Here is a 57671-nt window from a genome sequence, read left to right as displayed (position 1 = left end):
ATTCCAATGGTGGAATCTTTAAAGTCAATAGAATAATTCGTGATTGCTGATAAAGGATTTAATTGAGAATTTAATTAATGATTTGATGAATAATTTAGTGCAGGAATTAAAGAATAGATAAGCTGACAAGCCTGAACAAATAATGGTAATATTAATAAGAGCCTCCACATATATTGTGAAAAACGATATATGTGGAGGTTATTTTTGTATGGGGGATATTGGACAAATTATAAAAATTCTGCCGCCAGCTCTGGCTGACAAGCTTAGACTGCATACGTTGTCATTTGGCAGGCTCAACGAGCTAAGATTAAGAGTTGGCAGAAATGTAACTTTAATATATGACAATAAAGAGATAATGTATGATATTAAGGTTACCAAGGACTGCATAATGAAAATGCTGGAATTAGCTTCCAATTACTCTATCTATGCGTATGAGCAAAGTTTCAAACAGGGGTTTATTACAATAGAGGGAGGGCATAGGATTGGGATATCAGGACATGCGATTATAGAGAATAATGTCATTAAGAATTTTAATTACATAACCTTTCTTTGTATAAGGGTGGCACATGAGGTTATAGGGTGTAGTAATAAGGTTGTTGATTTCGTATATGGAGGAGGTATTGACCATACGCTTATTATTTCACCGCCGGGTTGTGGCAAGACAACGCTTTTAAGGGATCTTGTAAGAAATATATCTGATAATGACAGGCTTCATATTAATGTAAGTCTTATAGATGAAAGACAGGAGATAGCAGGTTGCTATATGGGAATCCCGCAGAATAATATAGGCAGACGTACAGATGTATATGATGGCTGTCCAAAAGATGCAGGAATGATGATGGCAATCAGGGCTATGTCGCCGGGAATAATAGCTGTAGATGAGATAGGTGGGCAGAATGATGTGCAGGCAATTAAATACTGCATAGCCTGTGGCTGTACGATTATTGCTACAATTCACGGTTATTCGCTTGAAAATGTAATGAACAAGCCTTTTATGGGTGAGCTTATAAGTTCTGATTATTTTAACAAGATAATAATATTGTCAGGAAGAATGGGAAAGGGGACGGTGGAGCAATGTTTAAATTATCGGGAGCAGCACTCATAATAACTGCATGTACATATTATGGCTTTTATTTAAGCAGTAACCTATATATGAGAACACGGATTATACAATCGCTAATAACAGCCCTTCATTATATTAAGGCACAGATAGGTTATGCTTCAAGCACGCTCCCTGACATATTCAGGGATTTATCTGTTAATTCTGATAACTGCTATGTTCAGGAAATGTTCAGTTATGCAGCGAAGACATTAAGTGATGAGGGCATTGTTACATATGAAGCTGTGTGGGAGGTAGCTGTAAATGTACTTAACAGGAGAAAAATATTAAAAAAAGACGAACTTAATGTAATGTATGAATTGTCGCATTTTAATTCGTATATTGATAAAAATATGCAGGTTCAAAATCTGGAATTATCAATTGAAAGGCTCAAAAGAATAAATGAAAATGTGGCAATGGATATTGCACCGAGAATGAAAATCTGCAGGATTGGTGGAATAACAGCAGGAGTGTTTATAGCAATAATGCTGATATGAACACAGCATAATAAAGAATGGGGATGTGTATGGAAATTAATTTGATATTTAAAATAGCTGCCGTTGGAATAATAATCTCTATACTTAATCAGATATTAAAGCATAGTGGAAGAGATGACCAGGCTTTCTTAACAGGGCTTGCGGGACTTCTGCTTGTGCTTTATTGGATACTTCCATACATATTAGAACTGTTTACAACTATGCAGAAATTGTTTGATATGTAAAAGGAGTAACAATTGCTGAAAATATCTATGCTTGCATTATGCACGGTTATAACATCACTGCTTATAAAAAAACAGTCACCGGTAACAGCTTCTGTTATAGGACTTTCGTTATGCCTTATTATTTCAATTAATATAATAAATAACATATCAGCCATAACAGGACAGCTTGGAGTAATGATTTCTTTAACAGGAATTGGTGATGTGTATATAAAGATAATAATGAAGATTATAGGAATAACCTTTATAACGCAGCTTATATCTGATGTGTGTAGGGATAATGGGTTTAACGCGGCGGCATCACAGCTTGAGATTATGTGTAAGATTGCTGTTGCAACAATAAGTATTCCAATTGTACTGTCGCTTATGGAGATGATTAATAAATGTATAAAATAAGATATATATTAATGCACAATAACTGCCCACAATATATGTTGTCATTATTAAGAAGCATATTTACTGGGCTGAAATATATATTTATGAAACTTAATTATATACTACCGCTATTAAAAAGCGTATTACTAATGTCAGTAATATTAATGCTTGTATACAATAATGCCAATGTGATTAAAGCGGAAACTAACGGACAGGAAACTGTCACGGATACATCTGGCTGGTCTGATTATGATTATAAGGATATTGATAAGATATTAAAAGAAAGCAGTTACAATTCGGTTACCTTTGAGGATATAGTAGACAGCATATATTTGGGTAATTCAACGAGGGATTCGGGTAAGAAGATTGTACAGTATATAACAGAGGTTATAAGCAGTAACCGTAATGATTGTATGAAGATACTTATTTTATGTATATTATCTGCATTTATAAATGTATTTGGCCCATTTTTTAATAAACAGCAGCTTACCGAAAGCACATTAAGTGTTATAGCAATATCTCTTATAACGGTATTGTTTGTTGTGTTCATACAGGCTTCAGATACAGCCAGCAGCACTCTTACATCGATTATTAATCTTTATAAAGCAATCAGTATGGTGTTCCTGCCGGCAATAAGTGCTTCTGGTGCAATAATGAGTAAAGCTGTGTATTACCAGATAATAATTGCTATGATTGCAGTCAGCAATATATTTTTTAAAAATATATTATTAAAAACAAATAAAATATATCTCATAATTTCGTTATGTGACTGCATAGACAAAGAAGCACATATGGATAAGGCGTGTAACCTTATTAAAAAAGGAGTGAAATGGTGCTGCTATACGATACTTACAGTGTTTATTGGACTTAATGCAATTAAGAGCATATTAACACCTGTTCAGGACACGGTTAATTCTAAAGGTATATTTATGGGGATAAGCCTTATACCTGGTATAGGTGACACAGCACAGGTGTTATCCAATACGATACTTTCATCTTCTGCATTAATAAAAAATGCAATCGGTGTGTCGGGAATTATTGCTATTGTTATGTGTATGTTCTTTCCGTTGCTGCGGATTGGTCTTCTTGCGGTTATATATCAGGGGATTGCTGCAGGACTACAGCCAATAAGTGATAAGAGAATGGTAAGGGCAGTCAGTTCGCTTGGGCAGGCACTTGGAATGATTGTATATATTATGATGATTACACTTGTCCTGTTTATATTAACAATAGCAATTATATGTGTTGCAACTAACTGTGTATCAGTATGAAAGGAGACACAATGAAGCTGTATTCGTGGCTTAGGGCATTGCTCATATTTATGGTTATGTCGGCTGTATTAATGAATGTTATTCCACCCAGGTATGAGGGCAGCTATAAGGTGGTAATGAGGCTTATATTCCTTATGATTTTATTAAAGCCTGTACTTCTGCTTTTATTTAATGAGGAATATATAACTGACAGGGTAAATACATTGTATAATGATTATAGTAAAAACATTGCAGGCTATTCAAGTTCGTATACTGGTGATAGCAGCCTTCAATCAGACTATTACAGCTATGTGAGCAATGCAGTAAAACAGACAGTTATAAGCAGGGTGTTAAATATAGCAGAGGAGTGTGGAGTTGAAGTTAATAATGTAAAGGTTGAATTAAACGATAAGAGCATATTGAATAAATCAGACACCGATTATTCATCTGTAATTACAGGGATTGATATATCAGTAAAAAACAAAAAAAGTGTTTCAAGTTTGGAAAGCACACAGAATGCTAAAACGGCTTTGAATAAATCGGACATAGAGCAATTCGCTAAAATGGTAGCGGATAATTTTAGTATAGATGAAATACTTATCAATATACATTAAGCCAGGTACAGAGAATATTTCGTATTCCGATGTTCAGGACGGAAAGGAGAATTATTATATTTAATTATGAAAATATATTGAATAAATTAGGCAAAGATAAAATATTAATAGTAATACTAGCAGGCATACTGCTTATGGTTATATCAATTCCTGTAAAAGACAGACAGACTGTATCAGAAAACACAACATCTAATCAGGAAAGCGGTGAGGCCACACAGAAAATGTATGAGGAATATGTAGAGAAAAGATTAGAAGATACCTTATCTGATGTTGAGGGGGCAGGAAAGGTTAAAGTTATGGTCAGTCTTAAGAATTCGTCTGAAAAGATACTTGCCAAGGATACAGATTATTTTGATGAAGAAGTTAATGGGAATAATGATGAGAATTCCAATAGTATGCAAAAAACAGAGACACACATTTTTTATGATACAGCTAATGGTAATACGCCATATGTAGTAATGGAGAATATGCCTGTTATTGAAGGTGTGATAATAGTATGCGAGGGTGGTGATAATAAAGAGCTTGTAAGTGAGATTACGAATGCTGTATATGGGCTTTTAAATGTTCCTGTACATAAAATCAAAGTAATGAAAATGTCTTAAATATGGAGGTTTTTTGTGAAAAGAGTTAAGAAAAATCAGGTTATTATTACAGCACTTGCTATTATGATAGCTGTTGCGGGATATATTAATTATGCAGGAAACATTTCAGATATAATATCTGTCAGCAGTAAGAGCGGCAGTAAAGTTGTCAATACATCAACAGATGATACAATATTTACTGAGGAAGAACCAGATGATGAGAGTCTTGAAGAACCAGGAAGCGTTATACTTACATCAGGACAGGGCGTGTCTTCAAGTGTAATCTCTGAAGCTAAGCTTAACAGAGAACAGATACGTGCCAAGAATACAGAAAATCTTACTAATATAGTCAATGATACAGCAATCGATAAGGCTTCAAAGACAGAGGCGATAAATGAACTTGCCAAAATTGCAGAATATTCAGAAAAAGAGGCAGCTATTGAGTTGTTATTAGAGGCAAAGGGATTTAATGATGTGGTGGCTTCAGTGGCAGAAGACAGCGTTGATATTGTAATTAACCAGCAGACATTAGAAAACAGCCAGAAAGCTCAGATTGAAGATATAGCAAAGAGAAAGACAGGGGTTACATCGGATAAAATTACCATTAATGTTATTAAGTAACTTATCATTGCATTTATTTATATTTTTTATTATAATAGATTAAAGATTACGTTAATAACAGTCAGGAGGGCATTATGACAAAAGAGTTTGAAGATAGAGGTAATACTTATACAATTCACGAAAGCAAGGATATTGGCGAAGTAAGAGTTGCAGATGAGGTTGTTGCTATTATTGCAGGTCTTGCTGCTACAGAGGTGGAAGGCGTTGAGAGTATGGCTGGCAACATCACTAATGAACTTGTAAGCAAGCTTGGAATGAAGAATTTATCTAAGGGTGTTAAGGTTCACGTTGGTGAGAATGATGTGACAGTTAATCTTGCGCTTAATATTAAATATGGCTGTGAGATACCTAAGGTATCAGCCGCAGTACAGGACAGAGTTAAGACAGCAATCGAGACAATGACAGGTCTTGAAGTATCAGAAGTTAACATTAAGATTGCTGGCGTTAATATTGACAACTAAGTACAGTAAGCTTTTGGGACTGTCCTTAATGGGCAGTCCTGTTTGAGTAATTAATTGATGAGAGGATTCCTATGACAAGATCAGAAATGAGAGAACACGTTTTTAAGCTTATATTCCGTGTTCCTTTCCACGATAAGAATGAATTAAGAGAACAGATTGACTACTATTTTGATGATTTGACAGATGTCAATGAGAAAGATTACGAATATATTAAGAATAAGGCACTTCTTGTATGTGAATTAAGCGATGAGCTTGACGAGAAGATTAATTCGGTATCAGAAGGCTGGCCGGTTGACCGTATTGGTAAGGCAGAGCTTGCTATTATGCGGCTTGCAGTCTATGAGATGCTTTATGATGATGATATTCCTGTTAATGTAGCTATTAATGAGGCTGTAGAGTTAGCTAAAAGTTATGGCTCTGATGATAATGCAGCATCATTTGTCAATGGTGTTCTTGCAAAGCTTGTATAATAACCTTTTGCTGAATTAAAGAGCATAATAAAGAGATTAAGAAAGAGGAACGATGGCTGGAGTATATACTGTAACACAGATTAATTCCTATATTAAGAATATGTTTAGACAGGATTTTGTACTTAATCGTATTCAGATAAAAGGGGAAATATCTAATTGCAAGTATCATACATCCGGTCATATTTATTTTACTTTAAAAGATTCGGGTGGAACGATTGCAGTTGTTATGTTTGCCTCTTATGCATCAAAGCTTGATATAAAGCTTGAAAATGGAATGTCTGTTGTAGTAGATGGCAGAATTGATATATATGAACGTGATGGCAGGTATCAGTTGTATGCCGTTAATATTACCGAAAGTGGTATGGGGGATTTATATAAGAAGTTTGAACAATTAAAACAGCAGTATGATGATATGGGATATTTTGATTCATCATATAAGCGTCCGATACCACGTTTTGCAAGAAAGATAGGAATTGTAACAGCTTCAACAGGGGCTGCTATACACGATATAATGAATATATCACACAGGCGCAATCCGTATGTAAGTCTGTATCTGTATCCTGCATTAGTTCAGGGCGAATATGCCAAGTACAGTATTGCCAAGGGAATAGCTGTGCTTGATAAGTTCGGGGTGGATTGCATTATTGTTGGGCGTGGAGGAGGTTCACTTGAAGACTTGTGGGCATTTAATGAACCAGAGGTTATAGAGGCAGTATTTAGCTGTAATACACCGGTTATATCAGCGGTTGGGCACGAAACAGATTTTACAATCACAGACTTTGTGGCAGATTTAAGAGTTCCAACACCATCTGCCGCTGCAGAGTGTGCAGTATTTGATATGGTACAGGTTGATGATTATATGCAGGCATACAAGAGACGTTTAAGAAATGCTCTGGATAATGTATTTGCCAGATATAAGAACAGGGCAGAGAAGGACAAGCTTTCTTTGCAGATATACAATCCTATTAACCAGATATATGAAAGAAGACAACGTCTTATTCATATAGAGGATATATTAAATAACCAGATGACACAAGCAGTGGAACGCTACAGGCAGAAGCTGTCATTAGCTGCGTACAGACTTGATAATGTAAGTCCTTTAAAGAAGTTTGACAAGGGCTACAGCTATGTAGAGAATAATAAACAGAGGGTACAGTCGGTTAACGATGTATCAGTAGATGATTTGTTAACACTTTATTTAAAAGATGGCACTGTGACAGCTAAGGTCACAAATATTGATAATGTTTAATGAGGTATAATTAATGGCAAAGGCTTCTAATCTTGAAGATACATTTAATAAGCTTGAGGCAGTTCTTAATGAAATGGAACAGGGCGAGCTTACATTAGATGAGTCTTTTAAAAAATATAAAGAATGTATGGAATTACTCAATAAATGTAATACTATGCTTGATAAGGTTGAAAAACAGATTGTTATAATTGATGATAATGGGGTGGTGGATAATAATGAATAATTTCAAAGAACAGTTAAGCAAAGAGACCTCCTGTATAGATAATATAATAGAAAAGTACCTGCCAGAAGCTAAGGGACACGCAGAATATATTAAATCTGCGATGGATTACAGCGTTGAAGCTGGCGGCAAGAGAATAAGACCAATGATTATGCTTGAAACTTACAAGTTGTGTAATGGTACTAACGAGGAAGAATTGTATCCATTTATGGCGGCTCTTGAGATGATACACACTTATTCTTTGGTGCATGATGATCTTCCTGCTATGGATAATGATGACTATAGAAGAGGAAAGCTTACAACACATAAGAAATTTGGTGAAGATTTTGGAATATTAGCGGGTGACGGACTTTTGAATCTTGCGTATGAAACAATGCTTTCAGCTATACATAAAGCAGCAAAGACAGGTGATGCACAGGCTGTATTAAGATATTCTGCTGCCGCAGATGTGATAGCTAATAAGGCTGGTGTTGATGGTATGGTCGGAGGACAATCGCTTGATGTAATGCTTACAGATAAGCCGATGAATGAAGAACAGCTTGATTACATTTTCAGATTAAAGACGGGTGCTCTTATAGAAGCAGCATTTATGGCTGGTGGAATTATTGCAGGTTGTGATGAAAATGTCACTAAGCTTCTTGAGGAAACAGGTTATAATATAGGCTTCGCATTTCAGATTAAGGACGATATTCTTGATGTTACAAGCACACAGGAAGTACTTGGAAAGCCTGTGTTAAGTGATGAGAGAAATAATAAAACAACATATGTTACACTTTATGGAATGGAAAAAGCAGAAAAAGATACTGCTGATATGTCCGTAAAAGCATTGGAAACACTCAAAACTATTGGACATAACGAGTATCTGGAGGATTTAATCACAATGCTTATACATAGGGATAGGTAATCGTGTGAAAGAGGTTAATTATGATACTTGAGAAAATCAATAAACCTAACGATATTAAGAAATTATCACCAATAGAATACAACCAGCTTGCTGATGAGATACGCCAGTTTCTTATTGATAAGATAAGTGTCACAGGCGGACATCTGGCTTCTAATCTTGGCGTTGTGGAGCTTACTATGGCACTTCATATTGTATTTAATCTTCCAAAGGACAAGCTTATATGGGACGTAGGACATCAGTCATATACGCATAAGATACTTACAGGAAGGAAAAATCAATTTGACGAATTAAGAAAATTCGGCGGTATGAGCGGCTTTCCTAAGAGAAATGAAAGTGATTACGATGCTTTTGATACAGGTCACAGCTCGACATCAATATCAGCAGGACTTGGAATTGCTATGGCAAGAGATGTACAGCACGAAGATTACAGTGTAGTTTCTGTTATAGGTGATGGTGCACTTACAGGTGGTATGGCATATGAAGCTTTAAATAATGCTTCAGGTATTAAGGGTAATTTTGTGATTATACTTAATGATAATACAATGTCAATTTCTAAAAATGTCGGCGGCGTATCCAATATGCTTAGTGAAATACGTTCGTCAGACTCTTACTATGATTTAAAAGAGAATATAGGCAATGTATTATATAAGCTTCCTAAAGGGGACAAGGTTGTAAAGCTTATCCAGAAGACAAAGTCGAATCTAAAGCAGGTGATTCTTCACGATTCGATGTTTGAAAGTATGGGTATATATTACCTTGGACCAGTTGACGGACACGATATGGATAAGCTTATCAAGATACTTACAGTTGCAAAAAGAATAAATGGACCTGTGCTTGTCCACGTTGTTACGCAGAAAGGACGTGGTTACAAGCCGGCAGAGCGCAATCCAAGCAAGTTTCATGGTATTGGACCATTTGATGTGGCGACAGGTATGGAGATTAATAAATCTGACCGGCCAACATATTCGCAGGTGTTCTCTAATTCTATATGTGAAATAGCCAAGAAAGACAGGTCTGTATGTGCTATTACAGCGGCTATGCCAGACGGAGTTGGGCTTGCTAAGTTCTCAAAGTGGTTTCCGGATAGATTTTTTGATGTCGGAATTGCTGAGGCTCACGCTGTAACATTTGCGGCAGGATTGTCAGCAGGCGGATTAAAACCGGTGTTTGCGGTATATTCTTCATTTTTACAGAGAGCTTATGACCAGATATTACATGATGTGTGTATACAACAGCTTCACGTTGTGTTTGCAATAGACAGGGCAGGACTTGTTGGAAGTGATGGAGAGACACATCAGGGGATATTTGATATATCATTCCTGTCATCAATACCTAATATGACTATTATGGCACCAAAGAATGATTATGAATTAAAGTCATCACTTGAGTTCGCTCTGGAAGAATTTAATGGGCCGATAGCTATAAGATATCCAAGAGGCGAGGCAGTTGTCAGATTTCGCGAATTTAATGCACCGGTTGAATACGGCAAGGCTGAGCTTATGTATGAAGAAAGTGATATAGCAATTCTTGCACTTGGAAGTATGGTTGATACAGCATTTAATGTAAGGGAAAGACTTAAAGAGCAGGGCTATAACGTGACACTTGTAAATGCACGTTTTGTAAAGCCTATAGACAGTGCAATGCTTGATAAAATAAGCACAACACATAAGCTTATAGTAACACTTGAAGAGAATGTATCATCGGGCGGATTTGGGCGTGCAGTCTGTCAATATATCAATGATAAAGAACTTCATAACTATGTGCTTGACATATCACTTCCTGATGATTATATAGAACACGGAAGTGTTGATATATTACGGCGTGAGACAGGAATAGATGAAGATACAATTGTTAAACGTATAACAGCAGTTTATAATAATATTGGAGATAATAATAATGAGCAGTAAAGAAAGATTAGATGTTCTGTTAGTGAACAGGGGGCTTGCTGATTCCAGGGAAAAGGCAAAGGCTATAATTATGTCTGGAAATGTATATGTTGACGGACAGAAGGAAGATAAAGCTGGGTCATCATTTAATGAGACTGTTAATATTGAGGTAAGAGGCAATACACTTAAGTATGTAAGCCGTGGCGGGTTAAAGCTTGAAAAAGCTATGGAGAATTTTGATGTAACGATTGAAGGAAAAATATGTATGGATGTTGGTTCATCAACAGGTGGTTTTACAGATTGTATGCTTCAGAATGGTGCTGTTAAAGTATATTCTGTTGATGTAGGACACGGACAGCTTGCTTGGAAGCTTCGTAATGATGAGCGTGTTGTATGTATGGAAAAGACTAATATACGATATGTAACACCGGAAGATATTGCGGATAAGATAGATTTTTCAAGCATTGACGTATCATTTATATCGCTTACAAAGGTGCTGCTTCCAGTGAAAAATCTTCTTACAGATGACGGGCAGATAGTATGTCTTATAAAGCCACAGTTTGAAGCTGGAAGAGAAAAGGTTGGTAAACACGGTGTTGTAAGGGATAAGGCGGTACACATCGAAGTTATAGAAATGGTTATTAATTATGCAATTTCAATTGGATTTGAGATACTTAACCTTGAATTCTCGCCAGTTAAGGGTCCGGAAGGAAATATCGAATATCTTCTTCATTTACAGAAACATATAGAAGGAACCTATGATGATATTCCTTTCACAATACAAAATATAGTAGACAAAGCCCACGAAACATTGTAATATATTCATATAGATATTAATATTAATTTAAAGTATAGAGGCGTTAATGAAATCTTTTTACATAGTCACGAATACAACTAAAGATCCAGACCTTGTATATACAAACAGTATTCTGGATTATCTTAACAAGAACAATGTAAGCTGTATATATAATCCTGACTCGGCAGATGTAGAACATACTGATTATTGTTATACGAATGCTGATATTGTGCCAGATGATACAGAATGCATAATTGTTCTTGGTGGGGATGGTACGCTTATACAGGCGGCAAGAGACCTTAATTCTAAGAATATACCTCTTCTTGGTGTTAACATAGGAACGCTGGGGTATCTTACTGATACAGATATGAACACAGTGTATGATACCCTTGAAAGCCTTATTAATGACTGTTATGAGATAGATACAAGGATGATGCTTGATGGAAAGATATACCGTGATGACGAGCTTATATATGAAGATGTAGCACTTAATGATGTAGTTCTTAGCAGAAGGGGAATATTAAGGGTTATAGATTTTGATATATATGTCAATGGAGAATATCTTAATTCGTTCGCAGCAGACGGAGTTATAGTATCTACGCCGACAGGTTCTACAGCTTATTCTTTATCGGCAGGCGGACCAATTGTCCAGCCGAATGCACATCTTATAATGATTACACCAATATGTGCACATACACTTACTCAGAGAAGCATAATATTTGAACAGAATGATGAGATTGTAATACAGATGAATGATAATAAGAAATTATCAGAAGAAAGAGTAGCTACATATGATGGAGAAAGCTATTGTAATGTCATAACAGGGGACAGAGTTGTTATTACCCGTTCTGATAAGACAGCACGGCTTATAAAGACAAGCAGAATTTCTTTCCTTGAAAGGATAAGGAATAAAATGTAGCCGGAATAGGAGAAGAAAAGTGAAATCAGACAGACATAAAAAAATATTAGAACTTATAGCTGATAATAATATAGGAACTCAGGAAGAGCTTGCTGATGCACTTAATAAAGCAGGATATAATGTAACTCAGGCGACTGTTTCAAGGGATATAAGAGCACTTAATCTTACCAAGGTCACAATTGACGGGGTTAATCAGAAGTATACAACTCTTTCACATAGCAGTCCTGTACCTAATGACAAATATATAAGAGTGCTAAAGGAAGGCTATCTTTCTATGGATATGGCACAGAATATTCTTGTTATAAGGACTGTTCCGGGTATGGCAATGGCGGTGTGTGCGGCACTGGATGCACTTAAGCTTGATGAGATAGTTGGTTCTATTGCAGGTGATGACACTATTATGTGTGCTGTAAGGACTGTTAAGGATACTGTAAATGTTTCTAATAAACTTAAGAAACTTATAAAGGCATAGTATTATAAAGATATAGTATCAGAGGAGGAATATGTTATCTAATTTACATGTTAAGAATCTTGCACTTATAGAAGAAGAAAATATTGATTTTGAAGAGGGGCTTAATATTCTGTCAGGAGAGACAGGTGCAGGTAAGTCTATTATATTGGGTTCTATTAATGCGGCACTAGGTGCCAAGACATCGCCTGATTTTATAAGAACAGGTGCAGAATATGGACTTTCAGAACTGCTTTTTAATATTGAAGATGATAATGTAATTGAACGCATAAAAGAGCTTGGAGTTATAGATATTGAGAATGGTGAACTGCTTATTTCAAGAAAGATAACACCAACACGTTCGCAGATAAAGGTTAATGGACAGAATTTTACAGCGGCACAGACACAGAAGCTTGCACGCTATCTTATAGATGTTCATGGACAGCACGATAACCAGATACTTATGGATGATGCTAATCATCTGACGGTTGTAGATACATTCTGTGCTGATGAAATAGCTGAATTAAGAGAGGCTATGGAAGATGCATATAAAGATATGGTTAAAGCAAAGAAAGCGTTAGAACTTATTGATAAGGATAAAGATGAACTTCAAAAAGAGATAGCATTTCTTGAGTATGAAGCTAATGAGATACAGACGGCCGATATACAGCCAGATGAAGATGAGGAGCTTGAAGCAAGATATCATAAGCTTAATAATTACCAGAAGATTACTAATGAGCTTTCGTATGCAGATATGCTTTTGAATTCAGGTAATGATAATATAAGTGATATGATAGGAACTGCATTAAAGTCACTTATAACAGCAAGTGAATATGATGATGTATTGAAAGAGTGCTGTGATACTTTGTCTGATGCTGAAGGACTTATTCGTGATGCCGGACACAGTATCAGTTCATATATAGAGAACTCTGAATATGATCCAAGAGAGTTTAGCGAACTACAGGAAAGACTTGATCTTATTAATAATCTTAAGAACAAATATGGAAGTTCAATAGAGGCTATTAATGATACCTTAAAGGCTGTTAATGCGAAGCTTGCAGATTATTACAATTTTGATGAGCTTATAAGCAGAAGGAAAAAAGAGTATGAAGAAGCATGCTGTAAGGCGTGGGATATAGCCCAAAAGCTAAGTTCCATAAGACAGCAGGCAGCAGTAAAGCTTGCAGAGCAATTCATAGCTTCTTTAAAGAATCTTAACTTTTTAGATGTAAAGTTCAGAATAGATTTTGCGAAAGAACCATCTTTATCTTCAAAGGGCTGTGATAATGTAAGATTTATGATATCAACGAACCCTGGTGAGAATTTAAAGCCATTATCAAAGATTGCTTCGGGTGGTGAACTTTCAAGAATTATGCTTGCCATAAAGACAGTTATGTCAGAAGATGCAGATAAGACACTTATATTTGATGAGATTGATGCAGGTATAAGTGGTAAGACGGCTTCAAAGGTATCTAATCAGCTTGCAAGGCTTTCGTTATCGCATCAGATAATATGTATAACACATCTGCCACAGATTGCGGCTATGGCAGATGCCCATTACATAATAGAAAAGAGTGTACACGATAATAAGACCTACAGTAATATCCAGAGGGTCGCAGGAGATGATAGTCTTAATGAAATTGCCAGAATGTTATCCGGTGAGACACTTACAGACTCTGTGCTTGAGAATGCCAAAGAATTAAAGATTATGGCTGATAAAGTGAAATCAGAGTTGTGATTTTTAGATATAGTTATTATAATAATTATATCTGGAACAGTAAAAGCACTCTGAAAAATTAACGGCTGGTATGTATATACCAGCTGTTAATTTTATGAAGCATTAAGCATATTTTCTATATATATGCCATATCCGCTTCTTGAGTCATCAATAAGAACGTGTGTTACAGCACCGATTATCTTTCCGTCCTGAATAATAGGACAGCCAGACATACCTTGTACAATTCCATTAGTCATATCAAGAAGTTCTTCAGAGGTAACAACAAAACTGATATTTTTGGAATCGTTATTGTTAAGCTGTGTAATTTTAATTTCGTAGTCATCATATTTATTATTCCTGTAAAATCTTACATATGCTTTACCCTTGTGGACACTGTATCTGTAACCGACACTCATAAGTGAAAGAGAATGCTTCTTTACAATAGAGTTGTCGATTGTTCCATATATTCCGTAAGAGCTGTTCTTGTCAATTGTTCCTATCGGGGTACTGTTCTTGTAGTCTATAATTCCCTGCAATTCTCCAGGAGTGCCATTCTGTCCTTTTATTATTGATAGAATTCTTGTGTTATATAATCTGCCATATTTAATATTAAGGGCTTTGCCGGTGGTATTATCAGTTATCGGGTGACCAAGTGCAGCGTAGTTATAATCTGTATCAATATAAGTTATTGTTCCTATACCCTGTGCATCATCTTTTACCCACAGACCTAGCTTATATTCACTGTTTTTATCCTCAACAGGGGTTACAGTTACATTTATTATTTCATCATTACGCAGTAATTCTATATTAAGCTTCTCGCCAGCACATTCATTTACCTTGCAAGATAACTGTTTCTTGGAATTGATTTCTTCATCATTGATTCTTAAAATGTAATCGCCTTTGGTAATAATATTTTCGCAGGGGGTTATTGTACCACTTGATTTGCTCTCGATGGAATCGGTCTTTACTACAAGTATTCCGCTGCTTTTCAGATATAAGCCAGCCTGAAAGCCACAGGGATAGACGTATTTTTCATCAACTACATTGACATTTACTGTCTTTAAAAATAAGAAGCCGAACAGATGAAGGTCGATGTGGTAACTTCCAGGACTGCCGGTTATAAAAGTAACCTCTCGGCTGAAATCAGCATTTGCAAGACTGTTATTAGTACCATTCTGCGTGTTGTGAACGCTTCCGGTAACGGGGAGTGACAGGTTGATACTTGTATCGCTTTGCTCAGTTATATATATCTGTTCAGGAAAATGCTTATTAACATAGTTTACATAAGATGTAATAAGAATAAATAAAAGTGTTATTATTCCTGACCAGTAAATATACTTATTTAATAATTTATTAGAAAATGTATTTTTATTAATAAGCATAGTTTTCCTCCTTTAAAATTTATTTGAAATTTATCTGATGATATTATTATCTGCAATAATGAAGCTAAATAAAAAGGTTTATAATGCCAATATATTTATATGATTTAATTTTATTTGTCGAATTATGTCGATAGTTGCGATGCGTTTTCGTTGTAAAATTATATTTTTAAATATATAATAATAAATATATTCATTATGCGGTGCTGAAAGATAGGTTCTTTTGGCGGAAAGCATATTTATATATTATTATATGACGAGGGGAAGAATTGCTTATGAATCCATTGAAAATTGTAATTGCGGATGATAACAAGAGAATGGTAGATGTAATCAAAGAGGTTATTAATGGAGAGCCGCAGTTAGATGTTGTAGGTACAGCAACGAATGGCGAGGATACAGTTGATGTCATTAAAAAGACACAGCCTGATATTGTACTTCTTGATATTATTATGCCGCAGATTGACGGACTAACTGTTATGCAGAGGATAAGGGAGGATAATGATTGTGTTAATCCTGCATTTATTGTTATTAGTGCAGTTGGAAGGGAAGCAGTGACAGAGGATGCTTTCAATATGGGAGCTACATATTATGTTATGAAACCATTTGATAATAATATGCTGATTGACCGCATTAAATATATTGGAGGAATTATTAATATAAAGCCTGTCAATATAAAAAAATCGGTTAACGACAGTATTCCTCATAACAAACATATCCTTGAGAATGAGATTACAGGAATGATACACGAGATTGGTGTTCCAGCACATATAAAGGGTTATCAGTATCTGAGAGAGTCTATAACACTTGCGGTTAATGATCCGGATATAATAAATAGTATTACCAAAGTCCTTTATCCAACTATAGCCAAAAAGTTTGACACAACACCAAGCCGTGTTGAAAGAGCTATAAGACACGCTATTGAAGTTGCATGGAACAGAGGTAATCCGGATATTCTTAACGATTTGTTCGGATATACAATCAGTAATGGCAAAGGCAAGCCGACTAATTCAGAATTCATAGCACTTATATCAGATAATATAAGGCTTCATCAGACAGCAGTTTGATGGTTTTTTAGGAATTATACTGACAGTTTATCAGCTTTTTTGCGGTTTTTTCTTGCTATATTGAACTTTGTATATTATAATATTAACGTATTTGTAAAAATGTTTTAACAAAATTGTAATATTTAGGAGTTTTATATATGCGTAAAAGAGTATTCAAAACGTTTGCTGCAGCAGCATTGGCAACAACTATTGCGGGAACAACAATTATAGGTTCAACAGCATTTGCTGACGAAATCAGTACACTTACACAGCAGAAGCAGGATAAACAGAATGAACTTGATCAGCTGCAGCAGCAGGCTGCCTATCTTCTTACAGAGATGAGTTCTTTAGAACAGGATATGGCAGATCTCTCAGATGAGATTGACCAGACTAACGCTGATCTTGAAGCTGCGCAACAGTTACAGCAGAAACAGTTTGATGATACTAAATTAAGAATTAAATATATGTATGAAGACCAGTCAACATCAATTTCAGATGTATTCCTTACAGCATCTGATATGAGTGATGTTATTAATAAGGCAAGTTATATGCAGCAGGTATATGACTATGATCGTAACAAGCTTGAAGAGATGGCTGCAACAGCAGCATCTATCGCTGAATATAAAAGTGATTTAGAGACTAAGCAGGCAGCTCTTAATGACAAGCAGAAGGAGCTTACTAACAAGCAGGCTACACTTTATACAGCAATTGATGCTGCACAGAGTGATATCAGCAACTTTGACGAATTATTAGCAGAAGCTAATGAAAAAGCTGCTAAGGCATTAGAACAGAAAAGACAGGCAGAAGCAGCAAGAGCAGCTGCAACAAGCGGTCAGACAACAACTAAGACAAAAGTTACATCAATACCTACATCAGCTAATAATGATTCATCAGTTGCATCTAACATTGTTTCAATAGCTTACAGATATGTTGGTGTTCCTTATAGAAGTGGTGGAGCTTCACCAAGTGGATTTGACTGTTCAGGTCTTGTATCATATGTACTTGCACAGGCAGGTATATCTGGTGTTGCCCGTTCATCAAGTTCACAGGCATATGGAGGCGTTGCTGTATCAGGTGGCATAAGTGCCGCACAGCCAGGTGATGTAATATGTTACCCGGGACACGTTGGTATCTACATCGGCGGAGGACAGATGATACATGCTTCTGTACCTGGTGATTATGTAAAGGTTTCTTCAGTTAATATCGGAATGCAGATAATTGGTGTAAGAAGATACTGGTAATTGATATATTTTGAAAAATATGTTTTAATATAGTTATTACATTGATTATATTTATACATTTAGTTACATAGATGTATAGAAAGGGGATTATATGAAGAATGTTTTATTTATTGCATCAGAAGCAGTACCTTTCATTAAAACAGGAGGTTTAGCTGACGTTGTTGGTTCGCTTCCTAAGTATTTTAATAAGGATGAATTTGATGTTCGTGTTATGATTCCAAAGTATACATGTATTCCTTGGGAGTACAGAGAGAAGATGGTATACAAGACTCATTTCTATATTGATTTAGCTTGGCGTACACAGTACGTTGGCGTATTTGAAATGGAGTATGATGGAGTTACATTCTATTTTATTGATAATGAATTCTATTTTGGAGGACCAAAGCCTTATAGCTGGATACACGAAGATATTGAGAAATTTGCATTCTTTAGCAAAGCTGCTTTGTCAGCAATACCTGTTATTGGTTTTAAGCCAGACATAATACATTGCAATGACTGGCAGACAGGACTTATTCCGGTATATTTACACGAGCGTTTTGCACTTGGGGATTTCTACAATGGTGTAAAGTCAATAATGACTATACATAACCTTAAGTTCCAGGGTATATGGGATCTTAAGAAGGTAAAGGATATTACCGGATTAGATGACAGCTATTTTACATCAGATAAGCTTGAAGCATATAAAGATGCTAATTATCTTAAGGGTGGCATAGTATACGCTGACAGGGTAACTACTGTTAGCGAGACATATGCAGAGGAGATTAAGACACCTTTCTATGGTGAGAATCTTGATGGTCTTATGAATGCAAGAGCTAATGTTCTTAGTGGTATTGTTAATGGCATAGATTACGAAGTATATAATCCTATGACAGATAAATCTCTTGCGGCTAACTATAATCAGATTACTTTCCGTAAAGAAAAGTGGAAGAATAAAGTTGCTCTCCAGAAAGAACTGGGACTTGCACAGGATAAGAGTAAGTTTATGATAGGTATAGTATCAAGACTTACAGACCAGAAGGGTCTCGATTTAATTGCTTATGTTATGGACGAGTTATGTGCAGAAGATGTACAGCTTGTAGTTCTTGGAACTGGTGAAGAGAAATATGAGAATATGTTCAGACATTTTGACTGGAAATATAATGACAGAGTATCTGCTAATATTTACTATTCAGAGGAGATGTCACACAAGATATATGCAGCTTGTGATGCATTCCTTATGCCTTCATTGTTTGAGCCTTGTGGACTCAGCCAGCTTATGTCTTTAAGATATGGTACAGTGCCTATAGTTAGAGAGACAGGTGGTCTTAAGGATACAGTTGAGCCATATAATGAATATGAGAGTACAGGAACAGGCTTCTCATTTGCTAATTACAATGCCCACGAAATGCTTGGGATTATTAATTATGCTAAGAGCGTATACTATAACCACAAGAGAGAGTGGAACAAGATAGTTGACAGAGGAATGAAAGCAGATTTCTCTTGGAAGAGTTCAGCTAAGAAGTATGAGGAATTATATAATTCTTTGTTCTAGGATATAATATGACTACTTCGTAGTCACTTAGAAGTTCCTTACGGAACTTTACATGTGCAGAAAAACTGCACGAGAATTATGATATAATATGACTACTTCGTAGTCACTAAGAAGTTTCTTCGAAACTTCGGATGCGTTGAAGAACAATGCAGGGCATATGGTATAATGAGCACAAGAATTATAAAATATAGTGCTGTGTGTTATGTAATTGAATATTGTTATTTACCTGCCAGACTGATGTATGTTGGTCTGGCATTTTTTTAACAGTAAAAGAAACTTTCTACTTGCCTTTTTAATTATGTTATGGTATTATTTTATTGTTATGCGGAAGTGGCGGAATGGCAGACGCAGCAGACTCAAAATCTGCCGGTGGTAACATCGTGTGGGTTCAAGTCCCATCTTCCGCATTAATAGATTAAGGAAGTCTTTGTATAAAGGCTTCCTTTTTGTGATTTTTGGTGTAAGATATGGCTAGAATCGTTCTGTATTAATTTCAAGACAGCGTTTTAGCCTTTTATACATTCCCTGCTTGGTCATTCCAAGCTTGGTGGCTGCCTGCTCTGCACCCAGTGTATTAATCATTTCCCTGACTTCTTTAACGGAAAGATTATAATAATTGCTTGTGCGGCCTGCATTTCTTGTTTTCCATTTTTTGAGCTTTTCTTCATCGTAGGATAATACAAGCTGGTTTCTATCGAATGTATTTTTTATTTCTGCTTTGCCGCCAAAGAGACTTAACAGGTTGTTTAATGTCTTTACCTGTTCCTCATCTTCGGCAGTCTTATTTATATCAAATATCAATACATTTAAGTCGTACATAATAACCTCCATAAGTAAACTAATTAATTATTTGTCTAAAGTATAACATATAGACTATGTAATAGAAATGGCTTATATACAATTTGGCATTTACTTATAGATTGCTTGTTATGTGTTTATATTATTTGTTATGCTTATATATTGTTTGTTGTTTTTTTATATATTAATGCTGTGTGAAAAGCGAAAAGTGGTTTGTTGTTTTTAAATAAAAACTTAATAATGCTTTTATTTTTTTTATAAATGGACTATAATTCTTTAGCAATAAACATTGAGGTTATGTTTATCTAATAAATAATCATTATTATGAACAGGAGGAATTTATTATGTTGCCATTATGGCTTTGTATCCCTTTCGCAGGATTACTTTTATGTATTGCAATTATGCCACTTGTGAAAGCTGAATGGTGGGAAAGTCATCAGATACACGCAGTTATATTCTGGTCACTTTTATTTATCATTCCATATGCGGTAACAAAAGGTGCATCAACAGCAGCGGAAACGGTGCTTGAATGTATAATTAACGATTATCTTAGTTTTATTATTTTATTATTTGGTTTATTCTGTGTTACAGGTAATATATCTGTTGATGGTGATTTGGTTGGTTCACCAAGAGTAAATACAATTACATTATTAATAGGAACATTTCTTTCCAGCCTAATAGGAACAACTGGTGCAAGTATGTTATTGGTTCGTCCGCTTATTAAGATGAACTCCTGGAGACATAGAAGAAGTCATATTATGATATTCTTTATATTCCTTATCTCTAATATGGGTGGCTGTCTTACACCAATTGGTGATCCACCACTTCTTATGGGATTTATGAGAGGGGTTCCGTTTACATGGAGTTTACATCTTCTTCCAGTATTATGCTTTAACCTTGTAATTCTGCTTCCAATATTCTATATGATTGACAGACATAATTACAGACTTGATATTGCTGAGGGTAGTGTGCCTGATATAAGTAAGGAGTCAACAGAATTAAAGCTTCAGGGTGCTCACAATATTATATTTATAGTAACAATCGTAATTGCTGTTGTACTTAGTGGTACACTTACTAATGTTCCAGCATTTATTGGAGCCAACGGAGAGCTTAAGGGCTTACATATTGGAGAAGTAACATTCTCATTTGTTACAATGATAGAGATTGCAATAATTCTTTTATCAGCGTTATTGTCATTTAAGACAACACAATCTGAGATTAGAACCAAGAACCATTTCAACTGGGGTGCAATTCAGGAAGTAGCTGTACTTTTTATAGGTATATTTATTACAATGCAGCCAGCTCTGATGATTCTTAAGGCTGTTGGTCCAACACTTGGAATTAACAAGGCATGGCAGATGTTCTGGACAACAGGTGCACTTTCAAGTTTCCTTGATAATACACCAACATACCTTGTATTCTTTACCACTGCTGGTACATTAGGATTTACAAATGGTATTACAACAAGTGCAGGTATTATAACTGTGAAGCTTCTTACTGCTATATCTTGTGGCGCGGTATTTATGGGAGCTGGTACATATATCGGTAATGCACCTAATTTTATGGTTAAATCCATTGCAGACGAGAATGGTGTCAGAATGCCTGGTTTCTTCGGATATATGCTTTGGTCTATAGGTATTTTAGTTCCTGTGTTTATACTTGACACATTAATATTCTTTTTATAGGAGGAAGGCAATATGAGCGATAATAATATTAATAATATTGATAATAGTATCAATAATGAGAATAAGTCATCAAATGATGATGCTAAGACAATTGCCTACAATCTTGCTAAGAAGATATATGAACTTGATAGCAATGTATATGAGAGTGTAGGTTCAGAACTTGGACGAGTATTTATAGGTGATGCGGACAAATGTCTTGATAAGCTTAGTGCACTTATATATACTAACCCACACGGATATCTGTTAAGAAGTGAAGTTGCTCTTGTAGGAAATATGGCAAGAACAATTAAGGATAAGGAAGTTAAGTCTAAGTTTATGCGTCAGTATAATGACATATTAAACGAGATAGCAGAACTTCCTCACGGATTTGGTTCAGTTGATATACTTGATACATCAATCAGTGAGTTAAATGTATCTAATTTCCACAGAAATAACAACGATAACAGAATGATAATATGTATAAGCCGTACAGAGGGAAGTGCTGGTACTGATATCGGATTTGCACTTGCTGATAAATTAAGACTTAACTATTATGATGCTGAGATTTTCAAGGATCTTGTTATCCGTAAAGATGCAGAAAAAGATGCAAGATGGAAGAGCAAGAAGATTGACTTAAGCCACGAAATGATTAATCCAGAAAAGGCAAGACGTTTCAGCCGTAACCACGGACTTCCAGCTAATGATGCGGCATTCTTTAATGAATCAGAAATTCTTAGGGAACTTGCTGAGAAAGAGGATTTTATTGTTATCGGACGTTGTGCTGACGTTATTCTTAAGAATAACAATATACCTCACGTCAGTGTATTTATTACTGCACCTGTACAGCAGAGAGCAAGACGAATTATGGAACTTGAGAAAATTCCATATTCTAAGGCATTAAAGAGGTTGGTTAAATTGGATAAAAAGCGAGAACGTTACTATAAATTCTACACCAATAATATATGGGGGCAGGCATACAACTATGATTTATGTATTAACAGTGCAAGCTATGGTATAGATGAAGCTGTCAACCTCATATTAAGAGTTATTAACAGGGATAAATAAATATCCGTTAAATGTAACAACCTGAAATTAGTAATGTATTTTTTAATAATGCACAGACTTTTAATGGAAAGTCTGTGCATTTTCTGCTATAATGTGCGTAAGCAATGAGCCGTGCCAGTCTGAAGCCTGAGGAAGAACTGTGCTTGCACAAAGTTCTTCTTTGGGCTTTAGACTGATAGGGCGAATGCCCGACAGTTCTGGAAAGCAAAGCTTTCCAGAACCTGCACGGCGTACTAAAATACCCCAATGGTTTTAGCCTGAATTAAGAACTAAATTCGGATACCACCAGAAGAGCACATCTTGTGCGATTTCGTCCGTCCGACAAACTATTGGCTCAGTGAGGCATATTATGGATAATTGCAAGCAAATTCAGAAAATGATTAAAGATTACGACAAAGGCAATCTTTCATTAAAGCAGGAAGAACAATTCATACAGCATATCCTTAACTGTGAGGACTGCAAAGAAGAACTGGAGATATATTATATTGTGTCATACGGACTTGATGAAGACAATATATCAAAAAATACCCCTCCAGCTATCAAAGCCTGCATAGACAGCTATGATTTTAAGACATTAGTTGACTTGAAATTATCTCTAAGCATAGATAAATGCAATGCAATAAGAGAATGGAATCATAATATAACAATATTGAATATTATGATAGAAGTAATTATGCTTCTGACTTTTATTATTTGTATAATAATCAGATATTATTAAAAGCTGGAATGTTGTAATACGGCATTTTGTATCCTGCTATTTACAGGATTTCCAGCTGGAATGGAGATTTAGAATGAGTAAATTGCTGCTTATAGATGGGCACAGTATATTAAACAGGGCATTCTACGGAGTGCCTGATTTAACTAACAGCGAAGGAATACATACTAATGCAATGTATGGATTCCTTAATATTATGTTTAAATTTATAGATGAGGAAAAGCCTGATTATGTTACAGTTGCATTTGATCTTAGTGCACCAACTTTCAGACATAAAGTATATGATGGTTATAAAGGCACAAGAAAGCCGATGCTTCCTGAGTTAAGACAGCAGGTTCCGCTTATGAAGGAACTACTTACAGCTATGAATATAACTATAGTAGAAAAAGAAGGCTTTGAGGCAGATGATATTCTAGGAACAATAGCCAAGAACTCGCAGAAGCAGGGAATTGACGTGTCTATTGTATCTGGTGACAGGGATTTGTTGCAGCTTGCAGATACTAATATCAAAATCCGTATACCAAAGACTAAAAAGGGAGTTACAGAGGTTGAAGATTATTATCCAGAAGATGTAAAAGAACTTTATGGCGTAACACCTGCGGAATTCATAGAGATGAAGGCACTTATGGGTGACAGCTCTGATAATATACCTGGTGCACCGGGAATAGGCCCTAAGACAGCCTCAGCTTTAATAATAAAGTATCATAATATAGATAATATTATAGATAATATATCAGAATTAAAGCCGCCAAAGGCTAAGAAATCAATAGAAGAAAATATTGAGCAGATTAAATTAAGCCGTTATTTATCAGAGATTAAGATAGATGTTGATGTCGATTATGACATTAATAATGCGGATATTAATGATATGTTTAATCAGGAGTCATATAAGCTTTTTAAGCGTTACGATTTCAAGAATATGCTTAAAAGATGTGACAATGGTACACAGTCAGAGCCTGAATGTTGTAAACATTTTAATAAGGTGGAGGATTTTGCCAAAGCCGAGGAAGTGTTTGAAACAGCAGCTTCACATATTAAAGAAAATAAAAAAATCGGACTTGGAATAATTGCAGAAGACGAGCTTCTTGGAGTTTCGATATCATATTCTGATGAGGATATATATTATATTCCAGCTGGAGGCTTTATTACATCTGATTATTTAAAAGATAAGCTTATGAGATTAATAAAGTGTTCAGATAACAGGAATATTGTAATAGATAATCTTAAAGACTATCTTTACATTTTTGATAACTATACAGATGGGAATAACGATGACAGCCTTGAAGTATCAGAACAGGCATTTATGGATATAGCAATTGCTGCATATCTTATTCATCCTAACAATGAAAGATATGATTATGAAGCACTGGCAAGAGAATACCTTTCAATGCTTATTATGTCACAGACAGAGCTTCTTGGAAAGAGAAGCATAAAGGAAAGCTTTGATATTGATGATGCGAACTTGTTTAAACTTGCCTGCTTTAAGGCATATGTAAATTATAGATGTGCACAGTCTGTTATAGATGTCCTTATATCAGAGGATATGTATTCATTATACAATGATATAGAAATGCCTCTTGTATTCGTGCTTTACGATATGCAAAGATTCGGTATAAGGGTTGACAAGAATGAGCTTGATGATTACTCAAAGGTACTTACAGAGAAGATAAATGTCCTTGAGAAAGAGATATATGAGCTTGCAGGCGAAGAATTTAATATTAATTCGCCTAAACAGCTTGGTGTTATTCTGTTTGAGAAAATGGGTATGCCTAACGGAAAGAAGACAAAAAGTGGTTACTCTACAGCCGCAGATATTTTAGATAAGCTTGCACCAGATTATCCAATTGTTAAGAAGATACTTGAATATAGACAGTTAGCAAAGCTTAATTCAACATATGCTGTCGGACTTACAGCATATATTAAAGAAGATGGACGGATTCACGGAACATTTAACCAGACAATTACTGCGACGGGAAGAATAAGCAGTACAGACCCTAATCTTCAGAATATACCAATACGAATGGAGATGGGAAAGAAGATACGAAAGGTATTCATTCCAAAAGACGGCTATGTGTTTATTGATGCTGATTATTCACAGATTGAGTTAAGAATACTTGCCCATATGTCAGGTGATGAGAAGCTAATAGCTGCATATAATTCATCAGAAGATATTCACAGGGCAACAGCGGCAGAAGTATTTAATACTCCTATAGATGAGGTTACACCATTACAGAGAAGCAATGCCAAGGCAGTTAATTTTGGAATAATATACGGAATGAGTTCGTTTGGACTTAGTCAGGATTTAAGTATTACACCTAAGGAGGCCAAAGCATATATTGACAAATATTTTGCGACATATCCATCAATTAAAGAATTTATTGACGGACTTGTAAGCTCTGCCAAAGAAAAAGGATATTCTCTTACAATGTTTAACAGAAGAAGAGAGATACCTGAACTTTCATCTGGTAACTTTATGCAGCGTTCATTTGGGGAACGAGTTGCTATGAATGCACCAATACAGGGAACAGCGGCTGATATTATTAAGCTTGCTATGATTAGGGTCAGCAGGGCATTAAAGGAAAAAGGTCTTAAATCACACCTTATATTACAGGTTCACGATGAACTTTTAGTTGAAACAGCTATAGATGAAATCGATGATGTACGACAGATATTAACAGAGGGTATGAAAGAGGCAGTAAGTCTTAAAGTTCCACTTGAAATAGATATAAAGCAGGGTAAAAACTGGCTTGAGGCACATTAATACTATAGACATAGAAAAGTATATTATAACTATAAATGAGGACTACTTATGAAGACAATTGGAATAACAGGTGGAGTTGGTGCTGGTAAATCAGCGGTTCTTGAATATTTAGCTGATAATTACAACTGTGATATTATTATGACAGATGATGTAGCCAAAGGATTGTATACAAAAGGTTCTAAGACATATGAAATGATGATAGCATTGATTGGCGAAGATATTGTCGATGAAACTGGAGAGATTGATAAAAAGAAGCTGGCAGATATAATATTTTCTAATGCCAATAAACGTATGGCAGTAAATAGTATAGTACACCCGGCAGTAAAGCAGGAGGTTATCACACGCATAACGAATAATAAAATAGCTGGAAGATTAGATTATACATTTGTTGAGTCAGCACTGCTGCTTACAGAACATTATGATGTATTCTGCGATGAGGTATGGTATATAGACACATCAGAGGATATAAGAAGACAGCGCTTAAAAGAAAGCCGTGGCTATAGTGATGAAAAGATTGATAATATATTAAAGAGCCAGCAGGCATTAGAGAATATTAAAGATAAATGCAGCTATTGTATTGATAATAATAAGGATTTAGAATATACTTTCAGACAGATACAAAACATTTTATTGAGCTAAAGTGGCTCTTGTGTTAAAATGTGGGCAGAAATGAGGATATGATATGGATAAAGAAAGGAATTCCAACAATAGTTATGTGTTTGGTCTTGATATAGGAACAAGGAGCGTTGTTGGCGTTGTAGGTTATCTTGAATATGGCAGATTTAAAATAGCAGCAATGGCACAGCAGCTCCATACAACGCGTGCTATGCTTGATGGGCAGATACACGATATATATAAAGTAGGTGATACAATACGTCAGGTTAAGCTTGCACTTGAAAGGCAGCTTAATATGGAACTTAAAGATGTATGTATAGCTGCTGCGGGCAGGGTTTTAAGAACAGTTAATGCGACTGCCGAGTATGAATTTGAAGAAGAGACAAGAGTTACAGCGGAGGATATATATTCGCTTAATCTTCTTGCGGTAGAGAATGCACATCATTCAATCAATGATGCCACACAGAAAGACAGATTTTACTGTGTAGGCAATACACCTATAAGATATCAGCTTAATGGTTATGATATAGGTAACCTTGAGGGGCATAAGGCTAGAAAAATATTTGTTGAGCTTATTGCTACATTTCTTCCGGAAGAAGTTGTAGACGGACTATACGAGGCAGTAGAGTATGCTGGACTTAATGTTGCTTCACTTACATTAGAGCCAATAGCTTCAATGAATATTGCGATTCCAGAACAGTACAGACTTCTTAACATATGTCTTGTCGATGTCGGAGCGGGTACATCGGATATATGTATTACTAAAGATGGAAGCATTGTGGCTTATGGTATGATTCCATTAGCAGGTGATGAGATAACAGAAAAGATTGCAAAGAATTATCTTGTTGACTTCAACACAGCGGAGACTATTAAGATATCCGCAAGCAATCCGGACAATAAAGAGGTTGTGTTCAATGATATTATGGGACTTGAACAGAGGGTTGCTTCAAGCGAGATACAGGCAATAGCAGAAGAATCAATTGATAATATGGCAAAGTCGACATCAGATAAGATTATCGAGCTTAATGGCGGTAAGCCGGTAAATGCTGTATTCGTTGTAGGTGGTGGCGGTAAAATGCCAAGTTACACCAAGGTACTTGCTAAGAATCTTGGCATAGCACCTGAAAGAGTTGCAATAAGAGGAAAGGAAGTCCTTACAACAGTGGATTTTAATGTTGAAGGCTTTGAGAAAGATTCTTTATATGTAACACCAGTAGGTATATGTACGAATTATTATACACAGAAGAATAAGTTTATATTTGTTAATGTCAATAATGAGCGTATTAAGTTATATGATAATAATAAGCTCACAGTATTTGATGCGATTATGCAGATAGGTTATCCTAATGAGAAGCTTTTCCCAAGACGGGGTGCTCAGATTGAATTTATGGTTAATGGCAAAGTAAGGCTTGTAAGAGGTCTTGCCGGGGAAGGTGCAGTCATTACACTTAATAATAAGCCTGCCAGCCTTAATACAGCAATTGAGCAGAATGATGTCATATTTGTTGAGGAGTCAACGATTGGTGAGCCGGCTTCAATTACTTTAGGACAGATAGAAGAATTTGGTTCAGATATAACATTTGTTGTCAATGGAAAGAATATCGTCTGCCCAAGATTTGCATATGTTAATGGTGAATTAAAGTCAGAATTCTATGATATCAGAAATGAAGACTCAATAAGAATAGAGAACTTCTATACAGTAGAACAGTTATTTACATTCCTTGACCTGGACTATAAAGATTATGATGTATTAGTTAATAATATGCCAGCTAATAAACATACTAAGGTTTATGAGAATTTTATGGTTTCATTCAGCAATGTGCCTAAGCAGACAAGCTATGCTGATTTAGAAGATGATACAGAAAATGAAGATGCTGACAGAGGTTATTATTCAGATAACAATACTGAGCAGAATAATGAAGCTGGAAATGGACCGGCAGTCCAGAATGATAGTGATGATAATAATTCGTCTGATATGTCTGATGCGACTAAAGGTAATAATAATGCTGGTGATACACAAGAATCAGCCGATGGAGCTTCATTTAATACAGCACCAGATATTCAAAGGCCAATCAGGGATGTGTCAATAATCGTTAATGGGACACCTGTTGTATTAAAGGGAAAGAGTGATTATGTGCTTGTTGATTTATTCCAGTTTTATGACTTTGACCTTTCCAAACCCAAAGGAAATATTGTAATATTACATAATGGTGTCAGAAGTGAATATACAGCACCGCTAAATGATGGTGATGATATAAAGATATTCTGGGAATAACAAGCTTTAAGTAATGTGAAGAATTTATAATTCATAATAATAGAAATGAGGATTGACTTATGAGAATGATGCCGATTGCAAGCGGCAGTAGTGGCAACTGTATATATATTGGTTCAGATGATACACATATATTAATAGATGCTGGAATAAGCCGTAAGAAGATAGAAGAAGGGCTTAACAGCATAGATGTATCATTAAAGGATATAGATGCAGTATTTGTTACACACGAACATATTGACCATATAAAAGGACTTGGCGTAATGTCAAGAAAAGATGGAATACCAATATATTCAACAGACGGAACAATTAATGGAATTAAGGCAGCTACGAGCCTTGGAAATATAGACTCAGATTATTACCATATAATTGAAGCTGATACAGATATTCATCTTAAAGATATGACAATACATAGTTTCAGTGTATCGCACGATGCCAATGAACCAGTTGCCTACAGTGTATATTGCGATAATAACAAAGCTTCGGTCATAACAGATCTTGGATATTATGATGACTATATTATTGATAATCTTGAGAATTCGGATATGATGCTTGTTGAAGCCAACCACGATATTAATATGCTTCAGATAGGAAGTTATCCTTATTATCTTAAACAGCGCATACTTGGCAATAAAGGACATTTGTCGAATGATTCATCAGCAAGGCTTATCAATTCTCTTCTTAATGATAACATTAAAGGGATATACCTTGGACATTTAAGCAAAGAGAATAATTATGATAAGCTTGCATATGAAACAGTTAAGTTAGAGATAGACTTAAGTGATAATGAATACAAGTCTAAAGATTTTCATATAGAGGTAGCAAAGAGAAGTGAGCCATCAACACTTCTTGAAATATAGCACTACAGTGGTATAAATATGCGAGAGCATATTTACATAAATACATATGCACAAATGCAAAGAATGGAGGACTATTATGAAAAAATGTGTAATTACAGTCGTAGGAAAGGATACTGTTGGTATCATAGCAAAGGTGTGTACATATCTTGCTAAGACAGAAATTAATATTCTTGATATTTCACAGACTATCGTATCAGGTTATTTTAATATGATGATGATAGTTGATTTATCAAATTCCAATACAGGCTTTGATGAAGTTGTAACAGCACTTGAGAATCTTGGCAAGGAAATTGGTGTTGTAATTAAATGTCAGAGAGAAGAAATCTTTGATATGATGCACAGAATTTAATTAACTATTATTAAGTATACGCCATTGGCGATGCGGAAATGAGGAGAAAAATGATTAACATATATGAAGTTACTGAAACCAACAAAATGGTTGAGAAGGAAAATCTTGATGTAAGAACAATTACACTTGGTATCAATCTTCTTGACTGTGCAAGCGAGAATCTTGATGAAGTAAATGAAAAAATATATAAAAAAATCACAACTCTTGCTAAAGACCTTGTAAAGACAGGAGAGGATATTTCAAGGGAAATAGGTATTCCAATAGTTAATAAAAGAATTTCTATAACACCTATTTCATTAGTTGGTGCCTCATGCTGTAAAACACCTGACGATTATGTAACTATTGCAAAGACACTTGATAAGGCTGCCCATGAAGTCGGAGTTAATTTCATAGGTGGTTATTCTGCTGTTGTATCAAAGGGTATGACAAAGAGCGACGAACTGCTTATCCGTTCAATTCCTAAAGCACTTGCATCTACAGAACTTATATGCAGCTCAGTAAATGTTGGCTCTACAAAGACGGGTATTAATATGGATGCTGTAAGACTTATGGGCGAAATAGTTAAAGAGACTGCCGCATTAACGAAAGATGCAGACTCTCTTGGCTGTGCAAAGCTTGTTGTATTATGTAATGCTCCAGATGATAATCCATTTATGGCAGGAGCTTTCCACGGAGTTACAGAAGATGATGCTATTATCAATGTAGGTGTCAGTGGTCCGGGTGTTGTTAAGTATGCGCTTGAAAGTGTAAGAGGAGAAAGCTTTGAAGTACTCTGCGAAACTATCAAGAAGACAGCATTTAAGATAACAAGAGTAGGACAGCTTGTTGCTCAGGAAGCTTCTAGACGACTTGGCATACCATTTGGTATAATTGATCTTTCACTTGCCCCAACACCGGCAATTGGTGATTCTGTTGCAGAAATTCTTGAAGAAATCGGACTTGAGAGAGCCGGTGCTCCGGGAACAACAGCAGCACTTGCACTTCTTAACGATCAGGTTAAGAAAGGCGGCGTAATGGCTTCATCATATGTAGGTGGACTTAGTGGTGCATTTATTCCGGTAAGTGAAGATCAGGGAATGATTGATGCAGTTAATGCGGGTTCGCTTACTATTGAAAAGCTTGAAGCTATGACATGTGTATGTTCTGTAGGTCTTGATATGATTGCTATACCAGGAGATACAAAGGCATCTACAATATCTGGTATCATTGCAGATGAAGCAGCTATCGGTATGGTAAACCAGAAGACAACAGCTGTAAGAGTAATACCTGTTGTTGGAAAGGGTGTTGGCGAGACTGTAGAATTTGGCGGACTTTTAGGCTATGCTCCTATTATGCCGGTTAATACATTTGACTGCTCAGCATTTGTAAACAGACCAGGAAGAATACCTGCGCCTATACATAGTTTTAAGAATTAATTACACATTTTAGAGTTAATATATTGATGTAGGTTATATGACAAAAATAAAACCCCGGAGCAAATGCTTCGGGGTTTTTATGTGTTGAACATATTCGCTGTGTTTTATAATTATATAAGTTTAATTATTTAGCCGGCTTCCATTGTTCCATTAAAATGTTATATATTTTCTGGAAGTTTTTAGATTTATGACCGTATTGCTTTCTCTGTGCATAAATGATAACTGATGAATTGAAGCTATATCAGAAATTTGTAATCAAACCAGAAAATTAGTTATTATAAAAAATTGATAAAATGGCATTTTATAAATATATATAATTATAATACTATTTTCTATGAGTGTTTCTTTGAAGATTTCAGTATAATAAAACTATATTTTTGTTATTGTTTTATTTGAAAGTTGCTTTTGCGTTATTATATAAAATAAATCCAATTTTTATTATTTATATATTTTTTTGATATTATATATTAATTGGATTCTATTAGCTTTAATATTTATAATGCTTGGTTATTTAATATACAAAAATAAATGATGATAATTTTCAAATGTATCATATAAGTGGTATTGAAATGCATATCTTTTTTGATAATGCTCGAAATCTTGACGCTTTGATTTGAAAATGATATCATTATATCAAGGTTTAATGATATCATTAAAGGAGGTGTATTTTGATTAAAGAAAATAAATCCAACCGAACAAGACAGGTTCAATTCCGAATGGATCCGGAAATATTTAATAAATTAAAAGCAGCTATTGTTTATGACAAGGATATGCATAGTATGGCAGACTTATTTAATGAAGCGGCACAAAATTATTTAAAAGAAAGGGAATCCGGAGGTAAAGACAAATGACAAGGCACGATATGATTGAACATATTGGCAGTGGATATATGACATCAAATATAGAAGATGGTGAATACAGCTACATTCAGGAGGCAGGGTCAAGGGCTAATCTTGAAAAAGCACTAGGACGCAGCATATCTCATTTTAAGTTGGATATTCGCTTTGAAAAAGGAGATGTAGTTGTACTTGTTGAAACAAAACAGTTGCTAAAAAAATCGGATGAAGCGCAACTTAATGAGTATCTTCAGCAGGAACGAGCATTGCATTATAATAAGAAAATTATTGCTATTCTTGCAAACACAAATAATAATGAAATCAAAGTTTGGAAATCTGCTGTTGATGATGAACATATTTTAACTGATGAAACTGTTCTTGATAAAATGGAGCATTATGTTGGCTTATTTGATGCAAGTAAACAAAATGACAGAGAAAAAGTTCTGAAAAATACATATGATTTGAATGAGCTCCTTCACAAAATGGATATTGATGAGAGACTTCGTAGTCAATTTGTTGGTACAACACTTCTTTACTTAAAAAAATTGGTAGAGAAATTTGAAGTTAAAAAAATTGATGAAGAATTAAGGAAGACGTTAGATACACTTTGGGCTGTAATGGATGGTAAACAACTTCGTGCTGCTATTGAATCTACATTGGATAGTTTACTTGATGGCTCTGATAACAAAGCAAAAAAAATTGAATTACTTCAAAAGAATGTTCTTAATGATCAAAAGGTTAAGAAATTGACAATAAGCAATTGGATTAAAATTCTAGACACCATTCTTATGGATATCTATCGTTACATTGATGTAAATAGTTCTGAGGGGCAAGATATTCTTAATTTATTTTTTATTGCATTTAATAAATACACTGGTAAGGCAGATAAAAATCAAGCATTTACACCTGACCATATAACAGAATTTATGTGTCGATTAACGGAAGTTGATAGAACTAAACGAGTTCTCGATATAACATGCGGCAGTGGTTCATTCTTGGTACAGGCTATGGTTAAAGAGTTGGCAGATTGTAGTCGAGATAAAACTGAGGAGGAAGCAATAGCGTTACGAGATGTAGTAATGAAAGAACATATATATGGTATAGAGGTTGAAGAAAAAGCTTATGGTCTATCGACCACAAATATGCTTATTCATGGTGATGGAAACTCTAACATTAAATTTGGAAGTTGTTTTGATTGCAAGACGTTCATTAAGAACGCTGATCCAGATATTGTTTTAATGAATCCCCCATATAATGCTAAACCTATTGGTATTCCAGAAAAATACAAAAAAGATTGGGGAAAAGCAAAAGATGGTAAGGAAGATTCTACAAAAGGATTAGTATTTATTCATTATCTTTCAGATGTTATTGAAGAAATGAATAGGGATCGTGAAGCTAAAGGTAAACGCAGAAAAACGGTAAAACTTGCAGTGTTACTTCCTGTAGCTGCTGCCATTGGAACAAGTACGATTATCGAAAACGAAAAAATTGAAATGTTAAAAAATAATACACTTGAAGCAGTATTTACATTACCTAATGAAATTTTTTATCCGGGTGCCTCTGCTTCTGCTTGTTGTATGCTATTTACATTAGGTAAGCCACATAAAAAAGCAGATGGTACAGTTAATGAAACTTTTTTTGGATATTGCAAAGAAGATGGATTTAAAAAGAAGAAAAATCTTGGGAGAATTGAACAATTTGATGAGAATAATAATTCAAAATGGAAAGTTATCGAGGAAGAATGGCTATATTTATTTAACAATAAAAAGGTTATAGATGGAAAATCAGCAACAGCTTCTATAAATGGAAAATCAGAATGGTTATGCGAAGCATATATGAAAACAGATTATAGTAAACTTTCCGAAGATGATTTTCAACAAACATTAAATAATTATCTTGCTTATTTAGTGAAGGAGGGGAAAATTTATGAATCTTGATATTAATAATTGGAAAGAATTTACTTTTGGAAGATTGATTTCAGATATTTATAAATCAAAAGCTATTAATAAAGATGATTTACAAATTGCTGCTAATTGGAAATTAGGTATAAGATATATTACACGAACAGCCGAAAATAATGGTTGTGAATTGATTGCTGATTTATCATTTATTGATAATAGTTTTATTCAAGAAGGAAATGCTATAACAATAGGTGATACAACCGCAACTTGTTTTTATCAATCAGAAAAGTTTATTACTGGTGATCATATGGTGGTTGTGCGTGCTGATTGGTTGAATGAAATACTAGCACTTTATATGGTAACTATTTTAAATAAAGAACAATATAAATACTCATATGGAAGAGCATTTTTAATTGATAGAATTAAAGAAACGCTTGTTAAGCTTCCGATACAATATAATGAGGATGGAACTGTTTATATAGATTCTCTAAAAAAATATTCGGATTTGGGATATGTACCAGATTTTGATATGATGCAACAATACATAAAAACACTTCACTTTAAATATCTCACTACTAAAAATAAAAGAATAAATATTCAAAAACTGAAAATTAGCGATTGGAAGGAATTTTATATATCGAGAACATATACACAATCAGGTTTATTTGAAATAGAAAATTGTAAATGTGGTAGTGCTGGCAATTTAGATGATGGAAATGATATAAACTATATTGGAGCAAAGAAGAATAATAACGGAGTTATGAGAAGAGTCGTTCGTGTAGAATCCCTTGTATCGAAAGGAAATGGAATTATGTTTATCTGTGACGGAGAAGGTTCCGTAGGATATACGAATTATATGGATGAAGATTTTATAGGTTCGACTACAACGTCTATTGGATATGATGAAGCACTTAATCCCTATGTTGCGTTATTTTTAGTAACAATTTTAGATAAAGAAAAATTCAAATATTCATATGGTAGGAAATATCGTACACATATAAATGAAGCGATTATTAAACTTCCGATTCAAAGAAATCTAAAAGGAGATCCAATTATTGATGCTTCAAAGAAATATTCAAAGGAAGGGTATATTCCAGATTGGACATTTATGGAAAATTATATAAAAGCATTACCTTATGGTGATAGACTAAATATATAAACATATAGGTTTTAGTATGTAATACTAATGAGGTGCTTGCGAGAATATGTGTACCTTATAAAATATAAACAGTTATTATACTAAAAAGGTTACTAGTAATTAATTGGGATGAATTGCTGGCATTATAAAATTTAATAATATATCATTAATGTTATTTGATAAAAGAAGAATGAAATATTATATTCATTAGCATACTGCTAATTGGAGTGTTTTGAGTTGAATAAGAATTTGTTTAATGCTTACAGGTGCGGAAACTTTCCGCACCTGTTTTATATTAATTATAATTGGATATGCTTAACGATTTATCGAAATAGAGATAACATTTATTATAATTTATGTTATGATATAATGAGCACAAAATATTTATAGAATTATTGATAGATTAAAATACAAGGGGATTTATATATGAAAGCAGTAGGACTTGTAACAGAATACAACCCATTTCATAATGGACATTTATATCATCTTAATAAAGCAATGGAGCTTACAGGGGCGGATATAAGTGTTGCTGTTATGAGCGGGGATTTTGTACAGCGTGGAGAACTGGCTGTTCTTGATAAATATACGCGTGCTTCTATGGCACTCAACAGCGGAGTTAATCTTGTCGTTGAACTGCCTGTTAATTATGCTGTGTCTAGTGCTGAGAGCTTTGCCGCTGGTGCTTTAAAGGTTCTTGATTATATAAAAGCCGACAGTATTGCTTTTGGAAGTGAGAGCGGGAATATAGAAAGGCTTTCTAAGCTTGCACACATTTTGTGTGATAACGAAGATACACTATATAAGGAAATATCTAAATACACTGCCAATGGAATATCCTATGCTGCCGCAAGACAGAAGGTTGTGGAGAAGCTGACGGATAAAGACACTGCGGCAATGCTTACAAGTTCTAATAACATACTTGCGGTTGAATATCTGAAAGCTATCATAAAAAATAATTATGCTATTAAGCCTTATACCGTACAAAGACAGGGCGATGCTTATAACGATACAGATATAAGAAGTGATTATGCCAGTGCAACGGCGTTAAGAGGAAATCTTAAAGCGGATAATATTTCTAAATATATACCTGTAAAAGCAGGTTTAATATTATCCTTAAATACGAATTATATATATCCTGATGACATAACAGAAGCGTTATTTACCAGACTTTTAGATATACTTTTTGCGAGTAGTTATGATAAAAATGTATTTATAGAAAATGTTATGCAGTATCCAGATGTAAACAAGGAGATTGCTGGCAGATTATATAAGTCCGCTATGGATATGATAACAAGGACAGTACAACAGATGTCAGAAAGTAAAGATAATGGGGCGTTTTCATTTGGAAGCCTGTGCGAACATATAAAGACAAAAGAAGTGCCGCTTTCCAGAATAAAAAGAGCACTTGTAAGGATAACGCTAGGGCTTGATAAAAAACACATGGAAAAATATTCCAATGCGCCATATATAAGAGTGCTTGGATTTGATAAAAAGGGGCAGGAGTATCTTTCATATATAAGAAAAACTGTGGAAGTCCCACTTATAACAAAGACCGCTGACTATAAGGAAATGCTGCTTGATGATATACATGCGGCTAATATTTATAATATGATTGCTGCTGGAAAGTATGGAGTTAAAGAACTGGGCGATTATGTTAAAAACCCGATTAGGGTTGGGTAACATCGTAATAAATGTAGGTTTTAACTATACATAATAGTATATAATGTATTTAAAATACAATAAAAATATATTTAATTATATTGAGATTGAAAATTTTAAATTCTAAATACAATATGTTATATATGACTATGCGTGTTTTTATAAGATATTAAATATAAAATTAATTGAAGGAGGTAGTATATGGATAAATCATTATTATTAGGCAATGGCGTTAATATACAGTTGGGGATTAATAGTTTAAAAGCAAGTGAAATACGAAAAAGATTTAGTAATAATTTAAAGATATATAAACCTTTAATAGAAAAAATGTTTGATGTTAATATGAACAAAATTATAGAAGAATATAGTAATGTTGCAGAAGATGAATCAATAGAAAAACTAGTTACTATATTAGAAGAAAGTATTATTGAAAATCATAAAGGATATTTTACTAAAAATGATGAAATAAGGCTAGAAGATATTATTGTTGATATAGGATTAACTTCAATTTTTTTTAATGTTGAAACTGGAATAAATTTAAAAAGACAGGATGTTGCATTAAAATTAGCAGATTATAAAAATATATTTACATTAAATTATTATGAATTTTGGGATGAAAATCATATATGTAAATATTTACATGGAAAATTTGATTTATCAATGTATGATAATATAAAGAAAAAAATATTAATATCTGAAAAATGGAAGAACATTCCGGAATATAAAAAAATAATAGACGAATTACATAAAGAAAATGATATAGATATATTATATAGAAACAATACAGATGTGATACTTTCAAGTACAAATAAGCATAAGGATAAATTGCATTATGTAGCAGGGCTTTATCCATCTAATGATATCTATCCATCTGATGATTTACTACTAATTAATTGTAAACAATTATATGAAGAATTGGATGGAATAGGACACTTGGATATATATGGAATGTCTCCATATGGAGATGTTGCAATAATTAATAAAATTAAAAATGTAAAAAATGTAAAGGTATATGTTTATGATAAAGAGCACAATGCTCAACTTAAAGAATGGGAAAAAATATTATCAACTACTAATTGTGAAATTTTGGATTCTGGTGAGTTTGTAATTTAATATTACTTAATATGTAATTAGTAAAATGATTATAAATTATGGTTTTATATGTGAAAATTTGTCAATTTTAAAGAAGCTAGACTAACTAAAAAGGTTAAAAAGGACTTATTATGTATTTAATATCAGCGTATTTTGATGAAAATACTAATAAAATATTGAAATATCTGCAACAAAGAATTGCCGATAAAACAGGCAATGATTTTATGATAAGGAATAATGTTATGCCTCATCTTACACTAAGCTCAATTGAGGCAAGAAATGTAGATGTATTAATTCCAGCATTTGAAAAGGTATGCAGGGGAAAGTTACAGCCTTTAGAAGAAAAAAGCGTTGCAAATAATACGATAAATATAGTATCGGTCGGACAGCTTTTTCCACGCGTGATATATGCCGCACCTGTGCTTAACGAGTATATGATGAAACTTTCGATATCAATATATAATGAATTTGCAACAATTCCAGAAACTAATATAAGCAAATTTTATCAGCCATATTCGTGGATGCCGCATATTACACTTGGCAAATGTCTTGATAAGGAGCAGATGAGACAGGCATTTGCTGTATTACAGGATTTATTTATGCCTATAGATGGTCGGATTACTAAAATAGGATTGTCTACGGTCAATCCATATAGAGAAGTGATGAGTGTAGAACTGTAGCTGTTAAAAGTTATGAAAGTTAAATTGCCATATCTGATAAGAATTGACGATTTTAAATTTAATTACGTCATATAGTGTTTTAATTTAGTCAAATGATTGATAAATGACTAAATTAAAATACAGCAAATGCTGCTAAAGAAGCATTTTCAGAGTATCTTACTAATACTAATCTTGATAGCAGACAGATTTATTTCGTAAATCAGATAGTAGAATATATTGTTCACAATGGAATGTTGAGAGATTTTTCAATTCTTCAGGAATCACCATTTACTGATCAAGGAAGTGTTGTAGATATATTCACAGATTTAACTGTGTGGTTTGGAATTAAAAAGGTTATAGATACCATAAATGATAATGCAGCAGCTTAAATAACATTGGATTATAGACATAATTCAGTAAAATTGCTTAACATTTAGAACAATCCTCACCTTGTCTTACGCAAAAAAAAGGTATATAATGAGGGCAAAAGTAGCGGTAACATAATGGTAAACATAATGTGCCGAAATTCATATTTTAAGGAGGAGTCAGTAATCATGGCATTTATTGACACAATTTACGCTAGAGCAAAAGCAGATAAGAAGACTATCGTTTTACCAGAATCTATGGATAAGAGAACATTCGCAGCTGCTGAGAAGATTTTAAAGGAAGGTATCGCTAATCTTATAATCATCGGTACACCAGAAGAAATCGCTGAGAACAGCAAGGGATATGATATTACAGGTGCTACAATCGTAGATCCATTCAATGATCCTAATAAGCAGAAATATATCGACAAGTTCGTTGAATTAAGAGCTAAGAAGGGTGTTACACCTGAGATGGCTAAGGAACAGATGGAGAAGGATTATATGTACTATGCATGCCTTATGTGTAAGTGCGGTGATGCTGATGGTGCAGTTTCAGGTGCCTGCCATTCAACAGGTAACACAATCCGTCCAGCTCTTCAGTTATTAAAGACTAAGCCAGGTATCAGCAGTGTATCAGGTTTCTTCCTTATGGAGGTTCCTAACTGTGAATTAGGCGAGAATGGATTATTCGTATTCGCTGACTGTGCTGTTAACCCAGATCTTGATTCAGAGAAGCTTGCAGAAGTTGCAGCATTATCTGCAGATTCATTCAAGAGCTTTGTTGGTGCAGAACCTAAGGTTGCTATGCTTTCATTCTCTTCATACGGAAGTGCTAAGCACGAAAGAGTAACTATGGTAGCTGATGCAGTTAAGATTGCTAACGAAAAGTACCCAGACATTGCTGTTGATGGTGAACTTCAGTTAGATGCTGCTTTAGTTCCAGAAGTTGCAGCACTTAAGGCTCCTAACAGCAAGGTTGCTGGTAAGGCTAATACATTAGTATTCCCTTCACTTGAAGCTGGTAACATTGGTTACAAGTTAGTTCAGAGACTTGCTAAGGCTGGCGCTTATGGTCCAGTTCTTCAGGGTCTTTCAATGCCAGTTAACGATCTTTCAAGAGGATGCTTCGCAGAAGATATCGTTGGTGTTGTAGCTATGACAGCAGTTCAGGCTCAGGATGCTGCTAAATAATTGTGTACATACATTTTGATGATATGATTGCCACGCGGCAGTCAGGTACATCATTTATAATAATATGAGGGACGAATTATTTGCCCCTCATATTGTTTGTATAACTAACATAGACTGATTATTTAATATGATATTTTTATTTTGAATATAGTGCTATCGGTGAACCGATAAAGAAAGTATTGTTAAATGATTTATATTATATTAAATGATTATATAACTTATATTTAATTTTATAGGAGATTAATAAGAATGAATATTTTAGTATTAAACTGCGGAAGCTCATCACTTAAGTATCAGTTAATCAATATGGAAGATGAGAGCGTTATCGCAAAGGGTCTTGTAGAAAGAATCGGTATTGATGGTTCTATCCTTACACATAAGCCAACAGGAAAGGATAAGTATGTTGTTGAAACACCTATGAAGGATCACAACATTGCTGTTAAGCTTGTACTTGATGCTCTTATGGATGCAGAACACGGTGTGATCAAGTCTACAGACGAAATTGCTGCTGTAGGTCACAGAGTACTTCATGCAGGTGAGAAGTATATCGAGTCTTGTCTTGTAACAGAAGATGTTAAGAAGGTAGTAAGAGAGTGCTTCGATTTAGGACCTCTTCATAACCCAGCTAACCTTATCGGTATTGAAGCTGTTGAAGCTGCTATGCCTGGTAAGCCAAATGTAGCTGTATGGGATACAGCATTTGGCGGAACAATGGAGCCAAAGGCTTATCTTTACGCTATTCCTCGTGAATACTATGAAAAGTATGGCGTAAGAAGATACGGTTTCCACGGAACAAGCCACAGCTTTGTATCAAAGGAAACAATCAAGTTTGCTGACCTTGACCCTAAGACAGCTAAGGTTATCGTATGCCACCTTGGTAATGGTGCTTCAATCTCAGCTTCTATCGGTGGCAAGTGTGTAGATACATCTATGGGTCTTACTCCACTTGAAGGTCTTATTATGGGTACTCGTTCAGGTGATCTTGATCCAGCTATTATCGAATACCTTTGCAACCATGAGAATCTTACAGTAAGTGAAATGCTTAACATCCTTAACAAGAAGTCAGGTGTTCTTGGTATGTCAGGTGGTATTTCTTCTGACTTTAGAGATCTTAACGCAGCAGCTAACGAAGGTAATGAAGTAGCTAAGGTTACACTTGAAGCTTATGCTTACAGAGTAGCTAAGTACATCGGTTCTTATACAGCAGCTATGAATGGTGTTGATGCTATCACATTTACAGCTGGTGTTGGTGAAAATGCAGCTTGGTTAAGACCAATGGTATGCAAGTATCTTGGATTCCTCGGAGTTGAACTTGATGAAGCAGCTTCTGAGAAGGCTTGCGGTGTTGAAGGCATCATCTCTACACCAGAATCAAAGGTTAAGCTTTGCGTAATTCCTACAAATGAAGAACTTGCTATTGCAAGAGAAACATTAGCACTTGTAAAGTAATTAACGACATATGTTAATTGATTAAATATATTACGATTGAATATATTGTGCGGTTTAATATATTGCGATTAAATATATTAAATTAGTTATTGACAAACCAATATCAGGTGCGTATAATAGACCAAGTGTGGTAAGCGTTATGCTTATTTACTATATATAGTATGAATTGGAGACAATTATGCTAATTGATTTAAGAGAGCTTTTATCCGGTTCACAGGATGAGAAGAGTTATAAAGCAGATATTGAGATGAATACATTTAATACAGGTTCTTCTGATTATGATATAATTGATAAGCCTGCGGTTGATGTTATCATTAAGAAGCTAGGTAAGAATAAGCTTTCTATTAAGGCTGATTCTTATGTTACCCTTAGTATTCCTTGTGACAGATGCTTAGAGCCAGTTGATACACGCGTTGACTATACGGTTGATGAGATTGTTGACTTTAATGATAACGCATCCGAGGAAGAAGCAAAAGAAGAAAAAGACTATATTGATGGATACGACCTCGACGTGGACAAGTTAGTTTTCGGCGAAATACTGATATCCATGCCGGGAAAGACCTTATGTAAGGAGGACTGCAAAGGAATTTGTCTGATTTGCGGTGCGAATCTGAACAAAGGAGAGTGCGGTTGTGACAGGGATATCCTGGATCCAAGAATGTCTGTTTTCAAAGATATTTTAAAGAATTTTAAGGAGGTGTAACCGAATGTCAATTTGTCCTAAGAATAAATCTTCAAAGGCTAGAAGAGATAAGAGAAGAGCTAATTGGAAGATGAGCGCTCCTAATCTCGTAAAGTGCAGCAAGTGTGGTGCATTAATGATGCCTCATAGAGTATGTAAGTCTTGTGGCTCATACAACAAGAAAGAAATCGTTACTGTAGACTAATTTCTATAGAGTAACTTATTTAATGAGTCTGTCCTTTAGAGGGCAGGCTCATTTTTTATGCCTTTCGTGTACGTTTCTAATAAATGAAAGTTTCTAATCTGCCTGGATGGTGGGACGGATACGGCTAAGACCAAAGGTGTTCCTGTTCATAGATATATTCTTTTTGGATCCTTATTAAGAATATAGGTGAAATACATTTTTAGCATATGCTTTCTTTTAAGCTTTGCTTGCATAAATAGCATTTTAGTAGTATATTTAAAAGGCATAATTTATATAAGGAATGGTATATTTATGATAAAAGTTGCACTTGATGCTATGGGTGGAGATAATGCCCCTGGCGAGATTGTTAAAGGTGCGGTAGATGCCGTAAATACAAGCAAAGAATGTTTTGTATATCTTGTTGGAAAAGAAGATGTTGTTAATAACGAACTTTCCAAATATACTTATAGCAAAGAGCAGATAGAAGTTGTTAATGCTACAGAGGTTATAGAAACAGGTGAGCCACCTGTTATGGCTATAAGACATAAGAAAGATTCATCTTTGGTTAAGGCTCTTAATATGGTTAAGAATAAAGAAGCTGATGCTTTCGTATCAGCAGGAAGTTCTGGTGCTATATTAGTTGGTGGACAGGTTATTGTTGGACGTCTTCCAGGCGTTGAAAGACCACCAATAGGTGCGATTGTTCCTACTGATAAAGGCTGTGTGCTGATAGTTGACAGTGGGGCTAATGTTGATGCCAGACCAGCTTTTCTTGTGCAGTGGGCTAAGATGGGTTCTATATATATGGAGAACTGTCTTGGGATTAAGAAGCCAAGAGTAGCGATAGTTAATGTTGGTCTTGAAGAGGAGAAAGGCAACCAGCTTGTTAAGGAGACATTTCCACTTCTTAAAGCGTGTGATGATATTAACTTTATAGGAAGCATTGAAGCAAGAGAGATACCAAGAAGCGGTGCAGATGTTATCGTGTGTGATGCATTTGTTGGTAATGTTATATTAAAGCTTTACGAGGGTCTTGCTGGTACAATTATATCAAAGATTAAGGGTGCATTTTATTCTAATCTTAAGTCAAAGATTGGAGCAATGCTTGTTAAGGACTCAATTAAGAGTACACTTAAGACTATGGATGCATCAGAGTATGGTGGAGCACCACTTATAGGTCTTAATGGTCTTGTTGTTAAGACACACGGAAGTGCCAAAGCTAAAGAGGTAAAGAATTCAATTCTTCAATGCGTGACATTTTCAAAAAGCAATATTAATGAGCAGATTGTTGAGTCACTTTCGCATATGCCGGAATTAACAGAAGAATAGATATAATATTTATAGTAGTACAAGGATGTACATTATATTTATAAAAGTAGTACAAGAACGGATATTATATTTATAATAGTAATACAAGAATAGATGTTATATTTATAATAAGAATATCAGATTTAGAATTGTGTATAACGCCTGATATATATTGATATTCATATAATTAAGATATCAGGTCAGAATGGAGGATTTATATGGAATTTCAGAAGTTACAGAGAATTATTGCAGATGTACTTAATATAAGCGAGGATAAGATTACTAAAGAATCAGCATTTGTTGATGACCTTAAGGCAGATTCTTTAGATGTATTCCAGATTATAACAGAGATTGAAGACCAGTTCGGTATTCAGATTCCAGACGATGCAATTGAGAATATTGTTACTGTAGGAGATGCAGCAACTCAGATTCAGAATGCACTTGCTAAATAATTAATATAAAGAATATTGGTGTTGATATAGCAGGGGTCTATAATATGTGTCAATAGAGCATTAATTTATAAGTGTGCATATTACACGGATAAATTAATGCTTTTTTATGTAACAGGAAATTTTGATAGAATTCCCTGTTACATATAAAGTAATCTGGCAGGATTTTATCTGACTGTATTTTCTTTTTTGAATAAATTGGACATAATTATAAGATTGACACCAGATTGGAGATTGAATGTATAATAAGAATTTATCTGAGTTAATGGATAAAATTAATTATCAGTTTAAAGATATTAATCTTTTAAAAAATGCACTTACTCACAGCTCTTATGCTAATGAGAAGACGATTAAGAAGTATAAAGATAATGAAAGACTTGAGTTCCTTGGTGATGCGGTTCTAGAACTTACATCAAGTGATTACATTTATAAGAATTACAGCAATATGAATGAGGGCCAGATGACAAGACTTCGTGCAAGTATTGTATGTGAACCTACACTTGCTATATGTGCAAGAGCTATTGGAATTGATAATTTCATAATGTTAGGTAAAGGTGAGGAATTAACAGGCGGAAGAAAGAGAGATTCTATAGTATCAGATGCCTGTGAAGCGGTAATAGGAGCAATATATCTGGATGGTGGTTTTGCTAATGCAAAAGAATTCGTTAAATCATTTATTCTTAATGATTTGGAAAGCAAGCAACTCTTTTATGATAGCAAAACTATTTTACAGGAAGTCGTACAGGCGGCACATAAGGAAGTTGTATACGAGATTATAGGAGAATCAGGACCAGAGCACGATAAAGACTTTATTGCAAGTGCGAAGGTCAATGGAATGTTCCACGTTACAGCCAAGGGTCATACCAAGAAGCACGCTGAACAGCACGCGGCATATGAGGCACTTGTGGAATTAAAGAAGCAGGGATATGAAATTCCTATAAGAAAATAGCAAAGGAATTGTATATATGTATTTAAAGAGTATAGAGGTTCAGGGCTTTAAGTCATTTGCCAATAAGATAGTATTTGACTTTCATAACGGAATTACAGGCATTGTAGGTCCTAATGGCTCTGGGAAAAGTAATGTCGCCGATGCTGTAAGATGGGTTCTTGGTGAACAAAGTGCGAAGCAGCTTCGTGGGGCGAAAATGGAAGATGTCATATTTGCAGGAACACAGAACCGTAAACCTGTTGGTTTTGCGTATGTTGCAATAACACTTGATAATAGTGACCACGCACTTCCTGTTGAATATGATGAAGTTACGGTATCAAGAAGAGTATACCGTTCAGGGGAAAGTGAATACAAGATTAATGGACATACCTGCCGATTAAAAGATGTAACAGAGATGTTCTATGATACAGGTATCGGTAAAGAAGGTTATTCAATTATCGGACAGGGACAGATTGATAAAATCCTTAGTGGTAAACCTGAGGAACGCAGGGAGCTTTTTGATGAGGCGGCAGGTATTGTTAAGTTTAAACGCCGTAAAGCTGCGGCTATCAAGAAGCTTGATAATGAAAGAAATAATCTTGTCCGTGTTAATGATATTTTATCAGAACTTGAAAAGCAGGTTGGCCCATTACAGGTACAGTCTGAGAAAGCAAAGGAATATCTTAATTTAAAGTCAGATTTGAAAAAATATGATGTCAACGCATTTTTATTAGAAACTGACCGTATAAGAAAAGAAATTGCTGAGCTTGATAATAAAATAGAGATTGCTGATAATGATCTGGCTGGCTCAAGAAATGAATATGATGCTACTAAGGCAGAATATGAAGCGGCTGAGAACCAGCTTAATGAGCTTAATCTTACAATTGAGCAGACTAATCAGGTATCTTCTGCATTAGAGCTTGATAACCAGAAGTTCAAGGGTGAGATTAATCTGTTTGAGGAACAGGTTAAGACATTTAACGCCAACAAGCAGCTTCATTCTGAGAGAATTAATGACATTGAGAAGGATAAGACTGCCAAGACAGCTTCGATTAATGAATTAAAGAAGCAGGCAGAGGCGATTAATACAGAGATTAATGAATATAACACAAAGCTTAATGCCATTAATGAGGAAGCTGAGGCTGTAAAGGCTGAGATAGACGGAATATCAGGACAGATAGAGAACCGTCAGACACTTATATATGATAATCTGACAGAACAGTCATCTATCAAAGCAGAGAACCAGAAGTTCATTACAATGCTTGAACAGCTTGAAATCCGTAAATCGCAGTTAAACAGCAGGATAATAACTGGAAAAAGTGATGAAACAGCACAAAGACAGGTAATAGCTTCTATTACTTCACAGTTAAAAGAATGTGATGTTAATATAAGCAGTATCAATGCTTCTATTGCAGAAGGCAATGCCAATGTAACATCTATTAAGGGTGTAATAGCTGAGAAGACACAGGAACTTGACAAGCTTACACAGAATTACCATAGAAGCAAGTCAAGACTTGAATCTTTAGTTAATATAACTGAACGATATGACGGATATGGCAACAGTATCCGTAAGATAATGGAGTTAAAGGACAGTACCCCTGGTATTCTTGGTGTTATCGCAGATATTATTAAAGTAGAGAAGCAGTATGAAACTGCTATTGAAACTGCACTTGGTGGAACAATCCAGAACATAGTTACTGATAAAGAGAATACTGCTAAGGAGCTTATTAATTACCTTAAAGTAAATAAGCTTGGCCGTGCAACATTTTTACCACTCAATGCTATTCATTCAAGAAATACATTAGAGAATGATAATTGTATTAATGAAAAGGGTGTTGTAGGAGTTGCGAGCAATCTTGTAAGAGTGTCTTTTGAATATGAAGGACTTGCCAAGTATCTGCTTGGCCGTATTCTTGTAGTTGATAATATAGAAAATGCTCTGGTAATTGCAAGAAAGTATAAATATTCATTAAGAATTGTAACACTTGAAGGTGAGCAGCTTAATCCAGGCGGTTCAATGACTGGTGGTGCTTTTAAGAATTCAAGCAACCTTCTTGGACGAAGAAGAGAGATTGAAGAGCTTAAGACAGAGGTTTCAAGCATAAGCAAGACAATAACAGAAACCAAAGCTTCTATATCGGAGCTTAGAAGTGAAGTCGGTAAGAACAGGGATAATCTTGACCAGTTAAATAAACAGCAAAGAGAGATACATATTAAGAAGAATACTTTAGATGTAACTCTTAAGCAGGCTGATAACAAGTTAAAAGAGATAATTGATGGATATTCAAATGCAGTAAATGAACAGGCAGGCATAGATGCTGAAATATCAAAAGTCAACAGCAATAAACAGCAGGTAAGCGGAAGTCTTAATGTGCTTGACAGCGAGAATGAGGCTTCAAGAAAAGAGATTGAGAACCTTAATAAGCTGCTTGAAGAAAAGAAAGCGAATGAGGCGGCAGTATCACTTAAGCTTGAGAATTTAAAGATATCACATTCATCAGTTGAACAGAAAGCTGCATTTATTAATGAAAATATTCAAAGACTTTCTGATGAGATTAATAGTCTTGATAATGAAAAAGAGAGTATTAACGATAAGATAAATCAGACAGCAGAATTAATAAAGACTAAACAGCAGGAAATAACTGATGTTATGGATAGCATTGAAAAGACAGTTAAAGAGCTTGAAGCTAATAACGAGAAGCTGGCTAAGCTTAAAGCTGACAAAGAAAAGGTTACTGCAAGCCATAAGGAGTTCTTTAAGAAAAGAGAAACCCTTAATGAGCAGATTATCCTTCTTGAAAAAGAAAGTATGCGTCTTCATAACCAGCACGATAAGCTTGATGAATCTAATGATTCGCTTGTTGATTATATGTGGAATGAGTATGAGCTTACATACAGCTATGCATTGGAATTAAAGAGTGATGAATTAACTAATCTTAATGACTTAAGAAAGCAGATTAATATACTTAAAGCTTCTATTAAGAAGCTTGGTGATGTAAATGTTAATGCTATTGAAGAATATAAAGAAGTCAGTGGGCGTTATACTTTCTTAAAGACACAGCACGATGATATGATTGAGGCTGAACAGTCACTTATGAAGGTTATAACTGAACTTGATAATGGAATGAGAACACAGTTTACTGCCAAATTTGAAGAGATAAAAGTAGAATTTGATAAGGTATTCAAGGAATTATTCGGCGGCGGACGTGGTACAATTGAACTTGTGGAAGATGAAGATATACTTGAAGCAGGAATTATAATTGTATCCCAGCCACCAGGAAAGAAGCTTCAGAATATGATGCAGTTATCAGGTGGAGAAAAGGCTCTCACAGCAATAGCGTTATTATTTGCCATACAGAACTTAAAGCCATCACCATTCTGTCTTCTTGATGAAATTGAAGCTGCACTTGATGATTCTAATGTTGGAAGATATGCTAATTATCTTCATAAGCTTACAAAGCATACACAGTTTATTGTAATTACCCACAGACGTGGAACTATGGCTGCGGCAGACAGATTATATGGTATTACTATGCAGGAGAAGGGTGTATCAACTCTTGTTTCTGTAGACCTTATTGCCAATGATCTGAATGAGCCTAAAGAAAGGAAGAGTTAATATGGGACTTTTTAGTAAACTTAAAGAAGGTCTTACAAAGACCAGAGATAATATCGTATCGGGCATTGATAATATATTTAATGGCTTTTCTTCAATTGATGATGATTTCTACGAAGAACTTGAAGAGACTCTTATTATGGGAGATATTGGTGTCAGGGCAACTGATGAGATTATTGAAGACCTTAAGGCTAAGGTTAAAGAGAATAAAATAAAAGACCCTAAAGATTGCAAGCAGTTATTGATTGATACAATCAAAGAGAAGATGAACCTTGGGCCCAATGCATATGAATTTGAGAATACTAAGTCAATTGTTATGCTTATTGGTGTTAATGGTGTTGGAAAGACTACCTCTGTAGGAAAGCTTGCAGGCCATTTAAAAGAGCAGAACAAAAAGGTTGTCCTTGCTGCGGCTGATACATTCAGGGCTGCTGCCATTGAACAGCTTACAGAATGGGCTAACAGGGTAGGTGCAGATATAATTGCACAGAATGAGGGCTCTGACCCAGCGGCTGTAATATATGATTCTATAGCAGCGGCAAAAGCAAGGCACGCAGATGTTCTTTTATGTGATACAGCCGGAAGGCTTCAGAATAAGAAAAATCTTATGGAAGAATTACGCAAGATTGACAGAGTTATTGAAAGAGAGTATGCTGATGCGTATAGGGAAAATCTTATAGTCCTTGATGCGACAACTGGTCAGAACGCACTTTCACAGCTACGCGAATTCAATGATGTAACTAATATAACAGGAATTATTCTTACTAAGATGGACGGAACAGCTAAGGGTGGTATCGCCGTTGCTATTCAGGCAGAATTTGGAATACCTGTTAAGTACATTGGTGTAGGTGAGCAGGTTAAGGATTTACAAAAATTTGACTCAGATACATTTGTCAACGCATTATTTGATACATCAGATAATGAAGAAGATGATGATTAATGTAATATTTTAATTCAATTAATGATATTTTATATTGATAATTAGATTAATGGTGTATATTATTGTTAATAATTGATTTAATAATATAAAGTAACCTAAAGGAGAGTAGATTTACAATGGAAGAATTAACTTTAAAGAAATTTGAAGAAGCTGCTGAGAAAGTAAAGGAAGCTACATTACCAACTAACCTTATATTCAGCGAATATTTCAGCAACCAGACAGGCAATAAAGTATATCTTAAGCCTGAGAATATGCAGTATACAGGTGCTTACAAGGTAAGAGGTGCATATTACAAGATAAGCACAATGTCAGAAGAGGCAAGAAAGAAAGGTCTTATAACAGCATCTGCTGGTAACCACGCACAGGGTGTTGCATTTGCGGCAAAGAAGTATGGCGTAAAGGCTACTGTTGTTATGCCAACAACAACACCACTTATAAAGGTTAACAGAACTAAGGGTTATGGTGCTGAAGTTGTACTTTACGGAGATGTATATGATGAAGCCTGTGAATATGCTCTTAAGTTAGCAGAAGAAAAGGGACTTACATTTGTTCATCCATTTGATGACCTTGATGTTGCTACAGGACAGGGCTCAATTGCTATGGAGATTATTAAAGAACTCCCAACAGTTGATTATATCCTCGTTCCAGTTGGCGGCGGCGGACTTGCAACAGGTGTATCTACACTTGCCAAGCTTCTTAATCCTAATATTAAAGTAATCGGTGTTGAACCAGCCGGTGCTAATTGTCTGCAGGCTTCTTTAAAGAATGGAAAGGTTACAACACTTCCAACTGTCAGCACAATAGCTGATGGTACAGCAGTTAAGACCCCGGGTACAAAGGTATTCCCATATCTTCAGAAGAATCTTGATGATATAATAACAGTTCCTGATGAAGACTTAATTGTATCTTTCCTTGATATGGTTGAAAATCATAAAATGATAGTAGAGAACTCAGGTCTTCTTACAGTTGCAGCACTTAAACAGCTTAAGGTTAAAGATAAGAAGGTTGTTTCAATTCTTTCAGGTGGTAATATGGACGTAATAACAATGTCATCTGTTGTTCAGCAGGGTCTTGTTCAGAGAAGCAGAATATTTACTGTATCTGTACTTCTTCCAGATAAGCCGGGTGAACTTGTAAGAGTTGCACAGATAATTGCCAACGCTAATGGTAATGTAATCAAGCTTGATCATAACCAGTTTGTAAGCATTAACAGAAAGGCTACAGTTGAATTGAGAATAACTATTGAAGCTTTCGGACATGAACACAAAGACCAGATTGTATCTGAGCTTGAAAAGAACGGTTTAAGACCACGTCTTGTTAAGGTTAATATCTAATTTATCAAAGTGACACTGATATGTTACGCTGATACATAAAAGTTTTATTTTAACAGGCTTACATAAAATGTATATAATATACAAGTATAGATGTGAAATCAGTTTTGTGGCTGGTTTCACATTTTTTACACACAATTTACATATTTAAACCACTATTTGCCATTATGATAATCGCATAAACAACAAAGGAGATGACTCATATGGTAAAGAATAAATTATTATATGCAACAATAGCAGCTATGTTAATGGGGGCTGTATTTACAGGCTGTTCTAATACTCATAATAACAATACAACAACAGAGAGCCAGAGCATTGTATCACTCGAGGAACTTGCCTCAAGTGCGGATTCAGATTTATCAATCGAATTAGATGATGAAGATAAGGTATCATCATGGGATGATTCATCAGCTTCACATATTACACTTGGAAGCCAGATTAGTTCTGATAGTTCATCGGTTGAAATATCAGGTTCAACAGTTACAATCACTAAAGCAGGAACATATGTTATATCAGGAAATGTAACAGAAGGAAATATAATCGTTAATGCGACAGATAAGGGAACTGTAAGATTAATTCTTAATAATGCTTCTATAAGCAATACAACAACAGCACCAATTAAGGTGTTAGATGCCAAGAAAGTTATACTTACACTTGCCGATAACACAACTAATACAATTACAGACAGCAGTCGTTTATCTACAGAAGAAGATTATTCAGCCGCTATATATTCTAAAGAGGATTTAATAATCAATGGAAATGGTACATTAAATGTCAATGCTGGATACCGCAATGGTATTAAGAGTACAGATGACTGCATTATCGTATCTGGTACATTAAACATAACAAGTACTGAGGATGGTATAATTGGTAAAGACCTATGCGGAATTGTAGCGGGTGATATTAATATTAATGCAGGTTCAGACGGGATTAAGTCAACTTATGATACAGACACTACTAAAGGAAATGTTATCATTGAAGGCGGTAATATAACTATTAAGGCTTCTAATGATGGCATACAGGCTGAAAATATACTTGTTATTAATGATGGTACTATTAATATAAAGACTAATAATGGTGCGGCTGATACAACACAGACGCATACAGATAATATGTATATGGGCCGTGGTGGTTTTGGTTTTAATAACAATAAGACAACAACTACCACAGATGATACAGCTGAGAGCAGAAAAGGTATTAAAGCTGGCAATATGCTTATAATCAATGACGGAGACATAACAATAGACTCTGATGATGACTCTGTACATTGCAATTCAGTAATATATATATATGGTGGTACTATAAATGCAGCTACAGGTGATGACGGAGTACATGCAGATGACTTGCTTACTGTCAATGGTGGAACAATAAATATAACACAGTGCTATGAAGGGCTTGAAGCTGATGACATAGTTATTAATGATGGAGATATAAGCGTTGTTTCAAGTGATGATGGCATTAATTCATCTGACGGAAGTATAACAATTAATGGCGGTAATCTTTTGATAAATGCAAGCGGTGACGGACTTGATGCCAATGGCTCCATTATAATAAATGGTGGATATATCGTTGTACTTGGTCCAACCTCGGACGGCGATACAGCAATTGACTATGATGACAGTTGTACAATTAATGGTGGAACAGTTATGGCATTTGGCTCAAGCGGAATGCTTGAAATTCCAAAAGGTGCAAGTAATGGAGCCTGTATAGTTACTGCATTTACATCTGTAAGTGGAGGCAGCAAGTATACATTAAGCGACTCGAATGGCAATGAAATATTATCATATACACCATCAAAGGCTTATGCCGCAGCAATTGTATATTCAGATAAGATAACAACAGGTAATACTTATGACATTACAGCAGGAAGTACTACATTATCAATTGAAGTTACATCTGATGTCACAAGCAATGTTTCAAGCGGTCTTGGCAAAGCTGGTGGAATGAATATGCCTGGCAATGGCGGCTCAGGTATGCCTAATAACGGTTCATCAGATAATGGTATGAATGGTAATTCTAACGGCTCAATGCCAGATATGTCAGGCAATGGAGCACCTGATATGAATGGAAACAGCTCTGGTGATATGCCATCAATGGGCGGCAATTCATCTAACAATGGTGGTAATATGCCTAATATGAATAATGGAAGCTCTAATGGCAGTGCACCACAGATGAATAACAGAATGTAATATCCGGATAAATAGTAAATAACCAGATAAATAGTAAATATGTTTTAACATGAATAACCAAGGTGTTTTGTGGTTTAAAAATTAAATCAAAAAATATTAAAAAGTGTCAAGTAAAAAAGCTTGACACTTTTTATTTGCTATGATATTATACTCAAGGCTTATAAATCATTTGAACCAGAAAGTTAAGGTGTGTTGTGGAACGTATTGTAGAACAGACATTATTATATGATTTTTATGGCGAACTGCTTAATGAACATCAGCGCAATGTATATGAAGATGCCGTATTTAACGATTTATCTTTAAGTGAGATTGCTGATGAATATAATATATCAAGACAGGGTGTTCACGACCTTATCAAGAGGGTATCCAATACATTAGAAGGATATGAGTCTAAGCTTCATCTTATTGAGAAATTTATGGATACTAAAGCCAAAGTAACCAAGATAGACGAGCTTGTTGATTCTTATATTGCTTCACCAGATATGAAGCTGATATTAGAGATCAAAGACCTGTCTAACGAAATTATCGAAGATTATTAAACATTTTAGGAGGATACATAATGGCATTTGACAGTCTTTCAGATAAACTTCAAAACATATTTAAGAATCTTCGCGGCAAAGGACGCCTTTCTGAAGCTGACGTAAAGGCAGCACTTAAAGAGGTTAAGATGGCACTGTTAGAAGCTGATGTTAATTTTAAGGTTGTTAAGAACTTTATTAAGTCAGTAGAAGAACGTGCGATTGGTCAGGATGTTATGTCAAGTCTTACACCGGGACAGATGGTTATTAAGATAGTTAATGAAGAGATGATTTCCCTTATGGGCTCTGAGACAACAGAGATTGCTATTAAGCCGGGGAATGAAATTACTGTCATTATGATGGCGGGTCTTCAGGGTGCTGGTAAGACAACTACTACAGCCAAGCTTGCAGGAAAGTTCAAAGCCAAGGGCAAGAAGCCTTTGCTCGTAGCTTGTGATGTATACAGACCAGCAGCTATAGAACAGCTTACTATCAATGGTAATAAGCAGGGCGTTGAAGTATTTTCTATGGGAACAGGACATAACCCTGTAGATATTGCTAAGGCTTCGATAGCACACGCCAAGGAGAATAATTACAACATAGTAATTCTTGATACAGCCGGACGACTTCATATTGATGAGAATATGATGGATGAGCTTATTAATATAAAGAGTGAGGTTAATGTTGACCAGACTATTCTTGTTGTTGATTCTATGACTGGACAGGATGCGGTAAATGTAGCATCTTCATTTAATGAAAAGGTTGGAATTGACGGAGTTATCCTTACTAAGTTAGATGGTGATACAAGAGGTGGTGCAGCACTTTCAATTAAGGCTGTCACAGGTAAGCCTATTCTTTATGTTGGTATGGGAGAGAAACTGTCAGACCTTGAACAGTTCTATCCTGATCGTATGGCATCAAGAATTCTTGGAATGGGTGATGTTCTTACACTCATTGAGAAGGCTGAGGCACAGATTGATGCAGATAAAGCCAAAGAGATGGAAGCTAAGATTAAAAAAGCTGAATTTGATTTTGACGATTTCCTTGAATATATGGGACAGATTCGTAATATGGGTGGTATAGGTTCTATTATGAGTATGCTTCCAGGTATGGGACTTGGCGGTAATATGAAGAATATCCAGATGCCAGATGAAGATGAGGCAGAAGCTAATCTTAAGCGTACAGAAGCAATCATACATTCTATGACTGCTAAGGAACGTAAGAATCCAGATATTCTTAATCCATCAAGAAAGAACAGAATAGCACGAGGAGCTGGTGTTGATATCAGCGAAGTAAACAGGCTTGTTAAACAGTTTGAGCAGATGAAGAAGATGATGAAACAGATGCCTGGTATGATGAAAGGTGCTAAAAAGGGACGTTTTAAGTTGCCTTTTTAACATAGATATAATTAATTACAGGAGGTGAAACAATAATGGCAGTAAAGATCAGATTAAAGAGATTAGGTGAGAAGAAGTCTCCTTTCTATAGAATTATCGTAGCAGATTCAAGATCTCCAAGAAATGGTAGATTTATTGAAGAAATCGGTACTTATGATCCTAATTACGATCCATGCAAGCTTAACATTGATGCTGAACTTGCTAAGAAGTGGTTATCAAACGGAGCTCAGCCTACAGAAGTAGTTGGAAAGCTTTTCAAGATGGCAGGTATCGAAAAATAAGACTAGTGGAGGTATTTAGCTATGAAACAGTTAGTGGAAGTTATCGCTAAAGCACTAGTTGATAATCCGGATGAGGTTGTAGTAACAGAAACACAGAAAGATAAAGCAATTATCGTAAATTTAAAGGTTGCTTCCTCAGATATTGGTAAGGTAATCGGTAAATCCGGAAGAATTGCAAAGTCTATTAGAGCTGTTGTATCTGCAGCCGCATCGAATACCGACAAAAAGGTTATTGTAGAGATAGACAATTAATGCACTGTTAATGAGCCATTATGCTTAATGTATAAGCATAATGGCTTATTTTGTATATATTTACCAATAGAAAATATGTTCGACATAGTGTATTATATATGTAATTGATGATTATATAATGCCAATAATTATAAAATAATTAATCGCAGGATAATAAGATTATTGCTGCAGCATTATTATATAGATTAATTAAGTAAGATAAAAGTGGGGAAGCATTATGAAGATAATACATTGTGCAGACTTGCACCTTGATTCTAATATGACAAGCAATCTAAGCAGGGAACAGGCTAAGCAGAGAAAAGCTGAGCTTCTTGCTACATTTGAGAGAATGATTGCTTATGCTAAAGATAACTCTGTGAAGGCTGTTATTATTGCAGGGGATTTGTATGACAAGAAGAATATATCAGCTAATGCAAGAAATGTTTTTCTGTCTGCAATTAATAACAATCCAGATATAACATTTTATTATCTAAGAGGTAATCACGATGCAGAAAGTCTTTTTATAGATTGTGATACAATACCGGATAATATTAAGATGTTTAATGACAGCTGGACTTCATATAAGATTGAAGCACCAGAGGATAATTCAGTAATTACTATTAATGGTGTGGAATTAACAGCAGATAATTCCAATGTTATATATAACTCACTTGTACTTGACAGTAATAATTATAATATTGTTACTTTGCACGGACAGGAAGCTATGTCATCGTCAAAGGATAAGACTGAGGTAATTTCATTAAAGGAACTTAAGAATAAGGCAATTGATTATCTCGCACTGGGACATATCCATTCATACAAGATGGAACAGCTTGATTCAAGGGGAGTATATTGTTATCCAGGATGCCTTGAAGGACGAGGCTTTGATGAATGTGGTGAACACGGTTTTGTACTTCTTGATATTAAGGATAACAAGCTTGTAGGTAATGAATTTATCAGTGTTTCCTACAGGAATTTGTATGAAGAAGATGTTGATATATCTGAATGTATGAATTCAGTAGAGATGGCAGAAAAAGTAAGAGAGGTTCTTTATAAGAAAGATTATGCGTCTGCAAGCCTTATCAAAGTTGTGCTTACAGGACAGATTGATATTAACGCAGAGAAGAACCTTACATATATTACTGAGAATTTTAAGAATGACTATTATTATTTTAAATTATATGACCATACTTCAATAAAAGTAGATTACAGCTCATACCAGTATGACAAGTCATTAAAAGGGGAGTTTGTAAGACTGGTAGAAAGTGACGATACACTTGATGATATTACGAAA

At 35.0% G+C, this 57671-nt stretch carries 55 protein-coding genes, 1 tRNA gene and 1 pseudogene (2 of these 57 cut by a window edge); 55 read left to right on the top strand and 2 right to left on the bottom strand.

Annotated elements, in window-relative coordinates; translation table 11 throughout:
- The 19 genes from WMO14_RS02140 to recN all read left to right on the top strand — a co-directional run.
- Positions 1-36, top strand: the 3' portion of a protein-coding gene (locus WMO14_RS02140; RefSeq protein WP_349153190.1) for an ABC transporter permease. 2673 nt of this gene lie to the left of the window's left edge; only the last 36 of its 2709 coding nucleotides appear in the window; the start codon falls outside the window, past its left edge; its stop codon occupies positions 34-36.
- Between the two features lie 172 nt (positions 37-208).
- Positions 209-1105: a stage III sporulation protein AA gene (gene spoIIIAA / locus WMO14_RS02135; protein ID WP_318255867.1), complete on the top strand. Its 897-nt coding sequence runs from the start codon at positions 209-211 to the stop codon at positions 1103-1105.
- Positions 1075-1596 carry a stage III sporulation protein AB gene (locus WMO14_RS02130; protein WP_055306632.1) on the top strand — a complete coding sequence of 174 codons (522 nt, stop codon included), beginning with the start codon at positions 1075-1077 and terminating at the stop codon, positions 1594-1596. Before spoIIIAA ends, WMO14_RS02130 begins: the two co-directional genes overlap by 31 nt.
- 29 nt (positions 1597-1625) lie before the next feature.
- A complete protein-coding gene (gene spoIIIAC / locus WMO14_RS02125; RefSeq protein ID WP_022503169.1) occupies positions 1626-1820 on the top strand; it encodes a stage III sporulation protein AC in 195 nt (64 codons plus the stop codon).
- Between the two features lie 12 nt (positions 1821-1832).
- Positions 1833-2213 carry a stage III sporulation AC/AD family protein gene (locus tag WMO14_RS02120; RefSeq protein ID WP_022503170.1) on the top strand — a complete coding sequence of 127 codons (381 nt, stop codon included), beginning with the start codon at positions 1833-1835 and terminating at the stop codon, positions 2211-2213.
- A 128-nt stretch (positions 2214-2341) separates the two neighbouring features.
- On the top strand, positions 2342-3463 hold the full coding sequence (locus WMO14_RS02115) for a stage III sporulation protein AE (protein ID WP_349153189.1): 1122 nt from the start codon (positions 2342-2344) through the stop codon (positions 3461-3463).
- Positions 3464-3474: 11 nt separating this feature from the next.
- Entirely contained in the window at positions 3475-4056 is a 582-nt protein-coding gene (locus WMO14_RS02110) for a stage III sporulation protein AF (RefSeq protein ID WP_349153188.1), read from the top strand.
- 134 nt (positions 4057-4190) lie between these two features.
- Positions 4191-4658 (top strand): SpoIIIAG-related protein, encoded by a 468-nt coding sequence (locus tag WMO14_RS02105; RefSeq protein WP_349153187.1) that lies wholly within the window; start codon positions 4191-4193, stop codon positions 4656-4658.
- Positions 4659-4673: 15 nt separating this feature from the next.
- The gene (locus WMO14_RS02100) at positions 4674-5258 is read left to right on the top strand and encodes a SpoIIIAH-like family protein (protein ID WP_022503174.1); all 585 of its coding nucleotides are present in this window, start codon (positions 4674-4676) and stop codon (positions 5256-5258) included.
- A gap of 74 nt (positions 5259-5332) precedes the next feature.
- Complete coding sequence (locus WMO14_RS02095; protein ID WP_022503175.1) at positions 5333-5719, top strand: Asp23/Gls24 family envelope stress response protein; 387 nt, start codon at positions 5333-5335, stop codon at positions 5717-5719.
- Between the two features lie 71 nt (positions 5720-5790).
- Complete coding sequence (gene nusB, locus WMO14_RS02090; protein ID WP_022503176.1) at positions 5791-6189, top strand: transcription antitermination factor NusB; 399 nt, start codon at positions 5791-5793, stop codon at positions 6187-6189.
- Between the two features lie 52 nt (positions 6190-6241).
- Positions 6242-7438, top strand: a complete 1197-nt coding sequence (gene xseA / locus WMO14_RS02085; RefSeq protein ID WP_349153186.1) for an exodeoxyribonuclease VII large subunit — start codon at positions 6242-6244, stop codon at positions 7436-7438.
- A 13-nt stretch (positions 7439-7451) separates the two neighbouring features.
- Positions 7452-7661: an exodeoxyribonuclease VII small subunit gene (gene xseB / locus WMO14_RS02080; protein WP_349153185.1), complete on the top strand. Its 210-nt coding sequence runs from the start codon at positions 7452-7454 to the stop codon at positions 7659-7661.
- A complete protein-coding gene (locus tag WMO14_RS02075; RefSeq protein ID WP_022503179.1) occupies positions 7654-8562 on the top strand; it encodes a polyprenyl synthetase family protein in 909 nt (302 codons plus the stop codon). Before xseB ends, WMO14_RS02075 begins: the two co-directional genes overlap by 8 nt.
- A gap of 20 nt (positions 8563-8582) precedes the next feature.
- Positions 8583-10469, top strand: coding sequence for a 1-deoxy-D-xylulose-5-phosphate synthase (dxs, locus tag WMO14_RS02070; protein ID WP_055174851.1), 1887 nt, complete (start codon positions 8583-8585; stop codon positions 10467-10469).
- Positions 10459-11265: a TlyA family RNA methyltransferase gene (locus tag WMO14_RS02065; RefSeq protein ID WP_349153184.1), complete on the top strand. Its 807-nt coding sequence runs from the start codon at positions 10459-10461 to the stop codon at positions 11263-11265. Before dxs ends, WMO14_RS02065 begins: the two co-directional genes overlap by 11 nt.
- Before the next feature lie 46 nt (positions 11266-11311).
- Positions 11312-12163 carry an NAD(+)/NADH kinase gene (locus tag WMO14_RS02060; protein ID WP_349153183.1) on the top strand — a complete coding sequence of 284 codons (852 nt, stop codon included), beginning with the start codon at positions 11312-11314 and terminating at the stop codon, positions 12161-12163.
- Positions 12164-12182: 19 nt separating this feature from the next.
- Positions 12183-12635 carry an arginine repressor gene (gene argR, locus WMO14_RS02055; protein WP_022503183.1) on the top strand — a complete coding sequence of 151 codons (453 nt, stop codon included), beginning with the start codon at positions 12183-12185 and terminating at the stop codon, positions 12633-12635.
- A 31-nt stretch (positions 12636-12666) separates the two neighbouring features.
- Positions 12667-14349, top strand: a complete 1683-nt coding sequence (gene recN, locus WMO14_RS02050; RefSeq protein ID WP_349153182.1) for a DNA repair protein RecN — start codon at positions 12667-12669, stop codon at positions 14347-14349.
- Between the two features lie 92 nt (positions 14350-14441).
- Here the strand turns inward: recN and spoIVB are convergent, their stop codons facing one another.
- Positions 14442-15710 carry a SpoIVB peptidase gene (gene spoIVB / locus WMO14_RS02045; protein WP_055174844.1) on the bottom strand — a complete coding sequence of 423 codons (1269 nt, stop codon included), beginning with the start codon at positions 15708-15710 and terminating at the stop codon, positions 14442-14444.
- A gap of 272 nt (positions 15711-15982) precedes the next feature.
- Here spoIVB and spo0A point away from each other — a divergent pair, with 272 nt between their 5' ends.
- From spo0A to WMO14_RS02025, 4 genes are all read left to right on the top strand, one after another.
- Positions 15983-16771 carry a sporulation transcription factor Spo0A gene (spo0A, locus tag WMO14_RS02040; RefSeq protein WP_022503186.1) on the top strand — a complete coding sequence of 263 codons (789 nt, stop codon included), beginning with the start codon at positions 15983-15985 and terminating at the stop codon, positions 16769-16771.
- Between the two features lie 137 nt (positions 16772-16908).
- Positions 16909-17991, top strand: a complete 1083-nt coding sequence (locus tag WMO14_RS02035; protein ID WP_055174840.1) for a C40 family peptidase — start codon at positions 16909-16911, stop codon at positions 17989-17991.
- Between the two features lie 91 nt (positions 17992-18082).
- On the top strand, positions 18083-19522 hold the full coding sequence (gene glgA, locus WMO14_RS02030; RefSeq protein WP_022503188.1) for a glycogen synthase GlgA: 1440 nt from the start codon (positions 18083-18085) through the stop codon (positions 19520-19522).
- Between the two features lie 324 nt (positions 19523-19846).
- Positions 19847-19929 (top strand) — tRNA-Leu (locus WMO14_RS02025).
- Between the two features lie 64 nt (positions 19930-19993).
- Here the strand turns inward: WMO14_RS02025 and WMO14_RS02020 are convergent.
- Positions 19994-20341 carry a hypothetical protein gene (locus tag WMO14_RS02020; RefSeq protein ID WP_055174837.1) on the bottom strand — a complete coding sequence of 116 codons (348 nt, stop codon included), beginning with the start codon at positions 20339-20341 and terminating at the stop codon, positions 19994-19996.
- Between the two features lie 323 nt (positions 20342-20664).
- Here WMO14_RS02020 and WMO14_RS02015 point away from each other — a divergent pair, with 323 nt between their 5' ends.
- The 32 genes and pseudogenes from WMO14_RS02015 to WMO14_RS01860 all read left to right on the top strand — a co-directional run.
- Positions 20665-22005: a sodium:proton antiporter gene (locus WMO14_RS02015; RefSeq protein WP_022503190.1), complete on the top strand. Its 1341-nt coding sequence runs from the start codon at positions 20665-20667 to the stop codon at positions 22003-22005.
- Between the two features lie 12 nt (positions 22006-22017).
- Entirely contained in the window at positions 22018-23049 is a 1032-nt protein-coding gene (locus tag WMO14_RS02010) for a cytidylate kinase-like family protein (protein ID WP_022503191.1), read from the top strand.
- Between the two features lie 349 nt (positions 23050-23398).
- Positions 23399-23767, top strand: coding sequence for a zf-HC2 domain-containing protein (locus tag WMO14_RS02005; RefSeq protein WP_022503192.1), 369 nt, complete (start codon positions 23399-23401; stop codon positions 23765-23767).
- 73 nt (positions 23768-23840) lie between these two features.
- Positions 23841-26525: a DNA polymerase I gene (gene polA, locus WMO14_RS02000; RefSeq protein ID WP_349153181.1), complete on the top strand. Its 2685-nt coding sequence runs from the start codon at positions 23841-23843 to the stop codon at positions 26523-26525.
- Positions 26526-26573: 48 nt separating this feature from the next.
- Entirely contained in the window at positions 26574-27164 is a 591-nt protein-coding gene (gene coaE, locus WMO14_RS01995) for a dephospho-CoA kinase (RefSeq protein ID WP_349153180.1), read from the top strand.
- Positions 27165-27207: 43 nt separating this feature from the next.
- Positions 27208-29415: a cell division FtsA domain-containing protein gene (locus WMO14_RS01990; protein WP_349153179.1), complete on the top strand. Its 2208-nt coding sequence runs from the start codon at positions 27208-27210 to the stop codon at positions 29413-29415.
- 59 nt (positions 29416-29474) lie between these two features.
- Positions 29475-30272, top strand: a complete 798-nt coding sequence (locus WMO14_RS01985; protein ID WP_055306622.1) for an MBL fold metallo-hydrolase — start codon at positions 29475-29477, stop codon at positions 30270-30272.
- 76 nt (positions 30273-30348) lie between these two features.
- Positions 30349-30621, top strand: a complete 273-nt coding sequence (locus tag WMO14_RS01980; protein ID WP_022503196.1) for an ACT domain-containing protein — start codon at positions 30349-30351, stop codon at positions 30619-30621.
- 50 nt (positions 30622-30671) lie between these two features.
- Complete coding sequence (locus WMO14_RS01975; RefSeq protein WP_022503197.1) at positions 30672-32036, top strand: PFL family protein; 1365 nt, start codon at positions 30672-30674, stop codon at positions 32034-32036.
- A 668-nt stretch (positions 32037-32704) separates the two neighbouring features.
- On the top strand, positions 32705-32887 hold the full coding sequence (locus tag WMO14_RS01970; RefSeq protein ID WP_349153178.1) for a hypothetical protein: 183 nt from the start codon (positions 32705-32707) through the stop codon (positions 32885-32887).
- Positions 32884-34809 (top strand): HsdM family class I SAM-dependent methyltransferase, encoded by a 1926-nt coding sequence (locus WMO14_RS01965; protein ID WP_349153177.1) that lies wholly within the window; start codon positions 32884-32886, stop codon positions 34807-34809. The genes WMO14_RS01970 and WMO14_RS01965 overlap by 4 nt, the downstream gene beginning before the upstream one ends.
- Entirely contained in the window at positions 34799-35932 is a 1134-nt protein-coding gene (locus tag WMO14_RS01960; protein WP_349153176.1) for a restriction endonuclease subunit S, read from the top strand. Before WMO14_RS01965 ends, WMO14_RS01960 begins: the two co-directional genes overlap by 11 nt.
- Before the next feature lie 405 nt (positions 35933-36337).
- On the top strand, positions 36338-37591 hold the full coding sequence (locus tag WMO14_RS01955) for a nucleotidyltransferase (RefSeq protein WP_349153175.1): 1254 nt from the start codon (positions 36338-36340) through the stop codon (positions 37589-37591).
- Positions 37592-37771: 180 nt separating this feature from the next.
- Entirely contained in the window at positions 37772-38683 is a 912-nt protein-coding gene (locus WMO14_RS01950) for a hypothetical protein (RefSeq protein WP_349153174.1), read from the top strand.
- Positions 38684-38793: 110 nt separating this feature from the next.
- Positions 38794-39342, top strand: a complete 549-nt coding sequence (locus WMO14_RS01945) for a 2'-5' RNA ligase family protein (protein ID WP_349153173.1) — start codon at positions 38794-38796, stop codon at positions 39340-39342.
- Between the two features lie 125 nt (positions 39343-39467).
- Positions 39468-39710 (top strand): annotated as a pseudogene (locus tag WMO14_RS01940) (type I restriction-modification enzyme R subunit C-terminal domain-containing protein); the annotation flags it as partial.
- 165 nt (positions 39711-39875) lie between these two features.
- Entirely contained in the window at positions 39876-40877 is a 1002-nt protein-coding gene (pta, locus tag WMO14_RS01935; RefSeq protein ID WP_022206630.1) for a phosphate acetyltransferase, read from the top strand.
- Between the two features lie 249 nt (positions 40878-41126).
- Complete coding sequence (locus WMO14_RS01930; protein WP_055174816.1) at positions 41127-42326, top strand: acetate/propionate family kinase; 1200 nt, start codon at positions 41127-41129, stop codon at positions 42324-42326.
- 178 nt (positions 42327-42504) lie between these two features.
- Complete coding sequence (locus WMO14_RS01925) at positions 42505-43029, top strand: YceD family protein (RefSeq protein WP_022501711.1); 525 nt, start codon at positions 42505-42507, stop codon at positions 43027-43029.
- 4 nt (positions 43030-43033) lie between these two features.
- A complete protein-coding gene (gene rpmF, locus WMO14_RS01920; RefSeq protein ID WP_022501712.1) occupies positions 43034-43213 on the top strand; it encodes a 50S ribosomal protein L32 in 180 nt (59 codons plus the stop codon).
- A gap of 291 nt (positions 43214-43504) precedes the next feature.
- Positions 43505-44521, top strand: coding sequence for a phosphate acyltransferase PlsX (gene plsX / locus WMO14_RS01915; protein ID WP_055306619.1), 1017 nt, complete (start codon positions 43505-43507; stop codon positions 44519-44521).
- Positions 44522-44718: 197 nt separating this feature from the next.
- On the top strand, positions 44719-44952 hold the full coding sequence (acpP, locus tag WMO14_RS01910; RefSeq protein WP_022501714.1) for an acyl carrier protein: 234 nt from the start codon (positions 44719-44721) through the stop codon (positions 44950-44952).
- Between the two features lie 235 nt (positions 44953-45187).
- Positions 45188-45898, top strand: coding sequence for a ribonuclease III (gene rnc / locus WMO14_RS01905; protein ID WP_349153172.1), 711 nt, complete (start codon positions 45188-45190; stop codon positions 45896-45898).
- Positions 45899-45914: 16 nt separating this feature from the next.
- On the top strand, positions 45915-49493 hold the full coding sequence (smc, locus tag WMO14_RS01900) for a chromosome segregation protein SMC (protein ID WP_349153171.1): 3579 nt from the start codon (positions 45915-45917) through the stop codon (positions 49491-49493).
- A 1-nt stretch (position 49494) separates the two neighbouring features.
- Positions 49495-50430, top strand: coding sequence for a signal recognition particle-docking protein FtsY (ftsY, locus tag WMO14_RS01895; RefSeq protein WP_022501717.1), 936 nt, complete (start codon positions 49495-49497; stop codon positions 50428-50430).
- A gap of 116 nt (positions 50431-50546) precedes the next feature.
- Positions 50547-51764, top strand: a complete 1218-nt coding sequence (gene ilvA / locus WMO14_RS01890) for a threonine ammonia-lyase (protein WP_055174806.1) — start codon at positions 50547-50549, stop codon at positions 51762-51764.
- A 200-nt stretch (positions 51765-51964) separates the two neighbouring features.
- On the top strand, positions 51965-53950 hold the full coding sequence (locus tag WMO14_RS01885) for a carbohydrate-binding domain-containing protein (protein WP_349153170.1): 1986 nt from the start codon (positions 51965-51967) through the stop codon (positions 53948-53950).
- Positions 53951-54144: 194 nt separating this feature from the next.
- Entirely contained in the window at positions 54145-54489 is a 345-nt protein-coding gene (gene ylxM, locus WMO14_RS01880) for a YlxM family DNA-binding protein (protein WP_022501720.1), read from the top strand.
- A gap of 20 nt (positions 54490-54509) precedes the next feature.
- Positions 54510-55865 (top strand): signal recognition particle protein, encoded by a 1356-nt coding sequence (gene ffh / locus WMO14_RS01875; protein WP_055174800.1) that lies wholly within the window; start codon positions 54510-54512, stop codon positions 55863-55865.
- A 35-nt stretch (positions 55866-55900) separates the two neighbouring features.
- Entirely contained in the window at positions 55901-56146 is a 246-nt protein-coding gene (rpsP, locus tag WMO14_RS01870; RefSeq protein ID WP_022501722.1) for a 30S ribosomal protein S16, read from the top strand.
- 21 nt (positions 56147-56167) lie between these two features.
- Entirely contained in the window at positions 56168-56398 is a 231-nt protein-coding gene (locus WMO14_RS01865) for a KH domain-containing protein (protein WP_022501723.1), read from the top strand.
- A 217-nt stretch (positions 56399-56615) separates the two neighbouring features.
- Positions 56616-57671, top strand: partial view of a metallophosphoesterase family protein gene (locus WMO14_RS01860; protein ID WP_055306616.1) — the 5' portion only. The gene runs 54 nt beyond the window's last position; the window shows 1056 of its 1110 coding nt (coding positions 1-1056); the start codon lies at positions 56616-56618; its stop codon lies off the right edge, out of view.

The sequence above is a fragment of the Lachnospira rogosae (ex Hitch et al. 2025) genome, assembly GCF_040096455.1.
GTDB classification, from domain to species: domain Bacteria; phylum Bacillota; class Clostridia; order Lachnospirales; family Lachnospiraceae; genus Lachnospira; species Lachnospira rogosae.
This window is presented reverse-complemented; position numbering and strand designations above follow the sequence as displayed.

Bases quoted from the DNA above. Each gene is read 5' to 3' on its own strand.
- spoIIIAA (WP_318255867.1), top strand. From the start codon at position 209: ATGGGGGATATTGGACAAATTATAAAAATTCTGCCGCCAGCTCTGGCT.
- WMO14_RS02130 (WP_055306632.1), top strand. From the start codon at position 1,075: ATGTTTAAATTATCGGGAGCAGCACTCATAATAACTGCATGTACATAT.
- spoIIIAC (WP_022503169.1), top strand. From the start codon at position 1,626: ATGGAAATTAATTTGATATTTAAAATAGCTGCCGTTGGAATAATAATC.
- WMO14_RS02115 (WP_349153189.1), top strand. From the start codon at position 2,342: ATGTCAGTAATATTAATGCTTGTATACAATAATGCCAATGTGATTAAA.
- WMO14_RS02110 (WP_349153188.1), top strand. From the start codon at position 3,475: ATGAAGCTGTATTCGTGGCTTAGGGCATTGCTCATATTTATGGTTATG.
- WMO14_RS02105 (WP_349153187.1), top strand. From the start codon at position 4,191: ATGGTTATATCAATTCCTGTAAAAGACAGACAGACTGTATCAGAAAAC.
- WMO14_RS02095 (WP_022503175.1), top strand. From the start codon at position 5,333: ATGACAAAAGAGTTTGAAGATAGAGGTAATACTTATACAATTCACGAA.
- nusB (WP_022503176.1), top strand. From the start codon at position 5,791: ATGACAAGATCAGAAATGAGAGAACACGTTTTTAAGCTTATATTCCGT.
- xseA (WP_349153186.1), top strand. From the start codon at position 6,242: ATGGCTGGAGTATATACTGTAACACAGATTAATTCCTATATTAAGAAT.
- xseB (WP_349153185.1), top strand. From the start codon at position 7,452: ATGGCAAAGGCTTCTAATCTTGAAGATACATTTAATAAGCTTGAGGCA.
- WMO14_RS02075 (WP_022503179.1), top strand. From the start codon at position 7,654: ATGAATAATTTCAAAGAACAGTTAAGCAAAGAGACCTCCTGTATAGAT.
- dxs (WP_055174851.1), top strand. From the start codon at position 8,583: ATGATACTTGAGAAAATCAATAAACCTAACGATATTAAGAAATTATCA.
- WMO14_RS02065 (WP_349153184.1), top strand. From the start codon at position 10,459: ATGAGCAGTAAAGAAAGATTAGATGTTCTGTTAGTGAACAGGGGGCTT.
- WMO14_RS02060 (WP_349153183.1), top strand. From the start codon at position 11,312: ATGAAATCTTTTTACATAGTCACGAATACAACTAAAGATCCAGACCTT.
- recN (WP_349153182.1), top strand. From the start codon at position 12,667: ATGTTATCTAATTTACATGTTAAGAATCTTGCACTTATAGAAGAAGAA.
- spoIVB (WP_055174844.1), bottom strand. From the start codon at position 15,710: ATGCTTATTAATAAAAATACATTTTCTAATAAATTATTAAATAAGTAT.
- spo0A (WP_022503186.1), top strand. From the start codon at position 15,983: ATGAATCCATTGAAAATTGTAATTGCGGATGATAACAAGAGAATGGTA.
- WMO14_RS02035 (WP_055174840.1), top strand. From the start codon at position 16,909: ATGCGTAAAAGAGTATTCAAAACGTTTGCTGCAGCAGCATTGGCAACA.
- glgA (WP_022503188.1), top strand. From the start codon at position 18,083: ATGAAGAATGTTTTATTTATTGCATCAGAAGCAGTACCTTTCATTAAA.
- WMO14_RS02020 (WP_055174837.1), bottom strand. From the start codon at position 20,341: ATGTACGACTTAAATGTATTGATATTTGATATAAATAAGACTGCCGAA.
- WMO14_RS02015 (WP_022503190.1), top strand. From the start codon at position 20,665: ATGTTGCCATTATGGCTTTGTATCCCTTTCGCAGGATTACTTTTATGT.
- WMO14_RS02010 (WP_022503191.1), top strand. From the start codon at position 22,018: ATGAGCGATAATAATATTAATAATATTGATAATAGTATCAATAATGAG.
- WMO14_RS02005 (WP_022503192.1), top strand. From the start codon at position 23,399: ATGGATAATTGCAAGCAAATTCAGAAAATGATTAAAGATTACGACAAA.
- polA (WP_349153181.1), top strand. From the start codon at position 23,841: ATGAGTAAATTGCTGCTTATAGATGGGCACAGTATATTAAACAGGGCA.
- coaE (WP_349153180.1), top strand. From the start codon at position 26,574: ATGAAGACAATTGGAATAACAGGTGGAGTTGGTGCTGGTAAATCAGCG.
- WMO14_RS01990 (WP_349153179.1), top strand. From the start codon at position 27,208: ATGGATAAAGAAAGGAATTCCAACAATAGTTATGTGTTTGGTCTTGAT.
- WMO14_RS01985 (WP_055306622.1), top strand. From the start codon at position 29,475: ATGAGAATGATGCCGATTGCAAGCGGCAGTAGTGGCAACTGTATATAT.
- WMO14_RS01980 (WP_022503196.1), top strand. From the start codon at position 30,349: ATGAAAAAATGTGTAATTACAGTCGTAGGAAAGGATACTGTTGGTATC.
- WMO14_RS01975 (WP_022503197.1), top strand. From the start codon at position 30,672: ATGATTAACATATATGAAGTTACTGAAACCAACAAAATGGTTGAGAAG.
- WMO14_RS01965 (WP_349153177.1), top strand. From the start codon at position 32,884: ATGACAAGGCACGATATGATTGAACATATTGGCAGTGGATATATGACA.
- WMO14_RS01960 (WP_349153176.1), top strand. From the start codon at position 34,799: ATGAATCTTGATATTAATAATTGGAAAGAATTTACTTTTGGAAGATTG.
- WMO14_RS01955 (WP_349153175.1), top strand. From the start codon at position 36,338: ATGAAAGCAGTAGGACTTGTAACAGAATACAACCCATTTCATAATGGA.
- WMO14_RS01950 (WP_349153174.1), top strand. From the start codon at position 37,772: ATGGATAAATCATTATTATTAGGCAATGGCGTTAATATACAGTTGGGG.
- WMO14_RS01945 (WP_349153173.1), top strand. From the start codon at position 38,794: ATGTATTTAATATCAGCGTATTTTGATGAAAATACTAATAAAATATTG.
- pta (WP_022206630.1), top strand. From the start codon at position 39,876: ATGGCATTTATTGACACAATTTACGCTAGAGCAAAAGCAGATAAGAAG.
- WMO14_RS01930 (WP_055174816.1), top strand. From the start codon at position 41,127: ATGAATATTTTAGTATTAAACTGCGGAAGCTCATCACTTAAGTATCAG.
- WMO14_RS01925 (WP_022501711.1), top strand. From the start codon at position 42,505: ATGCTAATTGATTTAAGAGAGCTTTTATCCGGTTCACAGGATGAGAAG.
- rpmF (WP_022501712.1), top strand. From the start codon at position 43,034: ATGTCAATTTGTCCTAAGAATAAATCTTCAAAGGCTAGAAGAGATAAG.
- plsX (WP_055306619.1), top strand. From the start codon at position 43,505: ATGATAAAAGTTGCACTTGATGCTATGGGTGGAGATAATGCCCCTGGC.
- acpP (WP_022501714.1), top strand. From the start codon at position 44,719: ATGGAATTTCAGAAGTTACAGAGAATTATTGCAGATGTACTTAATATA.
- rnc (WP_349153172.1), top strand. From the start codon at position 45,188: ATGTATAATAAGAATTTATCTGAGTTAATGGATAAAATTAATTATCAG.
- smc (WP_349153171.1), top strand. From the start codon at position 45,915: ATGTATTTAAAGAGTATAGAGGTTCAGGGCTTTAAGTCATTTGCCAAT.
- ftsY (WP_022501717.1), top strand. From the start codon at position 49,495: ATGGGACTTTTTAGTAAACTTAAAGAAGGTCTTACAAAGACCAGAGAT.
- ilvA (WP_055174806.1), top strand. From the start codon at position 50,547: ATGGAAGAATTAACTTTAAAGAAATTTGAAGAAGCTGCTGAGAAAGTA.
- WMO14_RS01885 (WP_349153170.1), top strand. From the start codon at position 51,965: ATGGTAAAGAATAAATTATTATATGCAACAATAGCAGCTATGTTAATG.
- ffh (WP_055174800.1), top strand. From the start codon at position 54,510: ATGGCATTTGACAGTCTTTCAGATAAACTTCAAAACATATTTAAGAAT.
- rpsP (WP_022501722.1), top strand. From the start codon at position 55,901: ATGGCAGTAAAGATCAGATTAAAGAGATTAGGTGAGAAGAAGTCTCCT.
- WMO14_RS01865 (WP_022501723.1), top strand. From the start codon at position 56,168: ATGAAACAGTTAGTGGAAGTTATCGCTAAAGCACTAGTTGATAATCCG.